Source organism: Pseudomonas sp. L-22-4S-12 (genome assembly GCF_009799935.1).
GTDB lineage: Bacteria > Pseudomonadota > Gammaproteobacteria > Pseudomonadales > Pseudomonadaceae > Aquipseudomonas.
Window position 1 is genome coordinate 166526 of the sequence record NZ_WELL01000004.1, and the last position, 55519, is coordinate 222044.

General features: G+C 65.5%; 59 protein-coding genes and 1 pseudogene (2 of these 60 cut by a window edge). 4 read left to right on the forward strand and 56 right to left on the reverse strand.

Translation table 11 applies throughout. The annotated features are described in order from the left end of the window. From F3I16_RS12035 to F3I16_RS12085, 11 genes are all read right to left on the reverse strand, one after another. On the reverse strand, positions 1-270 hold the start of the coding sequence (locus F3I16_RS12035; RefSeq protein WP_160493848.1) for a CpaF family protein. It extends 1161 nt beyond the left edge of the window; 270 of the gene's 1431 nt are visible here — the first part of the coding sequence; it begins with the start codon at positions 268-270; its stop codon lies off the left edge, out of view. Positions 271-273: 3 nt separating this feature from the next. Continuing rightward, positions 274-1491: an AAA family ATPase gene (locus F3I16_RS12040; protein WP_160493849.1), complete on the reverse strand. Its 1218-nt coding sequence runs from the start codon at positions 1489-1491 to the stop codon at positions 274-276. Beyond that, complete coding sequence (locus F3I16_RS12045; protein WP_160493850.1) at positions 1485-1988, reverse strand: TadE/TadG family type IV pilus assembly protein; 504 nt, start codon at positions 1986-1988, stop codon at positions 1485-1487. Before F3I16_RS12045 ends, F3I16_RS12040 begins: the two co-directional genes overlap by 7 nt. Beyond that, positions 1988-2452, reverse strand: coding sequence for a TadE/TadG family type IV pilus assembly protein (locus tag F3I16_RS12050; RefSeq protein WP_160493851.1), 465 nt, complete (start codon positions 2450-2452; stop codon positions 1988-1990). Before F3I16_RS12050 ends, F3I16_RS12045 begins: the two co-directional genes overlap by 1 nt. A 9-nt stretch (positions 2453-2461) precedes the next feature. Next, positions 2462-3814, reverse strand: a complete 1353-nt coding sequence (locus F3I16_RS12055) for a TadE/TadG family type IV pilus assembly protein (protein ID WP_160493852.1) — start codon at positions 3812-3814, stop codon at positions 2462-2464. A gap of 12 nt (positions 3815-3826) precedes the next feature. Then, on the reverse strand, positions 3827-4099 hold the full coding sequence (locus F3I16_RS12060) for a hypothetical protein (RefSeq protein WP_160493853.1): 273 nt from the start codon (positions 4097-4099) through the stop codon (positions 3827-3829). An 11-nt stretch (positions 4100-4110) separates the two neighbouring features. Then, positions 4111-5466, reverse strand: a complete 1356-nt coding sequence (locus F3I16_RS12065; RefSeq protein WP_372239623.1) for a type II and III secretion system protein family protein — start codon at positions 5464-5466, stop codon at positions 4111-4113. Positions 5467-5655: 189 nt separating this feature from the next. After that, positions 5656-6453: a Flp pilus assembly protein CpaB gene (cpaB, locus tag F3I16_RS12070; protein WP_160493855.1), complete on the reverse strand. Its 798-nt coding sequence runs from the start codon at positions 6451-6453 to the stop codon at positions 5656-5658. Between the two features lie 12 nt (positions 6454-6465). Continuing rightward, on the reverse strand, positions 6466-7788 hold the full coding sequence (locus F3I16_RS12075) for an AAA family ATPase (RefSeq protein WP_160493856.1): 1323 nt from the start codon (positions 7786-7788) through the stop codon (positions 6466-6468). 15 nt (positions 7789-7803) lie between these two features. Next, the gene (locus F3I16_RS12080; protein ID WP_160493857.1) at positions 7804-8325 is read right to left on the reverse strand and encodes a prepilin peptidase; all 522 of its coding nucleotides are present in this window, start codon (positions 8323-8325) and stop codon (positions 7804-7806) included. A gap of 11 nt (positions 8326-8336) precedes the next feature. Next, positions 8337-8531, reverse strand: coding sequence for a Flp family type IVb pilin (locus F3I16_RS12085; protein ID WP_160489678.1), 195 nt, complete (start codon positions 8529-8531; stop codon positions 8337-8339). 288 nt (positions 8532-8819) lie between these two features. On the opposite strand from F3I16_RS12085, the gene F3I16_RS12090 reads away from it, so the two are divergent. Together F3I16_RS12090 and F3I16_RS12095 are read left to right on the forward strand one after the other, a co-directional pair. Beyond that, complete coding sequence (locus F3I16_RS12090; protein ID WP_160493858.1) at positions 8820-9731, forward strand: helix-turn-helix transcriptional regulator; 912 nt, start codon at positions 8820-8822, stop codon at positions 9729-9731. Next, the gene (locus tag F3I16_RS12095; RefSeq protein WP_160493859.1) at positions 9728-10348 is read left to right on the forward strand and encodes an isoprenylcysteine carboxylmethyltransferase family protein; all 621 of its coding nucleotides are present in this window, start codon (positions 9728-9730) and stop codon (positions 10346-10348) included. The genes F3I16_RS12090 and F3I16_RS12095 overlap by 4 nt, the downstream gene beginning before the upstream one ends. Positions 10349-10402: 54 nt before the next feature. Here the strand turns inward: F3I16_RS12095 and ligA are convergent, their stop codons facing one another. The 14 genes from ligA to ccmA form a co-directional block, all read right to left on the reverse strand. Then, positions 10403-12772 carry an NAD-dependent DNA ligase LigA gene (ligA, locus tag F3I16_RS12100; protein WP_160493860.1) on the reverse strand — a complete coding sequence of 790 codons (2370 nt, stop codon included), beginning with the start codon at positions 12770-12772 and terminating at the stop codon, positions 10403-10405. A gap of 62 nt (positions 12773-12834) precedes the next feature. Continuing rightward, a complete protein-coding gene (gene zipA / locus F3I16_RS12105; protein ID WP_160493861.1) occupies positions 12835-13647 on the reverse strand; it encodes a cell division protein ZipA in 813 nt (270 codons plus the stop codon). A 192-nt stretch (positions 13648-13839) separates the two neighbouring features. After that, positions 13840-17328: a chromosome segregation protein SMC gene (smc, locus tag F3I16_RS12110; protein ID WP_160493862.1), complete on the reverse strand. Its 3489-nt coding sequence runs from the start codon at positions 17326-17328 to the stop codon at positions 13840-13842. A gap of 327 nt (positions 17329-17655) precedes the next feature. After that, on the reverse strand, positions 17656-18279 hold the full coding sequence (locus tag F3I16_RS21025) for a hypothetical protein (protein ID WP_178116666.1): 624 nt from the start codon (positions 18277-18279) through the stop codon (positions 17656-17658). A gap of 70 nt (positions 18280-18349) precedes the next feature. Beyond that, positions 18350-18679, reverse strand: coding sequence for a hypothetical protein (locus tag F3I16_RS12115; RefSeq protein ID WP_160493863.1), 330 nt, complete (start codon positions 18677-18679; stop codon positions 18350-18352). Then, entirely contained in the window at positions 18679-19878 is a 1200-nt protein-coding gene (gene ccmI / locus F3I16_RS12120; RefSeq protein WP_160493864.1) for a c-type cytochrome biogenesis protein CcmI, read from the reverse strand. Before ccmI ends, F3I16_RS12115 begins: the two co-directional genes overlap by 1 nt. After that, positions 19875-20357 carry a cytochrome c-type biogenesis protein gene (locus F3I16_RS12125; RefSeq protein ID WP_021205089.1) on the reverse strand — a complete coding sequence of 161 codons (483 nt, stop codon included), beginning with the start codon at positions 20355-20357 and terminating at the stop codon, positions 19875-19877. Before F3I16_RS12125 ends, ccmI begins: the two co-directional genes overlap by 4 nt. Then, complete coding sequence (locus F3I16_RS12130; protein WP_160493865.1) at positions 20354-20887, reverse strand: DsbE family thiol:disulfide interchange protein; 534 nt, start codon at positions 20885-20887, stop codon at positions 20354-20356. The genes F3I16_RS12125 and F3I16_RS12130 overlap by 4 nt, the downstream gene beginning before the upstream one ends. Continuing rightward, complete coding sequence (locus F3I16_RS12135) at positions 20884-22857, reverse strand: heme lyase CcmF/NrfE family subunit (protein ID WP_160494034.1); 1974 nt, start codon at positions 22855-22857, stop codon at positions 20884-20886. The genes F3I16_RS12130 and F3I16_RS12135 overlap by 4 nt, the downstream gene beginning before the upstream one ends. Before the next feature lie 17 nt (positions 22858-22874). Continuing rightward, the gene (ccmE, locus tag F3I16_RS12140) at positions 22875-23327 is read right to left on the reverse strand and encodes a cytochrome c maturation protein CcmE (protein ID WP_160493866.1); all 453 of its coding nucleotides are present in this window, start codon (positions 23325-23327) and stop codon (positions 22875-22877) included. Further along, positions 23324-23500, reverse strand: coding sequence for a heme exporter protein CcmD (gene ccmD, locus F3I16_RS12145; protein ID WP_160493867.1), 177 nt, complete (start codon positions 23498-23500; stop codon positions 23324-23326). Before ccmD ends, ccmE begins: the two co-directional genes overlap by 4 nt. Further along, complete coding sequence (locus F3I16_RS12150) at positions 23497-24252, reverse strand: heme ABC transporter permease (protein WP_021205094.1); 756 nt, start codon at positions 24250-24252, stop codon at positions 23497-23499. Before F3I16_RS12150 ends, ccmD begins: the two co-directional genes overlap by 4 nt. A gap of 19 nt (positions 24253-24271) precedes the next feature. Next, positions 24272-24943: a heme exporter protein CcmB gene (ccmB, locus tag F3I16_RS12155; protein ID WP_160493868.1), complete on the reverse strand. Its 672-nt coding sequence runs from the start codon at positions 24941-24943 to the stop codon at positions 24272-24274. Next, positions 24940-25590 carry a cytochrome c biogenesis heme-transporting ATPase CcmA gene (gene ccmA, locus F3I16_RS12160; RefSeq protein ID WP_160493869.1) on the reverse strand — a complete coding sequence of 217 codons (651 nt, stop codon included), beginning with the start codon at positions 25588-25590 and terminating at the stop codon, positions 24940-24942. The genes ccmB and ccmA overlap by 4 nt, the downstream gene beginning before the upstream one ends. A gap of 135 nt (positions 25591-25725) precedes the next feature. On the opposite strand from ccmA, the gene F3I16_RS12165 reads away from it, so the two are divergent. Next, a complete protein-coding gene (locus F3I16_RS12165; RefSeq protein WP_160493870.1) occupies positions 25726-27270 on the forward strand; it encodes a flagellar hook-length control protein FliK in 1545 nt (514 codons plus the stop codon). After that, positions 27267-27545 (forward strand): annotated as a pseudogene (locus tag F3I16_RS12170) (EscU/YscU/HrcU family type III secretion system export apparatus switch protein); the annotation flags it as partial. The gene F3I16_RS12165 and the pseudogene F3I16_RS12170, both read left to right, overlap by 4 nt. 35 nt (positions 27546-27580) lie before the next feature. Here the strand turns inward: F3I16_RS12170 and F3I16_RS12175 are convergent. The 31 genes from F3I16_RS12175 to fliG all read right to left on the reverse strand — a co-directional run. Continuing rightward, entirely contained in the window at positions 27581-28021 is a 441-nt protein-coding gene (locus tag F3I16_RS12175; RefSeq protein WP_160493871.1) for a rhodanese-like domain-containing protein, read from the reverse strand. A 128-nt stretch (positions 28022-28149) separates the two neighbouring features. Beyond that, on the reverse strand, positions 28150-28554 hold the full coding sequence (locus F3I16_RS12180; RefSeq protein WP_160493872.1) for a DUF2802 domain-containing protein: 405 nt from the start codon (positions 28552-28554) through the stop codon (positions 28150-28152). A 3-nt stretch (positions 28555-28557) separates the two neighbouring features. Then, a complete protein-coding gene (locus F3I16_RS12185) occupies positions 28558-29037 on the reverse strand; it encodes a chemotaxis protein CheW (RefSeq protein ID WP_160079369.1) in 480 nt (159 codons plus the stop codon). Between the two features lie 95 nt (positions 29038-29132). Continuing rightward, complete coding sequence (locus F3I16_RS12190) at positions 29133-29972, reverse strand: CheW domain-containing protein (RefSeq protein ID WP_160493873.1); 840 nt, start codon at positions 29970-29972, stop codon at positions 29133-29135. Between the two features lie 87 nt (positions 29973-30059). Further along, entirely contained in the window at positions 30060-30848 is a 789-nt protein-coding gene (locus F3I16_RS12195) for a ParA family protein (RefSeq protein ID WP_160079367.1), read from the reverse strand. Between the two features lie 52 nt (positions 30849-30900). After that, positions 30901-31779, reverse strand: a complete 879-nt coding sequence (gene motD / locus F3I16_RS12200) for a flagellar motor protein MotD (RefSeq protein ID WP_160493874.1) — start codon at positions 31777-31779, stop codon at positions 30901-30903. A gap of 16 nt (positions 31780-31795) precedes the next feature. Then, the gene (locus tag F3I16_RS12205) at positions 31796-32536 is read right to left on the reverse strand and encodes a flagellar motor protein (RefSeq protein WP_160079365.1); all 741 of its coding nucleotides are present in this window, start codon (positions 32534-32536) and stop codon (positions 31796-31798) included. Further along, positions 32536-33648, reverse strand: coding sequence for a chemotaxis response regulator protein-glutamate methylesterase (locus F3I16_RS12210; RefSeq protein WP_160493875.1), 1113 nt, complete (start codon positions 33646-33648; stop codon positions 32536-32538). The genes F3I16_RS12205 and F3I16_RS12210 overlap by 1 nt, the downstream gene beginning before the upstream one ends. Before the next feature lie 40 nt (positions 33649-33688). Next, positions 33689-35893 (reverse strand): chemotaxis protein CheA, encoded by a 2205-nt coding sequence (locus tag F3I16_RS12215; RefSeq protein WP_160493876.1) that lies wholly within the window; start codon positions 35891-35893, stop codon positions 33689-33691. A 29-nt stretch (positions 35894-35922) separates the two neighbouring features. Then, positions 35923-36711, reverse strand: coding sequence for a protein phosphatase CheZ (locus F3I16_RS12220; protein ID WP_160079362.1), 789 nt, complete (start codon positions 36709-36711; stop codon positions 35923-35925). A gap of 19 nt (positions 36712-36730) precedes the next feature. Further along, positions 36731-37105: a chemotaxis response regulator CheY gene (locus F3I16_RS12225; RefSeq protein WP_178091816.1), complete on the reverse strand. Its 375-nt coding sequence runs from the start codon at positions 37103-37105 to the stop codon at positions 36731-36733. Between the two features lie 81 nt (positions 37106-37186). Beyond that, a complete protein-coding gene (gene fliA / locus F3I16_RS12230) occupies positions 37187-37933 on the reverse strand; it encodes an RNA polymerase sigma factor FliA (protein WP_160493877.1) in 747 nt (248 codons plus the stop codon). Further along, positions 37930-38763 carry a flagellar synthesis regulator FleN gene (gene fleN, locus F3I16_RS12235; RefSeq protein ID WP_178091815.1) on the reverse strand — a complete coding sequence of 278 codons (834 nt, stop codon included), beginning with the start codon at positions 38761-38763 and terminating at the stop codon, positions 37930-37932. Before fleN ends, fliA begins: the two co-directional genes overlap by 4 nt. A gap of 96 nt (positions 38764-38859) precedes the next feature. Then, a complete protein-coding gene (gene flhF, locus F3I16_RS12240; RefSeq protein WP_160493878.1) occupies positions 38860-40185 on the reverse strand; it encodes a flagellar biosynthesis protein FlhF in 1326 nt (441 codons plus the stop codon). A 12-nt stretch (positions 40186-40197) separates the two neighbouring features. After that, the gene (gene flhA / locus F3I16_RS12245) at positions 40198-42321 is read right to left on the reverse strand and encodes a flagellar biosynthesis protein FlhA (RefSeq protein WP_160494035.1); all 2124 of its coding nucleotides are present in this window, start codon (positions 42319-42321) and stop codon (positions 40198-40200) included. Between the two features lie 134 nt (positions 42322-42455). After that, entirely contained in the window at positions 42456-43592 is a 1137-nt protein-coding gene (flhB, locus tag F3I16_RS12250) for a flagellar biosynthesis protein FlhB (RefSeq protein WP_160493879.1), read from the reverse strand. 9 nt (positions 43593-43601) lie between these two features. Next, the gene (gene fliR / locus F3I16_RS12255; protein WP_160493880.1) at positions 43602-44378 is read right to left on the reverse strand and encodes a flagellar biosynthetic protein FliR; all 777 of its coding nucleotides are present in this window, start codon (positions 44376-44378) and stop codon (positions 43602-43604) included. After that, positions 44378-44647, reverse strand: coding sequence for a flagellar biosynthesis protein FliQ (gene fliQ / locus F3I16_RS12260; RefSeq protein WP_160079357.1), 270 nt, complete (start codon positions 44645-44647; stop codon positions 44378-44380). The genes fliR and fliQ overlap by 1 nt, the downstream gene beginning before the upstream one ends. A gap of 11 nt (positions 44648-44658) precedes the next feature. Next, complete coding sequence (gene fliP, locus F3I16_RS12265; protein ID WP_160493881.1) at positions 44659-45414, reverse strand: flagellar type III secretion system pore protein FliP; 756 nt, start codon at positions 45412-45414, stop codon at positions 44659-44661. Further along, a complete protein-coding gene (fliO, locus tag F3I16_RS12270; RefSeq protein ID WP_160493882.1) occupies positions 45411-45842 on the reverse strand; it encodes a flagellar biosynthetic protein FliO in 432 nt (143 codons plus the stop codon). Before fliO ends, fliP begins: the two co-directional genes overlap by 4 nt. Before the next feature lie 7 nt (positions 45843-45849). Continuing rightward, positions 45850-46323, reverse strand: a complete 474-nt coding sequence (gene fliN / locus F3I16_RS12275) for a flagellar motor switch protein FliN (RefSeq protein ID WP_160493883.1) — start codon at positions 46321-46323, stop codon at positions 45850-45852. A gap of 61 nt (positions 46324-46384) precedes the next feature. Beyond that, the gene (gene fliM, locus F3I16_RS12280) at positions 46385-47356 is read right to left on the reverse strand and encodes a flagellar motor switch protein FliM (protein ID WP_160493884.1); all 972 of its coding nucleotides are present in this window, start codon (positions 47354-47356) and stop codon (positions 46385-46387) included. Positions 47357-47369: 13 nt separating this feature from the next. Beyond that, positions 47370-47897: a flagellar basal body-associated protein FliL gene (gene fliL, locus F3I16_RS12285; RefSeq protein ID WP_160489648.1), complete on the reverse strand. Its 528-nt coding sequence runs from the start codon at positions 47895-47897 to the stop codon at positions 47370-47372. A 213-nt stretch (positions 47898-48110) separates the two neighbouring features. Further along, positions 48111-49424, reverse strand: a complete 1314-nt coding sequence (locus tag F3I16_RS12290; RefSeq protein ID WP_160493885.1) for a flagellar hook-length control protein FliK — start codon at positions 49422-49424, stop codon at positions 48111-48113. 91 nt (positions 49425-49515) lie between these two features. Continuing rightward, positions 49516-49866 carry an Hpt domain-containing protein gene (locus F3I16_RS12295; RefSeq protein WP_160493886.1) on the reverse strand — a complete coding sequence of 117 codons (351 nt, stop codon included), beginning with the start codon at positions 49864-49866 and terminating at the stop codon, positions 49516-49518. Positions 49867-49894: 28 nt separating this feature from the next. Then, positions 49895-51589: a fused response regulator/phosphatase gene (locus F3I16_RS12300; protein ID WP_160493887.1), complete on the reverse strand. Its 1695-nt coding sequence runs from the start codon at positions 51587-51589 to the stop codon at positions 49895-49897. A 6-nt stretch (positions 51590-51595) separates the two neighbouring features. Further along, positions 51596-51901, reverse strand: coding sequence for an STAS domain-containing protein (locus F3I16_RS12305; protein ID WP_160493888.1), 306 nt, complete (start codon positions 51899-51901; stop codon positions 51596-51598). Between the two features lie 74 nt (positions 51902-51975). Next, positions 51976-52425: a flagellar export protein FliJ gene (fliJ, locus tag F3I16_RS12310; protein ID WP_160493889.1), complete on the reverse strand. Its 450-nt coding sequence runs from the start codon at positions 52423-52425 to the stop codon at positions 51976-51978. Positions 52426-52428: 3 nt separating this feature from the next. Then, entirely contained in the window at positions 52429-53790 is a 1362-nt protein-coding gene (gene fliI, locus F3I16_RS12315) for a flagellar protein export ATPase FliI (RefSeq protein ID WP_160493890.1), read from the reverse strand. Continuing rightward, positions 53780-54556, reverse strand: coding sequence for a flagellar assembly protein FliH (gene fliH, locus F3I16_RS12320; RefSeq protein ID WP_160493891.1), 777 nt, complete (start codon positions 54554-54556; stop codon positions 53780-53782). The genes fliI and fliH overlap by 11 nt, the downstream gene beginning before the upstream one ends. A gap of 13 nt (positions 54557-54569) precedes the next feature. Continuing rightward, positions 54570-55519, reverse strand: partial view of a flagellar motor switch protein FliG gene (gene fliG / locus F3I16_RS12325; protein WP_160493892.1) — the 3' portion only. The gene runs 67 nt beyond the window's last position; only the last 950 of its 1017 coding nucleotides appear in the window; its start codon lies off the right edge, out of view; it ends in the stop codon at positions 54570-54572.

Consider the following 55519-nt stretch of genomic DNA (forward strand, 5'->3'; position numbering starts at 1 on the left):
CTGACAGATCTCCTTGATCTGTCGTGCCGCCTCGGCCGGTTCCAGCGAGTCGAGCAGTGACAGGTCCATGACCTTGAGCAACTGCTGGTAAACCCGCTCGCGCCACTCACTCTCCACCGGGGAGAGGTTGGTGCGTGTCTCGTAGAGCTCCGAGGGCACCGAGGTTTCCCAGGCGAGCCCCTCTGCTGCCGGCGCATCGCCAGCCTGCTGTGCCATCTCGGCTACATGAGCCGACTGTTGACGCAAACGATTGCGGAATCCACTTAACATGCTTCACCCCCGCAACAGGCGCCCCAAGGTTCGCCTGAACAGTCCCTGGTCGACACGCTCCACCCCGGTCAACTCCTTGCGCAGTTGTTGCAGAGCCAAGGTGATGGGCGCGCGTGGTGCATGAATCTCCAGCGGCATGCCGCTGTTTTGGCTTTCACTGACCACCGAGTAGTCATTCGGCAGTGACTGAAGGTTCGTGCAGTGCAAGGCATCGCCAATATCCTGCAAGCTGATCGACGCGCCCTTGTTGAAGCGGTTGACCACCAGATGCAGGCGCTTGCCCTGCACGCCCAGATCATTGCGCAAGATATGCAATAGACGGCTGGCATCCTTGAGATGACTGAGGCTCTGCTGCAGCACGATGTAACTGTGATCGGCCTGTTCCAGGGTGATCCCGGTGAGGTGGTCGATTTGCCGCGGCAAGTCCACCACCACCCAGTCATAACTGCTGCGTGCCAGATGCAACAGGGCCTCCAACTGTTCCAGCTGGACGTCTTGAGCCAGGCACAGATCCCCCTGGCGACCACCAAGCACATGCAGCATCGGGCTGAAGTGCCCACAAAATCCGCGCAAGGCCACCGCATCCAGGGATCCGGCCTGCTGCATCACTTCGACATGACTGTGTGTGGGACTGATATCCAGACAGTGGGCAGCGCTGCCAAACTGCAGATCCAAATCGAGCAGCAGCGTGCTGGCTCCGTTCAAGCTCAACTGATGGGCCAGATTGCAGGCCAGCATGGAGGCACCGGAGCCTCCCTTGGCGTTCATCACCGCCACCAGCTTGCCACCTCCCGTGGGTAGCGCGTGGCTCTCCTGCAACATGCGCTGCAGGGCCGCGAGCAGTTCTCCCGGCTCCACCGGCTCGGGCAGGAAGTCACGGGCACCGGCCCGCATCGCCAAGCGCATACCTTCGCGCTCATCCAGTGGACCACAGACAACCAGCGGTGGCCGTTCCTGCGCCGGACGTTCGAGCAAGGCTTCCAGCTCGTCGCGCCACAGGTGGCTGACCCGCAGCAACAGGAAGTCCGGGCGTTGTTCCAGACCGTACAACGGGTCGGTATGTCCATTGCTCACCAGCCGGGTCGCCACATCCACACCACCCAGCGCCTGGCAGTAGCCCTGCAGTCGATTCAAAGCCAGCCCATCGCGGCTACTGATCAGTAACTGCGGCCCCTGTTTCTTCGGCCGGAGGCTGCTGCCACCTTCTCGTGTCGTCAACATGGTGTGATCTCCGGAACAACCCCCGTCTCCGCATGGCGGCCCAGACTTTCACGTGGCAACGTAGCCCGGAAATCCGGCAGCGTGATAGGCCCTCCCACCACGGGAATCAGGAGATCGAAGGTGAAGTTTTCGATGCGTAATTGCACATAGCGGATAGCGCCGAATCCATCCGCCCCGCTGAAATCCGTAGGCGCCGGTACTTGGCCTCCATCGGCATTGAGGTATGTCAGGGTGAGATCCGCCGTCTGCAGATTGGTGAGCAGGCTGCTGTCCCCTTCTTCCTCGGCGGCATTGAAGATGGCCCGCCGCAGAATGCGCACGTCCTGGATATCGCAGACCGAAGCCAGGCGGGCGCCGCGCCGGGCGCTCTCGTTGAGCGCATTGACCGTGAAGAACAGGCGCCCCAGCTCCAGCACGCCGACCAGCACGATGAACAGCAGCAGGCCGATGATGGCGAACTCGACCACATAGACCCCTCGCATCTGGCGTCTGTTCATCACAAGCCCCTCATCACAACGCTGGACGTCAGGGTGACGGCCAGGGGAATGTCCGCGCCATAGAAGGTCGGCAGCACGCTGCCGATCACCGGCACAAAGTCGTAGACGATGCTCACCTGAACGTGCTCGTCCCCCACCGGGGTGACGGCCACATTGCCGGTGCTCAGCCCACCCACCAGTTCGCCGCCGGTCACCGCCACGGGGACGCCATAGACGGCGAGCAAACGGGTACGGCTGCGCAGGTCGTCGTCGATCACGACCTGGCCCAGGGTCGGGTCCCAGGCCTCGCCCGCGGCATAGCGCGCCGCATCCCGGCTGGCCTGCAGCAGGACGTTGTACTGGAACAGCATGCGGCCGAACTCGCCTATCCCCAGCAGCAGCAGCAACAGCAACGGCAGGGCGATGGCGAACTCGACCATGGCCACCCCCTTCTGCTGCTGCCGCTCTAGCTTCGCGCTGCTCATGGCTGCCTCCTAGGAATCCTTGCTGGGCGTGCGACTGTCATCGACGTAGGTCTTGTACAGCTGGATGATCAACGGCCCCACGTCATCGGCAGGCGTCGCACCGGCCACGCCATCGCCCTCGCACTCCTTGACGAACTGACCAAACACCTGGGCCTCGACACCTTGTTGGGCAACGGTCTGCAGCAAGAAGAAGCAGCCGAAGTCCAGTACCGGTACATCGACCTGGCCGCCGGGCACATCGGTGCAATCGCCGATGACGATATTGAGCATGCGCCGCTCGGGAGCCCCCGCGCAGCTCTTCGAGGCCCCACAGGCCGCGCTGTCCGCGAGCCAATCCTTGACGTCGTACAACGGGGTTTCACCCGCGAACAGCTCCCCGCCATTGGTGCTCACCGGTTGCCCCTGGTACTCGACCTGCGGCGGCGAGGTACTGTCGTTGTAGGTCATCCGCTGTTCGTTGACCTCGGTGACCCAGTCGGGTGGGTAGTCGGTGGCGTTCATGCCGGGACCGTTGTACACCCCGAGGCGGGTATTGAGCCCCTGAGACACTGGGCCGACCGAATTGCCCGGCTCGGTCTCCACCACCTCACCAACCACATTGCACTTTTCGATGCCTCCCGCCAGGGCGGTACGCAAGTCGTTGGCGCCGTTGGCCCCATCCAGACGCAGCATCTGGAAATTGCCCTCACTGATCGCCGGATCATTGCCGGCGGCACTCTTGAGCACTTCCAAGTCGCCAAAGCCATAGCCCCAGTAGGAGGTGCCGCCATTGTCGGCCGGGTCATCGCTGGGGTCGCCACAGACCATGATCGGTTCGATCTTGCAGGGACTCATGGACGGGCTCGGCCCCGCTGTGGCAATAGCTGCCACCGACTTGTCGCTCAGCTCATCGGAGGAGAAGGCCTGAGCCACACTCCAGAAGAAACCTGTCAGCGGATAATCCGGTACCGACACCCGCACATAGCGGGCATCCGCAGGCCCCGGGAAGGAGAAGGGGCCGTAGACGCTGTTGGCCATTTCGACCACGGCGAAGGCACTGACGCCGTCCTGCCCCATGGCCTCCAGAAGCTCGGCATTGCCGGGCGCAGAGGCGTTACGGCCGAAGGTGTCCCACGCCGCATCGCGAGCCACGCTGGATGCATTGCCGCTACCGAACACCTGATGCAAGGTTTTCGCCCCGCTCAGAGCCGCAGCATCCACCGCATTCTGCAGGCGCGACTTGTTGAGCAGCATGTGGCTGCCGTCCAGGGCCAGGGCTGCCATCAGCAGCATCGAGGCCAAGGCCACCGCTACCAGGACGATGACCGCTCCCCGCTGGTGCTTCGGCAGCACCCGGGAGCGACGTGACTTACGGAGTTTCATGCCAGGCCTCCGCTATTGACCGATGTTGATCTGGATGGGCTGACCGATCTGTTGGGCGTCGCCGGTCTTGCCGCGATAACCGTCCAATACCTTTTCGGTCAACGGGCCATCGGTGCCGACCGGCGATACCTCTGTGCCCGGGTTGGCCGCCAACTCCTTGTCGGCGATCTGTTCATAGGTGGTGGCGTATACGCTCTGCCCCAGCGAACCCACACGCCCTTCCTCGTAGCTCATGCAACCACCGAGAGTGGTGCACAGCAAAACCGACAGCATCTGCATTTTCATTGTCTTATCCCTCACTTGAGGTCATGACCGAAGCTGCTGCCGGTCACCCCGAGGCTGACTGGCACCACGCGCCCCGGTCCATCGCCCTTGGTCTTGCCCAGCAGATAGAAGTCCATGTCGCCAGGCTCGACGAAATTTTCCGTCGGCAGACGCACCAGCTTGGCGTCCACCGGCTTGGCAATATGCGGTGTCACCAGGATCACCAGCTCGGTCTCACCCTTGATGAACTCCTGACTGCGAAACAGATGGCCGATCACCGCAATGTCACCCAACCCTGGGAAGCGGCTAACCAGATCGCGCGTGCTCTCGTTGATCAGGCCGGCAATGGCGATGGTCTGGCCGTCGGCCAACTCCACTGTCGATTGCGCACTGCGTTTGGTCAGCGAGGGAATCACCTGGGCTACGCCATCGCCCAGCACGCTATCCAGACCGGTATCGAGTACCAGCGAGTTGGCGTTGGAGATTTCGCTGACCGAGACGTTCAGATTGAGGTTGATCCGCTGCGAATCCAGCACAGTCGGGAGGAACTTGACCCCGACGCCGAACTCCTTGTATTCGACGGTGATGCCGTCGTCTTCGGTGATCGGCACCGGAAACTCGCCGCCGGAAATGAACTCTGCCTGTTGCCCGGTCAGGGTCACCAATGTCGGTTCGGCCAGCACCTTGGCCGAGCCATCATCCCTGGCCGCCTCCAGCACCACATCGAAGAGGAAGCTGCCCGAAGCGAACTGGGCGAGGAAGCCCTTGCCGTTGGACAACAGGCCCTCGGTCAGCGAGCTGCCACCATTGAAGCTGCCGATATCCCAGTTGCCGGCCGAGCCGATGGCGAGAAAGCGGACACCGAGGCGCTTGACCAGGTTGCGCTGCATTTCCGCCACTTTCACCTCCAGCATCACTTGCTGGCTACCACCTACGGTCAACAGGTTGATCACCTCCAGCGACTCGGTCGGCCTGGCTTCGGCCGCCTCACCTTCGCCCTGGACGATGCTGGAGGTCTGCGCCGCATATGTCTTGGCCACCTTGACCGCGGTGTCCATGGCGGCCGCACTGCTCACCTGGCCACGCAGCACCAGGCCGCCCTGGGCACTGAATACCTCGATGGTTTCGTTGGGCAGCAATTGATGCAGTTTGCCCTTCAACCCGCCGAGGTCATGCACCACCTCCAGATCGAGGCTGTCGATCAGCTTGTTGCCGCCATCCCACAGCAGCACATTGGTACTGCCCAGAGAACGTCCCAGCAGGTACAGCTGGTTCGGACTGGTGATGAGGATGTCGGCAATTTCCGGGTTGCCTACCGACACCCGCTTGACCGGCCGCTGGGTACGCAGAATGCGCGACTTGTAAATCGGCACCTGCACCTCGCTCACGCTGTCTGCCGGCAGCGCACTTACCGTCGACGACTGTAGCTCGGCGGCCGGCAAAGCCGACCACCAGAGGCAGGCGCCCAGCATTGCCAACATCGAACTAAGTACTCGAATGCTTCGCATGTCCCTCTCCTTATTGGAAGGTCGTCCACCTGCGGCTCGACGGTCTCCGTCGCTTTGCCCAGCAACCGTCTAGAGCTGTACCTTGGCTACATTCACCTGGGTGCCACGGATGATGGTCACGCCAGCGCCCGCCGATCCCTGCCGAACAACAGGTTTCGGTGCTGGCGCCGGGGCGGCCGGTTGGGCAGCAACCGGTTGCGGTTCGGGTTTCTTCTGGTTATCCAGGGGGTTGCGCAGCGCCAGCTGCAGGCGCCCCTCGGTCATGGCCTTGACTAGGGTTTCCGCCTCCTTGGGCGTCATTTCCAGGGTCACGGCACGTACCACCACAGGTTGGGTCTTGTCGGTACTGGCGGTCTGATCCACCGCCAGCACGCGCAGATCCTCAATGATGGTCTTCGACTCGGCGTTGTTGCTGTTACCGACCTTCTTGGTGGCCAGCACATCGACCCGGTTGCCCGGCAACAGGAAGCCCGCGACGCCAACCACATCGTCAACCCGTACCGACACCGCACGCTTATCCGTTTCGATCAGAGAAGCCAGGGTGCTGCCGCCCAGATGCTCGGCCAGGCGAGCCGCACGCAGGATGTCGCCCCGCAGGATGGGAAAAGTGGCGATCCTGCCCTGAACCTTTTCCGGTGCATCGAAGGCATCGTCGGGTGCACTGCCCTTGGTCATGCGCACCAAGGTGACATGCTGGGGCTCGATCATGGTGCCGAAGGGGATTTCCACCGCCGCCACCATCACGCTCTGCATGCCGTCATCGGACTGGGCATTGAGCCGTCCGCTCAACCAACTGTTGGCCATCCAAGCCGCCCCCAACCCTAGAATCAGAGAGAGCGCGATCAGTGTGAATGTTCGACCGCCCATAGCCGTATCTCCTCAGTCGTTTGCCTCGAGCTGAACGAAGTAGTTTCGCCAGGCCCATTCCAGTTCGGCGGGCGCCAGCGGCCCGTCACCTTCCAGATAGCGCTGCCGATCCTGCGCCATACCCAGCAGGTCGCGCGGATGACAGGCGGTCAGAGGCCTGCCCTCGGCCTCGTAGAGGCCTTGCAGCACGTAGCGCAGCAGCAGAGGATCGAAGGCAACGCCGAGGCGTTCGCACTCCTGCTGCCAGATGCGCTCGTAATCGGTGGGATTCAAGTAATCGAAGTGCAGCTTGTAGCCGATCCGCCGCAGGAAGGCCTCGTCGGCCAGACGCAGCGGATTGAGGTTGGTGGAAAACACCAGGATCAGGTCGAACGGCAGATCGCAATGCCGGCCGCCACCGAGATTGAGGTGGTCGCGCTTCTCCTCCATGGGCACTATCCAGCGGTTCAGCAACTCGGCCGGTTCCATACGCTGGCGCCCCAAGTCGTCGATGATGAACATGCCGTTGCTCGCCTTGAGCTGCAGCGGTGCCTGGTACTGGCGCGCGTAGGGGTCGTAGCGCACATCCAGCTGATCCATGCTGAGCTCACCGCCGGTGATCACTACCGGACGACGACAGCACAGCAGGCGCCGGTCGATGCCCTCATCCAGCAGCAGGCTGCGCGGCTTGCGCTCCTCGTCCACGCACTGATGGACTTGCGGGTCGTAGATCTCGATCACCGACTCGTTGATGGCGATGGCCCAAGGCACCCAGATGGTATCGCCGAACAGGCGGATCAGCCGGCTACTGATATAGGTCTTACCGGTGCCAGCCGGTCCGTAGATCATGATGGCCCGCCCGGAATTGAGCGACACGCCCAGTTGTTCGAGCATACCCTCAACCAGAACCACGCCCTGGTAAGCCTTGCGCATGTCGCGGGCAGTGATGCGGCCATGGTGCACGGTCTGCAGCTTCAGCAGCTCCCGGTAGCGCTCGACGGGAAAGGGGGCGGGCCCCAGGTAGCCACTGCGGGCCAGGGCATCGCGTGCCGCCTGCCGCCCACGTTCGGTCAGCCCGTAGCGCAACGCCTGGCCACCGGTCTGGCCCAGAATCTCGACGCGGCCATCCTTGCGCAGGAACTGCAGCACCTCCTCCAGCACGGCACCGGTCAGCGCCAGCCGCTCGACCAGGCGCGGCATGTCGAGTACGCCGGCGTCGTGCAGATGCTTGCAGAGCAGGTCGCTGAGAAAGTTTTCCGTCAGCCCGGTTTCACCGATGCTCTTCGGCTGGGGAGCCAGATGCTGGACGGGATCCCTGCCTAAGGGCTGGGTACTGCTGTCGCTGACGACGTACATTATTCGCGTCCTCTGCTAGCCGAGAAACGACCACGGGGCGGAAGGTTGCCAAAGCAGACTGGCAGCCGTTCCCGCCAGAATGGCTGCGGCAAAGGGAAAGGGTTGGCCGGCCACCTCATCGGCTGCCGGTGCCACGTAGAGGCGACTGCGCACCATCAACCAGTAGCGTTGCAAGGTCTGCCCGGCCTGGCCTCGCGCCAGGATCAGGCCAAAGCCGAGAAGGCCACCGGCCAGCAGGCTGAGGAGTGCGGCGAAGAGGGCCAGGTGCGGAGCCATGAAGCTGCCGACCATGGCCATCAGCTTCACGTCGCCGGCAGCCATGCCACCGAAGGCATAGAGAGGCAGAAAGACAACGGCACAGATCAACATACCCAACACTCCTGCACCAACCCCAGCCAACCCAGACAAATACGCCTGAAAAATCAGTCCTGCGGCCAGCCCCAAAAGGACCAGAAGGTTGGGAATGCGATGGCGCCATAGATCGCTCGCCACCGCGATTCCCAACAAGCCCAGCAAAACTGCTGTACTCCAGGACATTGCGCCTCCACTCAACCAGTCGGAGTACCGCCGATATCAGTTGTAATTCCATCAATAACCACGCCCACCTGAGTTCCCAACTCAGTGAACGCCAGCACCACCGCCGCAGCCACTAGGCTGCCAGCCACCGCGTACTCGACTGTCGTCAGCCCGTCCTCATCCCTGACGAACTGCAGCACCGAAGCCTTGATATCTTGCAGAGTCATTTCGCTCACCTCACTTCCACACATTGCCAGTTTCGGAAAGACCACCTCGGCGGTACCACTTTCCTCTCCGCCTAAGGCAACGCTAGCCCTGTCACAAAATTGTGGTTAGGAGTGTTTTGTCGATCACTAGGATTCTGTTGCAGCAGTGCAACAGCCCTGTAAAGAAAAAGAACAGGCCTACACCAAGATGTACAAAACGTAATTCGGTTATTCCGAATAACTCTTTTGCCAACGCCTAGCTTGGTCATACTGCAGAGACAATCCAGAGTCGTATCACAGGATCAGCCCATGATGTCCCGCATGAACAGGAAGCCCTTGTTACTGTGGATGGACCTTACACACGACCGCTCAACCGAAACACTCAGCGCTGAGTTCGTGCACAGCTGCGACTGCCGGTTGGCACGAGAGCCACGGCTAACAAGTCAACCGAACGAACGCCAACCCGACATGCTGTGCATGCACTTCGACCGGCCCGACGCGCTGGGCCTGAATCTGCTGCTGGAGCTCAAGCGCTCGGCCCCTTCGTTGCCGATCACCATGTTCACCGTGCAACACTCCGAGGAGCTGGCGGTTTGGGCGATGCGTTCGCGGGTCTGGGAGTACATGGTGCTGCCACTGCACAGTGGCGAGAAGGAGCGCTATCTCAGCGCAGTGGAGCAGCTCTGCCAGTTGCGCTGGCAGGAAGCCATGCATCCCAGCAAGCCGCAGATAGAGCACGGTATCCGACTGCCGGAAAGCATCTGCCAGACGCGCGACTACCAGAAGCAGAAAGTCTTGCACAAGGCCCTGTGCTACATAGAACAGCACTTTCGCGAGGGCATCGAGCAGAAGGTTCTAGCCCAGCACTGCGGCTTGACGCCATTCCGCTTGTGTCGGCTGTTCAAGGAAGAAGTTGGTGTGAGTTTCAGCGAATACCTGCTGCGCAAACGCATGCATTTCGCCCAGGAGCTACTGCGCAACAGCCAGCTGCCCATCACTAGCATCGGCTACGAAATCGGATTCAAGGATCCGTCCTATTTCACCCGCGCCTTCAAGCAGTGCTGCGGCCTCACTCCGAGTGACTACCGCCAGATGCAATGCTTGGGCAGCCACTTACCCGAAATAAAGCTGGCAGCACATGAGCTGCAGAGTTTCTCAGGCGGCGCCCAAAATAAGGAACGATGGGCAAGAGCAAGTACTGCCAATGAGACTGCACCATGAGCAAGGCACTACAACTACTGCAATCGCGCCAGGTCAACTTTCTCAGCGGCTTCGTATTGGCCGCGTTGTGGGCAGCCTTTGCCTACGTCCACATTCTGAAATTCCAGAAAACAGCAGAAGTTCCACTTCTGTTATTTTTTCTGGCCGAAACCTTGACCGCCCTATTCTTCCTTTTTCGCAGCACCCCACAGACAATTTCTTCCGACCCAAAGGACTGGCTGCTGGCCATCGGCGGCACCTTTCTCCCCTTACTGCTGCGCCCTGCCGCCTGGGGAATAGTTCCAGCAGCGAGCATTGCTCTGGTTGCTGGCGTAGGTATCCAGATACTCGCCCTGCTCTCGCTCAATCGCAGCTTCGCACTAGTTGCAGCAAAGCGCGAAATAAAAACTTCCTGGATGTACCGCATCGTGCGGCACCCCATCTATGCCAGCTATTTCCTGACCTTAACCGGCTATGTATTGACCAACACCACACTCCAGAACCTGGTCATCTATGCAACGACGCTGGCCTTTCTTTGCGCCCGAATATTCAAGGAAGAAAAACACCTAGCCCTAGATCCATCATACCGCCAATACATGCTTGACGTGCGCTACCGGCTCTTCCCATACATTTTCTAAGCCGTAATCGGGCGTCTCTTGGGCCCCTACGCAGGCTTATTCACTAATCGCTGATCAGGGTTCCAGGGCGGCAAGAGCCGCCAAGAACCCGTTTTCGTCCAGCACCCTGACGCCCAGCTCGCTGGCCTTGGCCAGCTTGGATCCGGCGCCAGGCCCGGCGACCACACAGGTGGTCTTGGCCGAGACCGAACCGGCCACCTTGGCTCCGAGCCCCTCCAGCTTTTCCTTGGCGACATCGCGGCTCATCACTTCCAGGGTGCCGGTCAGCACCCAGGTCTGCCCGGCCAGTGGCAGGCCGGCGAGCTGTTTCTTCTCGCTGCTCCAGTGCATGCCGAACGCCAGCAGCTGCGTCTCGATGGCGCCGGCCCTGGCGACGTTGCCTTCCACCGCGAAGAACTCGCGCAGCGACTGTTTGGCCTTCTCGTTGAGGCCCTTCATCACGCTCAGTTCCAGCCAGTCCTGACTGAGGGCGATGACCGCGGCCAGGCTGCCGGCCTTGTCGGCCAGGTTGCGCGCCCCGGTGGCGGCAATGAACGGGATGTTCAGGCGCTCGATGAACTCGCCTAGGGTGGCGCACGCGGCGAACTCGGCATGCAGCTCGCCCTCCTCCTGCAACTGCAGGCCGCGCTCCAGCAACAGGGCGATGACGTTGCGGTTGTGCGCGTCCTCGAAGAAGCTGTGAATCTCGTGGGCCACTTCGCCGCCGACATCCGGCAGCCAGGTCAGCACCTCGGGCAGGGCCACCTGGATGCGCGCCAGCGAGCCCAGGGCGCGAGCCAATAGTTTGGCGGTCTCCTCGCCGACATCGGGAATGCCCAGGGCGTAGATGAAGCGTGCCAGGGTCGGCCGCTTGCTCTCGGCAATCGCCGCCAGCAGGTTGCGCGTGGACAGGTCGGCAAAACCCTCCAGCACCACCACCTGCTCGTAGGTCAGGGTGTAAAGGTCGGCCGGCGAGGCGACCAGGCCGCTATCCACCAGCTGTTCGACGATCTTGTCGCCCAGGCCTTCGATGTCCAGGGCGCGGCGCGACACGTAGTGGATGATCGCCTGCTTAAGCTGGGCGCCGCAGGCCAGGCGGCCGACGCAGCGGTATACCGAGCCCTCGCTGAAGGTCTCCTTGCCCTTGCTGCGCTTGACCAGCTGGGTGCGCTCCACCGCCGAGCCGCAGACCGGGCACTGCTCGGGGATGTGCACCGGCCGCGCATCGGCCGGGCGGCGCTCGAGGACCACCTGCATGACCTGCGGGATCACGTCGCCGGCGCGGCGGATGATCACCGTATCACCGATCATCAGCCCGAGGCGCTGCACCTCGTCCATGTTGTGCAGGGTCGCGTTGGACACCATCACCCCGGCCACCTTGACCGGTTTCAGACGCGCCACCGGAGTCACCGCGCCGGTGCGGCCGACCTGGAACTCGACATCCAACAGTTCGGTCAGCTCCTCGCTGGCCGGGAACTTGTGGGCGATGGCCCAGCGCGGCTCGCGGGCACGGAAGCCCAGTTCACGCTGGTAGGCCAGGTCGTTGACCTTGAACACCACGCCGTCGATCTCGTAGGCCAGACTGGCGCGCCGCTCACCGATATCGCGGTAGTAGGCCAGGCACTGGTCGGCGCCCCTGACCAGTTTCAGCTCGCGGCTGATCGGCAGGCCCCAGACTTTCAGCTGCTGCAGGATGCCCACCTGGGTGGTTGGCAATTCGCCTTCGACCCGGCCGATGCCGTAGCAGCAGAACTCCAGCGGGCGACTGGCGGTGACCTTCGGATCGAGCTGGCGCAGGCTGCCGGCCGCCGCGTTGCGCGGGTTGGCGAAGGGCTTGCCGCCGCTTTCCAGCTGGCGGGCATTGAGTGCATCGAAGCCGGCCTTGGCCATGAACACTTCGCCACGCACTTCCAGCACGCTCGGCCAGCCCTCGCCCTGCAGCTTGAGCGGCAGGTTGCGGATGGTGCGCACGTTGCTGCTGATGTCCTCCCCGGTGCTGCCATCGCCGCGGGTGGCGCCGCGTACCAGCAGGCCGTTCTCGTACAGCAGGCTGACGGCCAGGCCGTCCAGTTTCGGCTCGCAGCAGTACTCGATCTCCGCGCCACCACCGAACAGGTCGCCGGTCGGTAGGTCCAGCCCCTCGCGCACGCGGCGGTCGAAATCGAGCAGATCGCTTTCCTCGAAGGCGTTGCCCAGGCTGAGCATCGGCACTTCATGCTTGACCTCGCCGAAGGCGCTGAGCGCCGCACCGCCGACCCGCTGGGTCGGCGAGTCGACGGTGACCAGCTCGGGATGCTGGTCTTCCAGGGCCTTGAGTTCGTTGAACAGGCGGTCGTACTCGGCATCCGGGATGCTCGGCTCATCCAGCACGTAGTAACGGTGGCTGTGCAGGTCCAGTTCGGCGCGCAGGGCGAGGATGCGGGCGGCGGGGGTGGCGTCGGTCATGGCGGGCGGTCTCTCAAACGAAAAGAGCAGCCGGGGCTGCTCTTTCTGTGTAACGGCGGCGATTAGCGCTTGTGGGTCAGCTTCTTGCGCTCGAACTCGGCGATGCGCTGGCGGTAATGCTCGATGGTCTGCGCGGTCATCACGCTGCGCTGGTCGTCCTTGAGCTCGCCGTTGAGTTCATGGGACAGCTTGCGCGCGGCGGCGACCATCACGTCGAAGGCCTGCTTCGGATGACGCGGCCCCGGCAGGCCGAGGAAGAAACTCACCCCGCGGGTGCTGAACAGCTCGATGTCGTCCAGGTCGAAGGTGCCCGGCTTGACCGCATTGGCCATGGAGAACAGCACTTCGCCGTTGCCGGCCATGCTTTCGTGACGGTGGAAGATGTCCATCTCGCCGAACCGCAGGCCGCTTTCCAGGATGTTCTGCAGCAGCGCCGGGCCATTGAAGACTTCGCCTTCGCGGGCCACCACGTTGATCACCAGCACTTCCTCGACCGGCAAGGCTTCCTTGGCCGGGCTCGGCTCAGGTTCGGGGCCATCGTCGACCGGGTTGAGCAGGGTCGGCACCGGTTCTTCGCTGTCGAGATTGAGGTCACCCTGCTGCGGCTCGATGTTGCGCCGGCGATTGAGCTCGGTGGCGCTCATCGACGGCATGTCTTCTTCGCTGAGGCCCGGCTCGCGCTTGCGGTCCAGCACCCGCGGCGGGCTGAGCAGATCCGGGTCGGAATCGTCGTCCGGCAGGTTGCTGAAGCTATGGTCCAGCTTGAATTTCAGTTTGCCCTTGCCGCCCCGCATGCGCCGCCAGCCATCGAACAGAATGCCGGCGATAACGATGATGCCGATGACGATCAGCCATTCGCGCAGACCGATTTCCATGAATTTCTCGAACCCCTGAACCAGTAAATATGATGATGAAGAAAGGGCTTCCTGCCCCCTGAAAAACGCGGACAGCTGTATGTTCTTACAGGTATTTTCCGCGTATAACAAAATTGAGGCCTAAGCTAGCACGACGAACGGTAAATGTGCACCGTTAGCAGGCAATCTCGGCCATATCACTCTATCTCGCCGCTAGGCCTCGACCAGCGACAGCGCCTCCTCCACGTCCACCGCCACCAGGCGCGAGCATCCCGGCTCGTGCATGGTAACCCCCATCAGCTGATCGGCCATTTCCATGGCGATCTTGTTGTGGGTGATGTAGATGAACTGCACGGTCTCCGACATCTCCTTGACCAGCCGCGCATAGCGACCGACGTTGGCGTCGTCCAGCGGCGCGTCCACTTCGTCGAGCATGCAGAACGGCGCCGGGTTGAGCTTGAAGATGGCGAACACCAGGGCCAGTGCGGTGAGCGCCTTTTCCCCGCCGGAGAGCAGGTGGATGGTGCTGTTCTTCTTGCCCGGCGGCCGCGCCATGATCGCCACGCCGGTATCCAGCAAGTCCTCGCCGGTCAGCTCCAGGTAGGCATGGCCGCCGCCGAAAACCTTGGGGAACAGCGCCTGCAGGCCGGCGTTGATCTGGTCGAAGGTGTCCTTGAAGCGGTTGCGGGTTTCCTTGTCGATCTTGCGGATGACGTTTTCCAGGGTGTCCAGTGCCTCGACCAGGTCGGCGTTCTGCGCATCCAGGTAGCGCTTGCGCTCGGACTGCTGCTGGTACTCGTCGATGGCCGCCAGGTTGATCGGCCCGAGGCGCTGGATCCGTGCGGCCAGGCGCTCCAGCTCCTCTTCCCAGGCCTTCTCGCTGGCCTCGCTCGGCAGGCTGGCGAGCACGCCGTGCAGGTCGTAGCCGTCCTCCAGCAGCTGATCCTGCAGGGCCTTGCGCCGTACGCTGAGTTCCTGCCAGCCCATGCGCTGCTGCTCCAGCTGGCTGCGCAGCAACTGCGACTGCTGCTCGGCCTGGGTGCGGCGCTTCTCGGCGTCGCGCAGTTCGCGGTCGGCGTCTTCCAGGGCCAGGCGCGCCAGCTTGAGTTCGTCCTCGACGCCCATGCGCTTGTCGAGCAGCTCTTCCAGCTTGATGCGCAACTCTTCCAGCGGTGCCTCGCCCTCCTCCAGGTTGAGGCTGAGCTGCTCGCGGCGCTCGATGGCGCGCTCGAACTGCAGCTCCAGGCGTTCCAGGGCCTGGCGGGTGGATTCGTGCTGGGCGCGGATACTGCCCAGGCGCACGGCCAGCTGATGGGCATGGTCCTTGTGCGCCCGGGCCTCCTGGCGCATGCGGTCGAGGCGTTCACGCAGCTGGTCACGGCTGACCAACAGCTGTTCGCGCTGTTCGGTGTCGATGGCCATGGCATCCAGGGCCTCCTGCAGGATCAGGCGGGCCTCGCCCAGCTGCTCCTGCTCCAGTTCGCGCTGTTCGGCCAGCTCCGTCAGCTCGCCGTCCAGGCGGCGCCGACGCAGGGTCAGCTGCTCGGCCTTGGCCTGGCCGGCGGACAGTTGCGCCTTCAGCTCGCCCTGGCGGCGGGCCTGTTCCTGCACCAGGCGGCGCTGCTGCTCGCGGGCGTCCTCCTGCTGGCGCTGGCCGGCCTGCAGCTGCAGCAGGCGCTCGTCCAGGTCGGCCAGTGCCGCTTCGCGTTCTTCGCGCTCCAGGCCCAGGCGTTCCAGCTCCTGGCCGCGGGCCAGTACGCCGCTCTCGGCGGCACTGGCGCGGCGCACGCGGAGGAAATGCCGGCCGACCCAGTAGCCATCGCGGCTGATCAGGCTTTCGTCCTGGGCCAGCTGGCTACGCTGGGCCAAGGCCTCGCCGAGACTCTCCACCGGGCGCACCTTGGCCAGCCAGGGCGCCAGATCGAAGCCGGCCTCGACCTTGTCCAGCAGGCTACCGGCCACTCGCGCACCGCCGGATTGCGGGTTGACCAGGCGCAGCTCGCCCTGGTCGAAGCCTGCCAGGTCGAGCCCATTGAAATCATCCAGCAGCACCGCCTGCAGGTCGGCGCCCAGCACGGTTTCCACCGCCAGCTCCCAGCCGGCCTCCACGCGCAGGCCCTCGGCCAGGCGCGGACGATGGTTCAGCTGCTGCTCGCGCAGCCATTCGGCGGCGCCCTTGCCCGGGTTCAGCGCCGCTTGCTGCAGGGCTTCCAGGGAGACGATGCGGCCGTTCAGGCGCTGCAGTTCGCCCTGGGCCTGCTGCTGCGCCTGGGTGGCCTGGCGCAGTTCGCCACGCAGCTGTTCGAGCCGCTCGACCAGGCCTTCTTCGGCGGCCTGTAGCTCTTCGAGGTTCAGCTCGCTGGCGGCCAGCTGCTCGGACAGTTCGAGAATCGCCGCGTCTTCCGGATCGGCCGCCAGTTGCGCCAGCTCCTCGGCCAGCCGGCGCTGGCGCTCGGCCAGGCGCTCCAGGCTCTGTTCCAGCTGCTGGCTGCGCGACTGCTGCACTTCGGCCTGGCGGCGCGGCTCGGCGCTGCGCTGGTTGAAGCTGTCCCAGCGCTCCTGCCAGCCATGCATGGCGCCTTCGGCCTCTTCCAGGCCGGCGGCGGACTCCTCGGCCGCCGCCGCGGTCAGTTCCTGCTCGGGTTCGAGCATGGCCAGCTCTTCACCCAGGGTGGCCAGCAGGGTGCGGTCGTGGCCCAGGTGCGATTCGGTCTCCAGGCGCGCGCGCTCGGCCTCGTTGAGGTCGTCCTGCAACTGGCGCAGGCGTTGCTGGCCGTGCTGGATGCTCTGCTCGACCCGGGCGATATCGCCGCCCACCGAGTAGAAGCGCCCCTGCACCTGGTTGAAGCGCTCGGACAACTCGTGGTGGCCGTCGCGAAGACGCTCGATGCTGGCGTCGGCATTGCGCTGCTCGGCCACCAGGGCCTCGAAGGCCACTTCCTGGTCGCCGATCACCCGCTCGCGGCTGCCGACCTGCTCGTTCAGCGCCTGCCAGCGCAGGGCCGACAGCTGGGCCTTGAGCTGGCGTTCCTCGGCCTTGTATTCCTGGTACTTCTCGGCCGACTGGGCCTGGCGGTGCAGGCGTTCGAGCTGACGCTCCAGCTCTTCGCGCAGGTCGGTCAGGCGCGCCAGGTTCTCGTGGGTGCGGCGGATGCGGCTCTCGGTCTCGCGGCGGCGCTCCTTGTACTTGGAGATGCCGGCGGCTTCCTCGATGAAGTTGCGCAGGTCCTCGGGCTTGGCCTCGATCAGCTTGCTGATCATGCCCTGCTCGATGATCGAGTAGCTGCGCGGGCCCAGGCCGGTGCCGAGGAAGATGTCGGTGATATCGCGGCGACGGCACTTCACGCCGTTGAGGAAATAGGTGTTCTGGCTGTCGCGGGTGACCCGGCGGCGGATGGATATCTCGGCGAAGGCCGAATATTCGCCCGTCAGGCTGCCGTCGGAGTTGTCGAAGATCAGCTCGATGGAGGCCTGGGTCACCGGCTTGCGCGTGTTGGAGCCGTTGAAGATGACGTCGGTCATCGACTCGCCGCGAAGGTTCTTCGCCGAACTCTCGCCCATCACCCAGCGCACGGCGTCGATGATGTTGGATTTGCCGCAGCCGTTGGGCCCGACCACCGCCGCCATATTGCTCGGAAAACTGACGGTCGTGGGGTCGACGAAGGACTTGAAGCCGGCCAGCTTGATGCACTTCAGGCGCATGCCACGACCTCTGCCGGGGTAAGCCCGGAAGACTGCAGAGCGCGGCTGTCCGCTGCCGTGAAGGTCATGTTTTTCCTTGGAATTCGGGGGTGACACGCAAGATCGGCGGAGTTTACCACAGGGTATTTGCCGGCCAAGACTGCCGTTTGCCGGCCAGTGGCGCCAGCCCCTGCGAGGTGCAAACCCGCGCCAGCCGCCTGGCTACGGCAGCCCTGGATCTAACCGACGCGGTAAATAGCGGCTTTTTTGCGGTAGACCGGCAAACAGCGACGGAGGTCCGTGGATCGCCGTCGGCTCATCCGGGTGTTTCCAGTGCTGCGCCGGGCGCTAGCCCTGGGACTGGCCGCGCCGGTTCTGGCTTTGGTCCTTGCCCGACGACTGGCCATGCGCCTGTTTGCCCTGACCACCCTGGGCGGAGGATGGCGGGCCGCCCTTGCCACCACCCGACTGGGGCTGATAGTGCGGCTGACCTTGCTGACCCGATTGCTTGTACTGACCTTGCTGACGTTGCTGGCCTTGGTAGTTCTGCTGACGTTGCTGACCCTGGTAGTTCTGCTGGTCTTGCTGGCCCTGCGGAACGCGCCACTGTTCCTGGCCAGGGCCGGAGTCATGGCGACCCGAGCCGCCCTGCCCACCCTTGGAGCCGGGATGCGGATGCTCGCGGTACAGACCCGGCGGCATGCTTCTGTGGCCCTGCGGCTGCCAGGGGCCGCCGTGATGGTCGCCCCAGTACCAGCCATGATCGTCCCAGCGGTAATAAATCCGATCGCGAAAATACAGACGCGGATAGCCGATGCTCACATACACATCGAGGTCATCGTCCCAGCGCCACTGGCCATAGGGCGGCGGCACATGGTGGGGGTGGCCATAGCCATAGCCGTCCCCCAGGCTCAGGGTGCAAGCCGACACCGGCAACAGCAGGGCAAACACAAGCAACGCACGCCGATACATGATGACGATCTCGATTGAAAGGCTACGTGAAGTTGGACAGCGCGCCAGCGGCCAGGTTGCAGGTGCCCCGTCACGGGCGGGCGTAGCGCTGTCCCAGGCCCGCCGGCACACCGCTGCTGTCGGTCGCCTGCCAGGGCCCTTGCGGGTTGCTCGCCCAACTCCAGCCATCGTTCCAGCGGTAATAGGTGCGGTCGCGGTAGTACAGGTTGCGACCACCCTTGAGCACATAGACGCCCAGGCGCCCGTCCCAGTAGCTGTTGCCCACCGGTGGCGGGGCGAAGCGCGGATGGGTCTGGGTCTGCGCCTGCGGCGCGGCGGGCGGCGACGGCGGACGCGTGGCGTTCAGGCTGCAGCCGCCGAGCAACAACAGCACCAGCCAGGCATGGCGAACAGCGCTCATCATTTGGCCTGATCGGCACTGTCGATGATCAGCTGCTGGCGTTCCTGGGTGCTGCTGGGGATCGGCTGGCCACGACCGATCCATTCCCCGGCCGTGGCATTGCCGGCGCGCGAGACCCGCGCCACCAGTTGCACCTCGGGGAAGCTGGAGATCTTCAGCTGCGCCATCATCGCGTCGCTGTCGCTCAGCTCGACCTCGACCGGCAGGTCGGCCACGGTCATGCGCTTGACCGCCAGCGGCATCGGCGGGCCCGAGGCCGCGCGGGCGAAGACGAATACGCTGTCGCCTGGCTGCACCTTGCCCTGCAGGGCAGGCGCCAGTTCGACGCGCACCTTGAGCACCGGCATGGCCTTGGTCACGGCCTCGGGCACGGGCTGGCCCGCCGCCTGCAGGTTCTCGCGGGCCCGTTCGATGCCGACCTGGATCGAGGCGCGCGCCGGGTCTTGCGCCGGCATCTGGTCGACCAGGCGCTGCCAATAGGTGATCGCCTCGGCGAAACGCTCGCCTTCGAAGGCGGCGATACCGAGCAGGCCGAGGCTGGTGGCCTCCTGCGGGTCGGCCTTGAGCGCCTCGTCGGTCAGCGCCTGCAACTGCGCCGACCACTGCTTGTTGCCGGCGAAGTACAGCGCCTGGGCCCACTGGCCGAGCAGCTCCGGCGGGCGCCCGGCCAGCACGGCCGCGCGCTCGTAGGCGCTGGCCGCATCGCCGGCGCGTTCCTGGGCCATGTAGATGCGCCCGAGGAAGTACCAGGACTCGGCAGACTTAGGATCGGCCTCGACGGCACGCTCCAGCTTCGCGGTCATTTCACCGATGCTCGGCTGGCGCTGGTCGCCCAGTTCGGCCAGCTGCTGGCTGGCCCCCCAGTGCATGTACAGGCCCAGGCCGGCAAACGGCACCAGCAGGGCGGCGATCAGCGGCAGCGCCTTGCCCAGGCGCGCCGCGCCAGCACCCTCGCTGCCTTCGGTATCGGCCAGCAGTTCGCGTGCGGCCTCGGCCTGCCCGGCCTGCAGCTGCTCGGCGGTCAGCACGCCGGCGGCCTGCTGGCCCTGCAGTTCGGCCAGGCGTTCCTGGTACAGGGCGACGTTGAGAGCGGTGCGATCCTCCTCGGCCTGGGCCTTGCGCCCACGCAATACCGGGATCAGCAGGAAAGCCAGGGCGACCAGCAACAGCAGGCCGGCAGCGAGCCAGAATTCGATCATTTGGGGTCCTGGGAATTTTGCTGAAGCAGCGTCTGCAGACGCTGGTTTTCACTGGCCGACAAGGCGACCTGCGCGGGATTGTTTTCCACCTTGCGCCGACGCAGCACCAGCACCACGAGGCCCAGCGCGCCCAGGCCGAGCAAGGCGAACGGACCGTACCAGAGCAGGTAGGTGCGGGTATCCACCGGCGGCTTGTAGAGCACGAAGTCGCCATAGCGCAGCACCAGGAAATCGACGATCTCGGCGTTGCTCTTGCCCTCCTCCAGCATGCGGAAGATTTCCCGGCGCAGGTCGGTGGCGATCGGCGCGTTGGAGTCGGCGATGTTCTGGTTCTGGCACTTGGGGCAGCGCAGCTCCGCGGTGAGGCTGCGGAAACGCTCGCGCTCGGCCTCGTCCTTGAACTGGTAGGTGTCGATGGCGGCCCGGGTCATGCCGACCAGGCTCAGGCCGAGCAGACAGGCGATCAGCAGACGCTTCACGGCTTCTCCTCCAGCAGGGCCTGGTAGCGCGGCGCCAGCTCCTTGCGCCAGACACCCTCGTCGATGGCACCGACGTACTTGTGACGGATGATGCCCTGGGCGTCGATCAGGAAGGTTTCCGGAGCGCCGTAGACGCCCAGGTTGATGCCCAGCGAGCCCTGCGGGTCGGCCACGTTGACCTGATAGGGGTCGAGGTAGTCCTGCAGCCACTGGCGCGCGGCCGCGCCGTCATCCTTGTAGTTGACCCCGTGGATCACCACACCGGCCTTGGCCAGGCGATTGAGCATCTGGTGCTCGGCCTTGCAGGTCGGGCACCAGGTGGCCCAGACGTTGACCAGTGCCGGGCCCTTGAGGTCCTTCTCGGTGATCAGGCGCTGCTCGTTCTTCAGGTCCGGCAGGCTGAAGGCCGGCAGCGGCTTGTCGATCAGCGCCGAGGGCAGCTCCTGCGGATTGAGGTACAGGCCGCGGTAGAGAAACAGCGCAATGCCGAGGAACAGCAGCAGCGGCAACACCAGGATCAGACGCTTCATGCCGCCACCCCATTGAGGCCCAGCGCCTCACGCACGCGGGTCTTGACCTTGACCCGGTAGCGCGGATCGAAGGCCGCCAGCAGGCCGCCGAAGCCCATCATCAGGCCGCCAAACCAGATCCAGCGCACGTAGGGCTTGATGTGCACGCGCACGGCCCAGGCGCCGTCTTCCAGCGGCTCGCCGAGGGCCACGTAGAGGTCGCGGGTGAGGCCGGCGTCGATGCCGGCCTCGGTCATCGGCATGTTCTGCACGCTGTACAGGCGCTTCTCCGGATGCAGCAGGGCCACTTCCTCGCCGTCTTCCAGCACGCGGATGCTGCCCTTGTCCGAGGTGAAGTTGGGCCCCTCGAAATGCTCGGCGCCCTCGAAGACGAAGCGGTAGCCGCCCAGTTCCAGCGATTCGCCGGGGGCCAGGCGCAGGTCGCGCTCGGCGCTGCCCTGGCTGACCAGCACCACGCCGATGGCGCAGACGGCGATACCCAGGTGTGCCAGCTGCATGCCCCAGTAGCTGCTGTTGAGGCCCAGGATGCCCCTGACCAGGCCCTTGTGCCGGGTCTTGTCGAGCAGGTCGCGCACGCCGGCCAGCAGCACCCAGGCCGCCAGCAGGAATACCGCCAGCACCGCCCAGTTGAAGTCGCCGAACAGCCAGGTAGCCAGACCACCCAGCGCGGCGCTGCCGAGCAGTACCGGGGTGAGCATGCCGAGCAGCCACTGCAGCGGGGTGTCCTTCCAGCGCACCAGCACGCCGACCGCCATCACCAGCATCAGCAGGGCCATCAACGGCACGAACAGCGCGTTGAAATACGGCGGGCCGACCGACAGCTTGGCGCCGCTGAGGGCATCCAGCACCAGCGGGTAGAGGGTGCCCAGCAGGATCATCGAGGCGGCCACCACCAGCACCAGGTTATTGGCCAGCAGCAGGGTCTCGCGCGACCACAGGGCGAAGCCGACCTGGCTCTTGACCACCGGCGCACGCACGGCGAACAGGGTCAGCGAACCGCCAACCACCAGCAGCAGGAAGGCCAGGATGAACACCCCGCGCTCCGGATCGGTGGCGAAGGCGTGCACCGAGGTCAGCACCCCGGAACGCACCAGGAAGGTGCCGAGCAGGCTCAGGGAAAACGCGGCGATGGCCAGCAGCACGGTCCAGCTCTTGAACACGCCGCGTTTCTCGGTCACCGCCAGCGAGTGGATCAGCGCGGTGCCGACCAGCCAGGGCATGAACGAGGCGTTCTCCACCGGGTCCCAGAACCACCAGCCGCCCCAGCCCAGTTCGTAGTAGGCCCACCAGGAGCCCAGGGCGATGCCGATGCCGAGGAAGGCCCAGGCGATGATGGTCCACGGCCGCGACCAGCGCGCCCAGGCCGCATCCAGCTTGCCGCCGAGCAGCGCGGCGATGGCGAAGGCGAAGGCCACGGAGAAGCCGACATAGCCCATGTACAGCATCGGCGGATGGACGATCAGGCCGATGTCCTGCAGCAGCGGGTTGAGGTCGCGGCCGTCCTGCGGCATGTCCGGCAGCAGGCGCTCGAAGGGGTTGGAGGTGACGATCAAAAACAGCAGGAAGCCGATGCTGATCATGCCCATCACCGCCAGCACGCGGGCCAGCATCACTTCCGGCAACTGGCGGGAGAAGATCGACACGGCGAAGGTCCAGCCACCGAGGATCAGCGCCCACAGCAGCAGCGAACCCTCGTGGGCGCCCCACACGGCGCTGAACTTGTAGTACCAGGGCAAGGCGCTGTTGGAGTTGCTGGCCACGTAGGCGACGGAGAAGTCGTCGACCATGAACGACCAGGTCAGGCAGGCGAAGGCGAACAGCAGGAAGGCGAACTGACCCCAGGCGGCAGGCTGCGCCAGGCTCATCCACTGGCGATCGCCACGCCAGGCGCCGACCAGCGGCAGGCTGGCCTGGACCAGGGCCAGGCACAGGGCGAGGATCAGCGCCAGGTGGCCCAGCTCGGGTACGATCAGATTCAGGTTCATGCTCAACCCTCGCTCTTGCCGGGTTGCAGCTGACCACTATCCTTCAGCGCCTTGGTCACTTCCGGCGGCATGTAGTTCTCGTCGTGCTTGGCCAGCACTTCGTCGGCGATCAGCACGCCGTCGGCATTCAGCTTGCCCAGGGCGACGATGCCCTGCCCTTCGCGGAACAGGTCCGGGAGGATGCCGCGGTAGCGGATGGTCACGTTCTTGGCGAAGTCGGTGACCACGAACTCGACGTCCAGCGAGTCGCCGCTGCGCTTGAGCGAGCCCTCGGCGACCATGCCGCCGGCACGGATGCGCGCGTCCTGCGGCGCCTCGCCATTGGCGATCTGCGTCGGCGTGTAGAACAGGTTGATGTTCTGGTTCAGCGCCATCAGCGCCAAGCCCACGGCGATGCCGGCACCGACCAGGATGGCGAGGACGATATACAGGCGTTTCTTGCGGACCGCGTTCACTGTTGTCTCTCCCGGCGCAAACGGCGCGCCTCGTCTTGCAGGTAACGCCGCCGTGCCACGATCGGCAAGGCTACGTTGAGGGCCAGTACGGCGATGCCGATGGCATAGGATGACCAGACATAGGGGCCATGGCTGCCCATGGCGAGGAACTCGGCAAACGAGGCGAAACTCATGCCCTGCCCTCCGCCAGACGGGTCACTTCGGCCTTGGCCCAGCTGCTGCGGGACTCACGCTTGAGCACTTCCAGGCGCATGCGCAGCAGCAGTACCGCGCCGAGGAAGCAATAGAAACCCAGCACCGAGATCAGCAGCGGCAGCCACATTTCCGCACTCATGCTGGCCTTGCCGGTGACCTTGAACGTGGCCGGTTGGTGCAGGGTGTTCCACCATTCCACTGACTTCTGGATGATCGGAATGTTCACCGCCCCGACCAGGGCCAGCACCGCGCAGGCCTTGGCCGCGCTGTCGCGGTTGCTGATGGCGCTGCCCAGGGCGATCACGCCGAAATAGAGGAACAGCAGGATCAGCATCGAGGTCAGCCGCGCGTCCCAGATCCAGTAGGTGCCCCAGGTCGGCTTGCCCCAGATGGCGCCGGTGACCAGGGCGATGAAGCACAGCCAGGCGCCGATCGGCGCGGCCTGCTGCAGGGCCACGTCGGCCAGCTTCATCTTCCAGATCAGGCCCACGGCACCGGCCACCGCCATCAGCAGGTAGCAGGACTGGGCGAGGAAGGCCGCCGGCACATGGATATAGATGATCCGGTAGCTGTTGCCCTGGTATTTCTCCGGCGGGGCGAAGGCCAGGCCCCAGACCAGGCCGACCACCAGCAGCAGCGCGGCGGCCACGGCCAGCCACGGCAGCCAGCGCCCGCTCATCTCGTAGAACCACTTGGGAGAGCCCCACTTGTGAAACCAGGTCCAGTTCATCTTCACGGTAACTCTGTAGTTATTCGCCAACGCTGATCTTCAGGCCAGCGGCAATTGCAAAAGGAGTCAGGGTGACCGCCATGGCGGTCAGGCTGGCCAGCCACAACAGGTGGCCGGCCACCGGCAATCCTTGCAGCGTCGCCTGCAGTGCCCCGCTGCCGAGGATCAATACCGGGATATACAGCGGCAGGATCAACAGGGCCAGCAGCAGGCCGCCACGCTTGAGGCCGACGGTCAGCGCCGCCCCCACCGCGCCGAGCAGGCTCAACACCGGCGTCCCCAGCAGCAGCGAAAGCAGCAGCACCGGCACGCATCGCGACGGCAAGCCGAGCATCAGCGCCAGCAACGGCGACAGGACGACCAGCGCCAATCCGGAAAAAGTCCAGTGTGCCAGCACCTTGGCCAACACCAGAAGAGGCAGGGGGTGCGACGAAAGGACCCACTGTTCCAAAGAACCATCCTCGAAATCGCTGCGGAACAGACCATCCAGCGAGAGCAGCACCGCCAGCAACGCCGCGACCCAGACCAGCCCCGGCGACAGGGTCTGCAGCAGTTTCGACTCGGGCCCCACGGCCAGCGGGAACAGGGCGATGACGATGGCGAAGAACACCAAAGGATTAGCCAGCTCGGCCGGACGGCGGAACAGCAGGCGCGCTTCGCGGGCAACCAGTTGCAGGAATACGCTGCTCATGGCGTCGCTCGTCCGAGGTCGAGTTCGCGGTAGCCGGAAGGCTTCTCGGCGAGGTTGTGGTGGGTGGTCAGCACGATGATCCCGCCCTGCTCGCAATGGCGCGCCAGGTGGCTTTCCAGCTGGGCCACGCCCTGCTTGTCGAGGGCAGTGAAGGGTTCGTCGAGAATCCACAGCGGCGGCGCATCTAGGTGCAGGCGGGCCAGCGCCACGCGGCGCTGCTGGCCGGCGGACAGGGTGTGGCAGGGCACGTCCTCGAAGCCGGCCAGGCCGACCGCCGCCAGCGCCCGCCAGATGGCCTCGCGCGAGGCCGGGCAATGCAGGGCGCAGAGCCAGGCGAGGTTTTCCTCGGCAGTCAGCAGGCCCTTGATCCCGGCGGCATGACCGATCCACACCAGGCTGCGGCCCAGTTCGCCATGCTGGCGGGCCAGCGCCTTGCCATTGAGCAGCACCTCGCCGGCGGTGGGCTGCATCAGCCCGGCCAGCAGGCGCAGCAGGCTGGTCTTGCCGCTGCCATTGGGGCCGCTGACCTGCAGCAGGGTGCCGGCCGACAGGCGCAGATCGAGGCCGTCGAACAGCAGGCGCCAATCCCGCTCACAGGCGAGGTTGCGGGCTTCAAGAAGCAGACTGGTCACGGCATGGCTACCCATCGGGGGTTCAAGTCGGCAATATCCCGGCCGCTATACTGACGCAAGTAAACTGCACAGCCGGCCCGAACGGGGCGGCATTATACATGCCGGGCTCCGCCCTCGAAGCCGGCTTTTTCGACAGGGTGTAACCCGGCAATGGCAGAAATCAGCAGCCCTCGCCCGCTTCCGGCAACGCCGCCGCCCAGCCGCCCGCTGCCGCCCAGCGCCGACCTCGCGGTGAAGCTGCTGCAGCCGCTGGAAGGCCTGCTCGGCACCGGGCAGACCGCCAAGGCCGAAGTGCTGGCGCTCAAGGAAGTGGCGCAGAGCTTTCACCTGCTGCTCAAGCTGACCCTGGACAACGGCAAGCAGACCACCCTGGAGGCCAGCAGCTCACGGCCCCTGGCCCAGGGCACCGCTCTGGCCGTGACCGCCCTGTCGGACACCCGCCTGGCCCTCGCCCTGCAGACCGGCAACAGCAAGGTGCTGACCAGCCTCGACCTGCAGCAGCTGCCGGTCGGCACCCTGCTGCAGGGCAAGGTCGAGGCCCGCGAACAGCTGGTGCAGACCAAGGCACAACAGACGGTCTACAAGGTCCTGGTCAACCTGCTCAACACCCCGCTGGCCGGCAGCAAGCTCAGCGTGGAAACCCCGCTGCCGCTGCCCATCGGCAGCCTGCTCAGCGCCCAGGTGCAGGGCAGCCAGGCGCTCAGCTTCCTGCCGCTCAGCGGGCGCCTCGATCAGCTGGTGCTCGGCCAGCAGCTGGCCGCCCAGCAGGGGCGCCAGGGCTCCCTGGAAGGCCTATTCAAAGGCCTGCAGGGCCTGAGCCAGCAGAGCGGCCTGCCGGACGAGCTGCGCGGCAGCATCGACAAGCTGCTCGGCCTGCTGCCCGAAGGCGGGCAACTGGGCACCGCCAAGGGCCTGGCCCAGGCCCTGGAAAACAGCGGTCTGTTCCTCGAAGCCAAGCTGCTCGGCGGCCAGACCGCCAGCCTGCCCCAGGACCTCAAGGCCAACCTGCTGCGCCTGGTCGCCCAGCTGCTGCCCAACCTGCCCGGCGCCGCCCTGCCGCCTGGCGGGGCGGCCGCCACCGCGCTGGCCCAGGCCCTGCCGGCCTTCGTGCGCAATGCCCTGGGCAACCTGACCCAGGCCAACCTGCGCCAGCAGGGCCTGAGCTTCCCCCTGCCCGCGCGCCTGCTGCAGTCGCTGGAAGGCGAAGGCGATCTCGAAGCCCTGCTCAAGCTGGCCGCCGCGGCGGTATCCCGGCTGCAAACCCACCAGCTGTCGAGCCTGGCCCAGACCCAGGTCACGGCCGAAGGCTACCTGCAGACCACCTGGCAGCTGGAGCTGCCGATGCGCAACCAGCAGGACATCGTGCCGCTGCAGATCAAGCTGCAGCGCGAGGAGCCCAACAACGCCGGCAAGCAGGAGCAGAAGGAACTGCTCTGGCGCGTCGAGCTGGCCTTCGACCTGGAACCCCTGGGGCCGCTGCAGGTGCAGGCGCAGCTGATTCGCGGCAGCCTGTCCAGCCAGCTATGGGCCGAGCGCTCGAACACCGCCGAGCTGATCGATCACGAACTGGGCCACCTGCGCGAGCGCCTGCTCGCCGCCGGGCTGGACGTCGGCGAGCTGGCCTGCCGCCAGGGCATGCCGGTCCAGGGTCCGAAAACCCAGCTGGAACAACGCTGGGTGGATGAAACCGCATGAAGAAGCAACCTCCCCGCCAGGCCATTGCCCTTTCCTACGACGGCAGCCACGCCCCCAGCCTGACCGCCAAGGGCGACGACGAACTGGCCGAGGCCATCCTCGCACTCGCCCGCGAATACGAAGTGCCGATCTACGAGAATGCCGAACTGGTGCGCCTGCTGGCACGCATGGAGCTGGGCGATGCGATCCCCGAGCCGCTGTACCGCAGCATCGCCGAGATCATTGCCTTTGCCTGGTACCTCAAGGGCAAGTGCCCGCCCGGCTTTGACCAGGACCGCGACATCACCCCGCCCCGCGCACTGCTCAATGCTCAATGCTCCCCCAGAGTGAAGGCGAACAGCTCGCCCTCACGCCCCTTGCCCAGCGGGAAGTCCAGTAGCTGCCAGGCGAAATAGCCGCTGCGGAAGTAGTACACGTGCTGGAAGCCCCAGCGCACCGCGCGCCGCGCCGCCTCGGCGCTCTGCGGGCACACCTCGCTGTCGCAATACAGGACGATGGGCATGCCGCGCGGCCAGTCGGTCTCGGCCAGTTCGATGAAGCGCCCGTCCAGCTCCAGGTGCAGGGCACCATGCACATGGCCCCAGCTCCATTCCCGCACCGGACGCACGTCGATGAACAGCACGCCGAATTCATAGAGTTGCCGCGCCTGCAAGGCATTGACCGTGGTCGCCCCCGCCACTTCGAACGGCGCCTCGGCAGCCTGCACCGTGCCTGCCAGCAGCAGACACACCAAGAGCAAACGGCATCGCATGGCAGACCTCCACGGCAAGGCAACACCCCAAGATTGAGCTTAGGCAGGCGAGCAGGCAGGCTTTGGAACCATTGGTGCGAGCGCGCGGCTCACTAAGATCGGGAGGGAGTAAAAGGCCGAACGGCCCCTTAGGAACGCTGCTTCTGGGCCAGTTGCAGCTTGCTGACCAGCTCGGCCTCGGCCTGGGTCAGGCCGCAGGAATGGGTCAGGTCATCGACGCTGGCGCCCATCCCCGCCAGGCGGGCGGCCTGGGTGAAGGACAGGCTGGACGGATCGCGCTGCTCCATCTGGTTGAGCTTGTCCGGCAGCGGCGCCACCACCCGGCGCAGCTCATGCAGCTCTTCGCCCATGCGCACGCTGCCGGCCAGGTAGGTGTCCAGGCGCCGGCTCAACTCGCGCAGGCGCAGGTCACGCGCGGCGTCACGCTCGGCCTGCAGCTGTGCCTGCTGGCGCAGGTTCTTCACCAGCCAGAGGCAGGTTCCCGCAAGCAGCACACAGAACAGGCCGAGTACGGCCACCGCGATGACCAGCATGGATCAGATACTCTCCAGCTCGGACCACTCTTCTTCGGACATCATCTTGTCCAGTTCGACCAGGATCAGCAGCTCGCCGTTCTTGTTGCACACGCCCTGGATGAACTTGGCGGACTCGTCGTTGCCCACGTTCGGCGCGGTTTCCACTTCGGATTGGCGCAGATAGACCACTTCCGCCACGCTGTCGACGAGGATGCCGATCACCTGCTTGTCCGCCTCGATGATCACGATGCGGGTGTTGTCGGTCACCGGAGCCGAGTCCAGGCCGAAGCGCTGGCGGGTGTCGATCACCGTCACCACATTGCCGCGCAGGTTGATGATGCCCAGCACATAGGCAGGCGCCCCCGGAACCGGAGCGATCTCGGTGTAGCGCAACACTTCCTGGACCTGCATCACGTTGATGCCGTAAGTCTCGTTATCCAGGCGGAAGGTCACCCACTGCAGAATGGGATCTTCGGAACCTTGCGCAGACGTTTTCTTCATTTCCCTAGCCTCGTCTAGAACCGCTCTGGGCGGCATACGCGGGTGCACCCCGCTGTCATCACTATAGAGTCCCGCACCGGGCGGAACCGAGCAAATTAATGGATCTTGCCTTTCGCCGCATGCCGTGTGGCGCCGCTGGCGATCAGCTCGGCCAGGGCCGAGACATCGAGCAGGGCACACATGTGCTCGATCACCGTCCCCGCCAGCCAGGGCCGCTGGCTACGCTGGCTGCGCCACTTGATCTCGTCGGGCAGCAGGCGAATCGAACGGCTGACCTGATGCACCGCCAGGCCCCACTCGTAGCCTTCGACCGAGATCACATACTGCAGGCCTTCGCGGAAATCGTCACGGTAGCGCTCGGGCATCACCCAGCGTGCCGTATCCAGTACCTTCAGGTTGCCGGCCTGGCTCGGCAGTATGCCAAGGAACCAGTCCGGCTGGCCGAATAACGGCGTCAGCTCGGCATTGGCCAGCGGGTAGATCGAACCCAGGCAGACCAGCGGCACCGCCAGGGTCAGCCCGGCCACGTCGAACAACAGGCACTCGAAAGGCTCTGCGGCCCAGCTCGGCCGGCCGTCGTAGCCAAGCTTCGGCGGTTCGACAGCCTTGCCCGGCACCTGCAGCTCGGCAATCGCCTCCACCACCACGGGCGGGGCAACCGGCGCCTCGGCCACCACCACGGGCGGTGGCAGCTCGACCGTCGGCAACACCAGCGGGCGCGCCTCGGCCAGCGCCGGCGGCCGCTCGAGCACGGGCGCCAGCACCGGCTGCGGCGCCTGACGCGCATCGCGAACCTGCTCTTCGAGCACGGCAGCCTCGAATTCGTCGAGATTGACGCTCTGTTCCAGCTCGACAGCCGCCTCCTGCAGCAGGGCGTCCAGGTAGGACTGCAGTGCCTGCTGGGGACGAGTGGCGGTGGCGACAGTACGGCTCATGACGGATTTCCGCAGAAAAGGGTTCTACAGCCTATCGGCCAACTGCTCGCCGGACTTGAACCGGCATTTTCAGCATAGGCCAGCATGTCAGGCGACCTGGGCGGCGGGCGATGCCGCCAGCAGATGCTTGAGCAGGGCCCGGTAGGCGATCACCCCGCGGCTCTTGCCGTCGAACTGCGAAGGCGTCAGGCCGGCCCGGCTGGCATCGCGCAGGCGCGTGTCCACCGGCACATAGGCCTGCCACAGATGTTCGGGGTAGGTGTTGCGCAGCACCCGCAGGGTATTCAGCGAGGCCTGGGTGCGCCGGTCGAACAGCGTCGGCACTATGGTGTAGGGCAAGGCCTGCTTGCGCGAGCGGTTGATCATGGCCAGGGTGCTGACCATGCGTTCCAGGCCTTTCACCGCGAGGAACTCGGTCTGCACCGGGATCACCAGCTGCTGGCTGGCCGCCAGCGCGTTGACCATCAGCACGCCGAGCAAGGGCGGGCTGTCGATGATCGCGTGGTCGAAGCGCCCCCACAGCTGCGCCAGGCTCTTGGCGATCACCAGGCCCAGACCGCTCTGCCCCGGCGACTGGCGTTCGAGGGTGGCCAGCGCGGTGCTGGAGGGCAGCAGGGCGATCTGTTCATTGCTGGTGGGCAGCAGCAGGCGCGCCGGCAAGCCGTCGGGCACCGTGCCCTGGTGCAGGAACAGGTCGAAACAGCTGTGTTCGAGGCTGTCCGGATCGTGCCCGAAGTAGCTGGTCATCGATCCGTGCGGGTCGAGGTCGACGATCACCACGCGCTTGCCCGCCTCCGCCAGCAACCCGGCCAGGGCAATGGATGTGGTGGTCTTGCCGACCCCACCTTTCTGATTGGCTACTGCCCAGACTTTCATCTTCATCGTCCTCCCGGCATGTCTGCGACCTTACCGAGAACTGATTGCCGCCTCATGGCGCAGGCGGCGGAATATTGGCGGAGCCCGCTGCGGGCGCCGTGTCCGGGGTCGCCGCTGCAGGTTGCGTGCCAGCCCGCTGCAGGGCCGCATCCGGCTGGGCATTGCCACTGCCGACACCACTGAGACTGCGCCTGACCTCCAGATTACGCGAGATCACCAGCACCACCCGCCGATTGCGCGCGCGCCCTTCGGCGGTGGCGTTGTCCGCCACCGGCTGGAACTCGCCATAGCCCACCGCGGCCAGCCGCCCCGGGTTGACCCCGTCCATCGCCAGCATGCGCACGATGCTCGCCGCGCGCGCCGTGGACAGCTCCCAGTTGCTGGGAAACTGGGCGGTGCTGATCGGCAGGTTGTCGGTGAAGCCCTCGACATGCACCGGGTTCTCATAGGGCGCGAGGATCTTCGCCACCTTGTCGATCAGGGTGAAGGCCAGCTCGTTGGGCACCGCATCGCCGCTGGGAAACAGCAGACTGGAATTCAGCTCGATCTCAATCCACAACTCATTGCCGCGCACAGTCAGCTGTTCGCTGTTGATCAGGTCGCCGAAGGCGCCGCGCACGCTCTCGGCGATCTCCTGCAACGGGTCGGTGGCCGTGGCGGAAGCGCCGTTCGGGTTGTCTTCGTTCATCGAGCGATCCGGCTCGGTGGTGCGCGGGCGCTCATCGCCGATCGGGATCGGCTTGATCGCCCGCTCCGGCTCGCTGAACACGCCCACCAGGCTGTCGGAGAGGACCTTGTACTTGCCTTCGTTGATCGACGAGATCGAGTACATCACCACGAAAAAGGCGAACAGCAGGGTGATGAAGTCCGCGTAGGACACCAGCCAGCGTTCGTGATTCTCATGTTCTTCGTGGTTGCGTCGCCGGGCCATGTCGGTCCCCTGCCCCTCAGTCCATGAAGCCTTGCAGCTTCAACTCGATGGAGCGCGGGTTTTCACCCTCGGCGATGGACAGGATGCCTTCCAGCAGCATTTCGCGATAACGCGACTGACGTACGGCGATGGCCTTGAGCTTGTTGCCCACCGGCAACAGCAGCAGGTTGGCGAAGGCCACGCCATAGATGGTGGCGACGAACGCCACGGCAATCCCGCTGCCCAGCTTGCTCGGGTCGGCCAGGTTGCCCATCACGTGGATCAGGCCCATCACCGCACCGATGATACCGATGGTCGGCGCGTAGCCGCCCATGCTCTCGAACACCTTGGCGGCCTGGATATCGCGGCCCTCCTGGGTGTACAGGTCGACTTCGAGGATGCTGCGGATCGCCTCCGGCTCGGCGCCGTCGACCAGCAGCTGCAGGCCCTTGCGCGCATAGGGATCCAGCTCGCTGTCGGCAACCGGCTCCAGGCCCAGCAGGCCCTCCTTGCGCGCGGTCATGCTCCAGCCCACCACCTTGGTGATGCCGCCGGCCAGATCGATGTGCGGCGGGAAGAGGATCCAGCGCAGGATGGTCAGGGCGCGCTTGAACACATTGATCGGCGCCTGCAGGAACGCCGCCCCCAGCGTGCCGCCGATCACGATCAGCGCCGCCGGACCATTGAGCAGAGCCCCGACATGGCCACCCTCGAGGTAATTGCCGCCGATGATCGCGACAAACGCCAGGATGACCCCGACCAGGCTCAATACATCCATCAGACGCAGGCCTCGGCCAGGTGCCGGCCAATGTCGTCGAGGCCGTACACCGCATCGGCCAGGTTGGCCTTGACGATGGCCATGGGCATGCCATAGATCACGCAGCTGGCCTCGTCCTGGGCCCACACCTGGCTGCCGCCCTGCTTGAGCAGGCGCGCGCCTTCGCGGCCGTCGGCGCCCATGCCGGTGAGCACCACCGCCAGCACCTTGTCGTTGAACGACTTGGCCGCCGAACCGAAGGTGATGTCGACGCAGGGCTTGTAGTTGAGGCGCTCGTCGCCCGGCAGGATGCGCACCGCGCCGCGCGGGTCGATCATCATCTGCTTGCCGCCCGGCGCCAGCAGGGCCAGGCCGGGGCGCAGGACGTCGCCATCCTCGGCTTCCTTGACGGAAATCCGGCACAGCTTGTCCAGGCGCTCGGCAAAGGCCTTGGTGAAGGCCGCCGGCATGTGCTGGATCAGCACGATCGGCGTTGCGAAGCTGGCCGGCAGCTGGGTCAGTACCCGCTGCAGGGCCACCGGACCACCGGTGGATGTGCCGATGGCCACCAGCTTGTACGCCTTACGCTTTGGGGCGGGGGAGTTCCCCGCGGCAGGTGCCGGCGCGGCGCCGGGGCTGCGCAGCGCCGCTGCCGGGGCGCTGACCCTGGGTGCCGGCGTGCTGCTGGGCACAGCCACCGGGCTCGGCGTCGGGCTGTAGCCACTGTAGCGGCGGTTGCTGCGGGCGATGCTGTGGACCTTCTCGCACAGCAGCGCCTTGACCTTCTCCGGATTGCGCGAGATGTCTTCGAAGTTTTTCGGCAGAAAATCCACCGCCCCGGCATCCAGCGCATCCAGGGTCACCCGGGCGCCTTCGTGGGTCAGCGAGGAGAACATCAGCACCGGCGTCGGACAGCGCTGCATGATGTTCCGTACCGCGGTGATGCCGTCCATCATCGGCATTTCGTAATCCATGGTGATCACGTCCGGCTTCAGTGCCAGCGCCTGATCGATGGCCTCGCGACCATTGGTCGCGGTGCCAACTACCTGGATATTCGGGTCGGCGGAGAGAATTTCCGATACCCGGCGGCGAAAGAAGCCGGAATCGTCCACCACCAGGACCTTGACAGCCATAAACACTCCTGAGCGGCTGGCCATGCCAGACCGCAGTCAATCAAATGCGACGTGCGTAGCGCTTGAGCATGCTCGGCACATCGAGGATCAGGGCGATGCGCCCGTCACCGGTAATGGTTGCGCCGGACATGCCCGGAGTGCCTTGCAGCATCTTGCCCAGCGGCTTGATCACGACTTCCTCCTGGCCCACCAGCTGGTCGACCACGAAGCCGATGCGCTGGCTGCCGACCGTGAGGATCACCACATGGCCTTCGCGCTGCTCTTCACAGCTCGCCCCGCGCACCAGCCAGCGCTTGAGGTAGAACAGCGGCAGCGCCTTGTCGCGCACTATCACCACTTCCTGACCATCGACCACATTGGTGCGCGACAGGTCGAGGTGGAAGATCTCGTTGACGTTGACCAGCGGGAAGGCGAATGCCTGGTTGCCCAGCATGACCATCAGGGTCGGCATGATCGCCAGGGTCAGCGGCACCTTGATGACGATCTTCGAGCCCTGGCCCTTGGCCGAGTGCACGTTGATGATGCCGTTGAGCTGGGAAATCTTGGTCTTCACCACGTCCATGCCGACACCGCGGCCGGACACGTCGGAAATCTCGGTCTTGGTCGAGAAGCCCGGGGCGAAGATCAGGTTGAAGCACTCGGTCTCGCTCAGGCGATCGGCCGCATCCTTGTCCATCAGGCCCTTTTCCACGGCCTTGGCGCGCAGGATTTCCGGGTCCATGCCTTTGCCGTCGTCGGAGATCGACAGCAGGATGTGGTCGCCTTCCTGCTCGGCCGACAGCACCACCCGACCACCGCGCGCCTTGCCCGCGGCCTCGCGCTCCTCCGGCATCTCGATGCCGTGGTCGACCGCGTTGCGCACCAGGTGCACCAGCGGATCGGCCAGGGCCTCGACCAGGTTCTTGTCGAGGTCGGTTTCTTCGCCGACCAGTTCCAGGTTGATCTCTTTCTTCAGCTGCCGGGCCAGATCGCGGACCAGGCGCGGGAAGCGCCCGAAGACCTTCTTGATAGGCTGCATGCGGGTCTTCATCACCGAGGTCTGCAGATCGGCGGTGACCACGTCGAGGTTGGACACGGCCTTGGCCATGGCCTCGTCGCCGCTGTTCAGGCCCAGGCGCACCAGGCGGTTACGCACCAGCACCAGTTCGCCGACCATGTTCATGATCTCGTCCAGGCGCGCGGTATCCACCCGCACCGTGGTCTCCGCCTCGCTGGCCACCGGGGCGGCCTTGTCCGCGACCGCGGCGGCCGGCGCAGGCGTGGCGGCCTTGACCGGCGCGGGCTTGGCAACCGGCTTGAGCGCCGGCTTGGCGGCAGCCGGCTTGGCCGCCACGGCAGCAGCCGGTGCCGCGGCAACGGCCGCTACGGCCGGCTGTACGGCGTTCTCGTCGAACTTGCCTTTGCCGTGCAACTGGTCCAGCAGCGCTTCGAACTCGTCATCGGTGATGTTGTCGCCTGCCGCAGCAGGCGCCGCCACGGCTGCGGTTGCTGCAGGCGCTTCCTCGGCCGCGACGAACTTGCCCTTGCCGTGCAGCTGGTCGAGCAGGGCCTCGAACTCGTCGTCGGTGATTTCGTCATTGCCGCCGGTTTTGCCAACCGCCGCGACCGGTGCGGGAGCCACAACGGCCGTTTCGCTGAACTTGCCCTTGCCGTGCAACTGGTCGAGCAGCGACTCGAACTCGTCATCGGTGATTTCATCCGAGCCCACCGCGGCAGGCGCCGGGCTCTCGCCCGCCGGCTCGCCAATGGCTTGCAGCAGCTGTTCGAACTCGCTGTCGGTGATGTCGCCGCCCGCCACCGGCGCCGGCTCGGGCGCCGCCTCGACGACGGCGACCTCGACCTGCTCGTCCGCACTCTCCGGCTCGGCCAGGCGGGCCAGCGCCGCCAGCAATTCGGGAGTAGCCGGGGTGACCTCGGCGCGCTCGCGCACCTGGCTGAACATTTCGTTGACGGCGTCGAGGGCCTGCAGCACAACGTCCATCAGCTCGGCGGTCACCCGCCGCTCACCCTTGCGCAGGATGTCGAAGACGTTTTCCGCAATGTGGCAGCATTCCACCAGCTCGTTCAGCTGGAGGAACCCGGCGCCCCCCTTGACGGTGTGAAACCCACGGAAAATCGCATTGAGCAGGTCCGTGTCATCCGGTCGGCTTTCCAGCTCGACCAGTTGTTCGGACAGCAGTTCAAGAATTTCGCCGGCCTCTACCAGGAAGTCCTGGAGGATTTCTTCATCGGCGTCGAAGCTCATCGGTGCGCTCCAAAGGCTCTGTTAGAGCCTTAAAATCCCAGGCTGGACAGCAGATCGTCGACATCGTCCTGACTGGACGCGACGTCTTCACGCTTATCGGCATGAATCTGCGGACCTTCACCCCGGGAAGGCTCTTTTTGTTGTTCTTGCTCGGCGCGCAGCACGTCATGGTCATGCTGGATGCCCGCAAAACGATCGACATGACTGGCCATCAGCACCAGCTTGAGCAGATTGCTCTCCACCTCGGTGACCAACTGGGTCACGCGCTTGATCACCTGGCCGGTCAGGTCCTGGTAATCCTGGGCCAGCATGATGTCGTTCAGGTGGCCGGAGAGTTTCTGGCTGTCGCGCTCGCTACGGGCGAGGAACAACTCGATACGCTTGGCCAACTCGCGGAAGGCGTCGGCCCCCAGCTCGCGGCGCATGAAGCGCCCCCAGTCGGCATTCAGGCTCTGCGCCTCGTCACCCAGGTCGTTGACCAGCGGTGCGCTCTGCTCGACCAGATCCATGGTGCGATTGGCCGCTTTCTCGGTCATCTGCACCACGTAGGACAGCCGCTCGGTGGCGTCGCTGATCTGCGAGACCTCCTGGGCGTGCGGATTGCGCGGATCGATCTGGAAGTTGACGATGGCGTTGTGCAGTTCGCGCGTCAGCCGGCCGACTTCCTGGTACAGCCCCCGGTCGCGGGTCTGGTTGAGTTCGTGGATCAGTTGCACCGCTTCGCCAAAACGACCTTTTTCCAGGCTGTCGACGAGTTGCGTTGCATGCAGCTTCAGGGTCGATTCAAGCTCGCCCAGAGAGGAGTCATCGTGTGCCATAGCGCCCTCGTGGCGAACATCAGCCGTTAACCCGTTCGAAGATCTTCTCGATCTTCTCCTTGAGCACCTGGGCCGTGAACGGCTTGACCACGTAGCCATTCACCCCGGCCTGTGCGGCCTCGATGATCTGGTCACGCTTGGCCTCGGCGGTCACCATCAGCACCGGCAGGGTTTTCAGGCGTTCGTCGGCGCGTACTGCGCGCAGCAGGTCGATGCCGGTCATGCCCGGCATGTTCCAGTCGGTCACCAGGAAGTCGAAGCTGCCGCTCTGCAGCATCGGCAGCGCGGTGACCCCGTCATCCGCTTCGGCGGTATTGGTGAAACCCAAATCACGCAAGAGGTTCTTGATGATCCGTCGCATCGTCGAAAAGTCGTCAACGATGAGGATTTTCATGTTCTTGTCCAAGTCGACCTCCGTACAGTCCTAAACGCCCTCGGCCCCCGGGGACGTCGCAATCGTGAAACCGGTTGCCCTTCAGCTCGCCCGCCACTCGCCCAGACGTGCGCGCAAACGCGCGGCGCACTGGCTGTGCAGCTGGCTGACACGGGACTCGCTGACTCCCAGGACCTCACCGATTTCCTTGAGATTCAGTTCTTCGTCGTAATACAGCGCTATAACCAGACGCTCGCGCTCCGGCAGGTTGGCGATGGCATCGGCCAGCGCCGCCTGGAAGCGTTCATCTTCCAGCTCATGCAAGGGTTCGGTCTGGGTGCTCCCGGTGTCTTCCTGCATGCCGCCATGTTCGCCGTCCTGCACCAGGTCGTCGAAACTGAACAGACGGCTGCCCAAAGTGTCGCCAAGGATGCCGTAGTAATCCTCGAGACTCAATTGGAGTTCGGCCGCAACCTCTTGATCTTTAGCGTCTCTGCCGGTTCTCGCCTCAATCTTTCGGATCGCGTCGCTGACCATGCGGGTATTGCGGTGCACCGAACGCGGCGCCCAATCGCCCTTGCGCACCTCGTCGAGCATGGCGCCACGGATGCGAATGCCGGCATAGGTTTCGAAACTGGCGCCCTTGCCGCCGTCATATTTCTTCGAGGCTTCGAGCAGGCCGATCATGCCGGCCTGGATCAGGTCATCCACCTGCACGCTGGCCGGCAGACGCGCCAGCAGGTGGTAGGCAATGCGCTTGACCAGAGGCGCATAGCGTTCGATCAATTGGTGCTGGGAATCCTGCGCCTGGGCCTTGCTGTACATACGGAGTCCACTGGCTGCTGTCATACCGCGGAACCCGCGACCGGCTGCTGCACCAGACGCTCGACGAAAAACTCCAGATGGCCGCGCGGGTTGGCCGGCAACGGCCAGGTGTCGACTTTCTGGGCGATCGCCTTGAACGCCAGTGCGCACTTCGAGCGCGGGAAAGCTTCATAGACCGCGCGCTGCTTCTGCACGGCTTTGCGCACCGACTCGTCGTACGGTACGGCGCCCACATACTGCAGGGCCACATCGAGGAAGCGGTCGGTGACCTTGGTCAGCTTAGCAAACAGGTTGCGGCCTTCCTGGGGGCTGTGGGCCATGTTGGCCAGCACGCGGAAACGGCTCATGCCGTAGTCGCGATTGAGCAGCTTGATCAGGGCGTAGGCGTCGGTGATCGAGGTCGGCTCGTCGCAGACCACCACGATGACTTCCTGGGCGGCGCGGACGAAGCTGACCACGCCATCGCCGATCCCCGCGGCGGTGTCGATCACCAGCACATCGAGGTTCTCGCTGATATCGCTGAACGCCTGGATCAGCCCGGCGTGCTGCATGGGGGTCAGCTGCACCATGCTCTGCGTGCCGGAGGCGGCCGGCACGATGCGGATGCCGCCCGGCCCCTGGATCAGCACGTCCTTGAGGTCACACTCGCCGGATATCACATCGGCCAGGGTGCGTTTGGCGGTCAGGCCGAGCAGCACGTCGACATTGGCCAGGCCCAGGTCGGCGTCCATCAGCATGACCCGACGGCCGAGGTCGGCCAGGGCCAGCGACAGATTCACCGACACGTTGGTCTTGCCGACGCCACCCTTGCCGCCGGTTACGGCGATCACCTGTACGGGATGCATACTACCCATGTTCTCTACACACCTTGTCTTGCCTGGACTGGGCCGGTCGGGCAACTCCACCGACCGCTCCTCAACACTAGAACGCCTTGCTCAGCACCGCTCGCCCTAACCCGCCCGGCGCGCCGGATTCTGGTACAGGCCGGCGAATACGTCCGCCATGGCTTCCTCGCTCGGATCTTCCGCGCTTTGCAGGCTGACCGCCCGGCTCACCAGTTGGTGGCTGCGCGGCAGTTGCAGATCGTCCGGAATCTTAGGCCCATCAGTCAGATAGGCTACCGGTAGATGCTGGCTGATAGCCAGCCCTAAAACCTCGCCGAGGCTGGTGGCTTCATCCAGCTTGCTCAGGATGCAACCCGCCAGACCGCAGCGCTTGTAGCTGTGGTACGCCGCCTTGAGCACCTGGCTCTGGCTGGTGGCGGCCAGCACCAGGTAATTCTTGGCATTCACGCCGCGCCCGGCGAGACTTTCCAGCTGCATGCGCAGGGCCGGGTCGTTGCCCGGCAGGCCGGCGGTGTCGATCAGCACCACGCGCTTGCGCGCCAGCGGCGCCAGGGCCTGGACCAGCGACTGGCCGGGGTCGACCTGGGTCACCGACACATCGAGGATGCGCCCGAGGGTCTTCAGCTGCTCCTGGGCACCGATGCGGAAGCTGTCCATGCTCACCAGGGCGATGCTCTGCGGGCCGTACTTGAGCACGTAGCGCGCGGCCAGCTTGGCCAGGGTGGTGGTCTTGCCCATGCCGGCCGGGCCGACCAGAGCGATCACCCCGCCCTCCTCCAGCGGCTCGACCTTCGGCGTGCGAATCGCGTGGGCCAGGTGCGCCAGCAGCATGCGCCAGGCTTGGCGCGGCTCGGCGACCTTGCCGACGCGCTCCAGCAGCGCCTTGGAAATCTCGGCGGACAGGCCCATGCGCTGCAGGCGGCGCCACAGGTTGGCCTGTTCCGGCTTGCGGGTCTGCATCTGGCCCCAGGCAATCGAGCCCAGCTGCACTTCGATCAGCTCGCGCAGGCCATTGAGTTCGAAGCGCATGGCATCGATGGCACCCTGGTCGGCGCCGGTCCGCTGCGGAGCCGCCGCCACTGGCGCCGGTGCCGGGCGCTGAGCCTTGACGGCAGTGGCCGGCAGCTCGGGGGCGATCAGCGACTCGTTGGCGAACAGCTGGCGGTCCTTGCGCTCGTCGGCCACGGCGCGGCTGGCCAGGTCGGCCTGGGCATTGGCGATCTTCGCCTGGGTCTTGCGCAGTTCGGCTTCCAGCGCCGGGTTGGGCTGGCGCGCCGGCTCGGCGGGCAGCTGATAGTCCAGCGCGGCAGTCAGCTCGACCCCGCCGGCCACCCGGCGATTGCCGATGATGGCGGCGTCGGCGCCCAGTTCGTCACGCACCAGTTTCATGGCGGTACGCATATCGGCGGCGAAGAAGCGTTTGACTTGCATGGCTTAGAACCCTCAGTTCTGGCCCACCGTCGCAACGATGGTGACCTGCTTGTTATCCGGTATTTCCTGGTAGGCCAGTACATGCATGCTCGGTACGGCGAGTCGCGCAAAGCGCGAGAGCATCGCCCGAACCGGGCCGGCCACCAGCAGGATCACCGGTTTGCCGAGCATTTCCTGGCGCTGCGCCGCATCCACCAGGGAGCGTTGCAGCTTTTCAGCCATTCCGGGTTCGAGGAGGATGCCGTCCTCGGAGCCCTGACCGGCCTTCTGCAGGCTATTCAGCAAAATCTGTTCCAACCTGGGCTCCAGAGTGATCACAGGCAGCTCCGGCTCTAGTCCCACAACGCTTTGCACGATTGCACGGGCCAGCGCGACGCGAACTGCGGCGACCATCGCGGCGGGATCTTGACTCTTTGGCGCCACGTTGGCGATGGCTTCGGCGATGGTGCGGATGTCGCGTACCGGCACCTGTTCCTGCAGCAGCGACTGCAGCACCTTGAGCAGGGTCGACAGCGACACCAGCCCCGGCACCAGCTCCTCGGCCAGCTTCGGCGAGCTCTTGGCCAGCAGCTGCATGAGCTGTTGCACTTCCTCGTGGCCGAGCAGCTCGTGGGCGTGCTTGTGCAGCACCTGGTTGAGGTGGGTGGCAACCACGGTGCTGGCGTCGACCACCGTGTAGCCGAGCGACTGTGCCTGGTCACGCTGGGTCGGATCGATCCACACCGCCTCCAGGCCGAACGCCGGATCCTTGGCGGCGATGCCGTTGAGCGGGCCGAACACCTGCCCCGGGTTGATCGCCAGCTCGCGCTCGGGATAGACCTCGGCCTCGGCCACGCTGACGCCCATCAGGGTCAGGCGGTAGGCGTTGGGCAGCAGATCGAGGTTGTCGCGGATATGCACCGAGGGCATGAGGAAGCCCATTTCCTGAGAGAGCTTCTTGCGCACCCCCTTGATCCGCGCCAGCAACTGCCCGCCCTGGGCCCGGTCGACCAGCGGAATCAGGCGGTAGCCGACCTCCAGGCCGACCATGTCCACCGGGGTCACGTCGTCCCAGCCCAGTTCCTTGACCTCCTGGGCCCTCTGCGCCGGCAGCAGCTCCTGCTGGCGCTGGACTTCCTTGACCTCCTCGTCCTTGACCTTGCGCTGCTTGTTGGCGATCCAGTACGCCGCGCCGGCAGCCACCAGGCCCAGGCTGATGAAGGAGAAATGCGGCATGCCCGGCACCAGGCCCATGGCGATCATGATCGCCGCGGCCACGGCCAGCGCGCGTGGCGAGGCGAACATCTGCCGGGTGACCTGGGCGCCCATGTCTTCCGAAGTCGACACCCGGGTCACCATGATCGCCGCGGCAGTGGACAGCAGCAGCGACGGAATCTGCGCCACCAGGCCGTCACCGATGGTCAGCAGGGTGTAGATGCGCCCGGCCTCGGCGAAGGGCAGGTCGTGCTGCAGCATGCCGATGGCGATGCCGCCGATCAGGTTGATGAACAGAATCAGCAGGCCGGCCACCGCGTCGCCACGGACGAACTTGCTGGCACCGTCCATCGAGCCGTAGAAGTCGGCTTCCTGGGCCACTTCGACCCGCCGCCGCTTGGCTTCCGGCTGGTCGATCAGGCCGGAGTTGAGGTCGGCGTCGATGGCCATCTGCTTGCCGGGCATGGCGTCCAGGGTGAAGCGCGCGCTGACTTCGGAAATCCGCCCGGCACCCTTGGTGACCACCACGAAGTTGATGATCATGAGGATGGCGAACACCACGATACCGACCACGTAGTTGCCGCCGATCACCACCTCGCCGAAGGCCTGGATCACCTTACCGGCGGCGTCGTGGCCGTCCTGGCCATGCAGCAGCACCACGCGGGTGGACGCCACGTTCAGCGCCAGGCGCAGCAGCGTCGCCGCCAGCAGGATGGTCGGGAACACGGCGAAATCCAGCGGGCGCAAGGCGTAGATCGCCACCAGCAGAACCACGATGGACAGGGCGATGCTGAAGGTGAACAGCACGTCGAGCAGGAACGCCGGAATCGGCAGCATGACCATGGCGAGCATGACCAGCAGCAGCAACGGGATGCCCAGGCTGCCATGGCGCAATCCCGAGAGATTAGTGCGTACGTCACCGATGATTTGTGCGCGATCCAGTGCCACGTGTGTTCCCCACCCATTCAATCTTTTGACGCAAAGCGCGTCCTGGCCGGGGTATCGCAAGAAGCGTTCCAGAACGGCCGCGACACGTGCTTCGCGCTCGGTTTTTCGCCTGCGGCTTGCCGCTGCCGCTATTCGTCGCGACGCAGGTCCGGCGGGATCGGCAGGTCCGGCAGCGGCCCGGGGCGCTTGCCCTTGCCGGCGCGGAACTGCTTGAGCTGGTAGACGTAGGCCAGCACCTGGGCCACAGCCAGGTACAGGCCGGCGGGGATCTCGTGGTCGATTTCGGTGGAGAAGTACACCGCCCGCGCCAGGGCCGGCGACTCCAGCAGGGTGACCTTGTGCTCCTGGGCGATCTCGCGAATCTTCAGCGCCAGGAAGTCGCCGCCCTTGGCCAGCAGCACCGGCGCATTGCCCTTGGCCGGGTCGTACTTGAGGGCCACGGCGAAGTGGGTCGGGTTGGTGATCACCACGTCGGCCTCCGGCACCGCCTGCATCATGCGCCGCTCGGCCATCTCGCGCTGCAACTGGCGGATCTTCGACTTGACCTCGGGCTTGCCCTCGCTGTCCTTGTACTCGTCGCGCACTTCCTGCTTGGTCATCATCAGCTTCTGCTTGGCGTCCCACAGCTGGAACGGCACGTCCACCGCGGCAATCAGGATCAGCCCGCTGGCCAGCCACAGAGCGCTCCAGCCGACGATCTGGGCGCCGTGCAGGATGGCCGAATCGATCGGCTCGTAGGCCAGGGCCAGCAGGTCGTTCTGATCGGCCGAGAGCACGGCGAGGCCGACCAGCAGGATGACGATGAACTTGGCCAGGGCCTTGAGCAGCTCGATCAGGGCCTTGGTCGAGAACATGCGCTTGAGCCCTTCCCAGGGGTTCATCCGGCTGGCCTTGGGTTGCAGCGCCTCGGCGGAAAACAGCCAGCCGCCCAGGGCGATCGGACCGACGATGGAGGCGATCAACAGCACGATGAGAAACGGCTGGATCAGCACCAGCGCATCCTTGCCGGCCGCCAGCAGGTACAGGGCCATCGAGCCGTCGTCCAGCAGCACCTCGCGCGGCAAGGCGAAGTTGTTGCGCATGATGCGCAGCAGGCCATCGCCCATCTGCGCGCCATACATCAGCAGGGCAATGGCGCCGGCGAGGGTCACCGCGAGGGTATTGAGCTCGCGCGAGCGGGCGATCTGGCCTTTCTTGCGCGCCTCTTCCAGGCGCTTGCTGGTGGGTTCCTCGCTCTTGTCGGCACCGCTTTCACTTTCCGCCACGGTACCTCCTTAGCGCGCCTGCGCCAGTTCGCGCAGCAGTTGCAGGGCGTCGCTGGTCAGCGCCTGGAAATGGGCGAGGAAATCGGCGATGCCCAGCCAGAAGATGAACAGGCCCAGCACCAGGGTCAGCGGGAAGCCGATGGAGAAGATGTTCAGCTGCGGCGCCGCGCGGGTCATCACGCCGAAGGCCAGGTTGACCACCAGCAGGGCGATCACCACCGGCAGCGCCAGCAGCAGGCCGGCGGCCAGCACCCAGCCGAGTTTGCCGGCCAGCTCCCAGTAGTAATCGACCAGCAGGCCCTGCCCCACCGGCAGGGTCACGAAACTCTCGGCCAGCACCTCGAACACCACCAGGTGGCCGTTCATCGCCAGGAACAGCAAGGTCACCAGCATCAGCAGGAACTGGCCGAGCACCGGCACCGACACGCCGTTGGCGGGGTCGACCATGGAGGCGAAGCCCAGGCCCATCTGGATCGCGATGATCTGCCCGGCGACCGAGAACAGCTGGAAATACAGCTGCAGGACGAAGCCGAACATCACCCCGATCAGCACCTGCTCGCCGATCAGCAGCATGGACTGCAGGCTGACCGAATCGACCTGCGGCATCGGCGGCAGGTTCGGCGCCAGCACCAGGCAGATCGCCAGCGCCAGGTACAGGCGCACCCGGGTCGGCACCAGCTGGGTACCGATCACCGGCATGACCATCAGCAGCGAGGCGATGCGAAACAACGGCAGCAGGAACTGGCCGACCCAGCCGCCGATCTGCGCATTGGTCAGTTCGAGCATCAGCCGATCAACAACGGGATGTTCTGGATCAGGTTCTGGGTGTACTCCATCAGCTGGCGCACCAGCCAGGGACCGGCCCAGATCAGGGTGAGCAGCATCACCAGCAGGCGCGGGACGAAGCTCAGGGTCTGTTCGTTGATCTGCGTGGCGGCCTGGAACATGGCCACCAGCAGGCCCACCAGCAGGCTGGGCAGGACCATCAGGCCAACGATCATGGCGGTCAGCCAGAGCGCTTCGCGGAACAGGTCGACGGCTATTTCCGGAGTCATCTGCGCGCCCTCTATATGGTGCCGAAGCTGCCGGCCAGGGTGCCCATGATCAACGCCCAGCCGTCGATCAGGACGAACAGCATGATCTTGAACGGCAGGGAAATGATCAGCGGCGAGAGCATCATCATGCCCATGGCCATGAGGATGCTGGCCACCACCATGTCGATGATCAGGAACGGGATGAAGATCATGAAACCGATCTGGAACGCGGTCTTCAGCTCGGAGGTGACGAACGCCGGGATCAGGATGGTCAGCGGCGCCTGCTCCGGGCTGGCGATGTCGGTGCGCTTGGACAGGCGCACGAACAGCTCCAGGTCGGAGGCGCGAGTCTGCGCCAGCATGAAGGCCTTGATCGGCACCTCGGCCTTGGTAATCGCCTCCTGGGCCGGCAGCTGCTCGTTGAGGTAGGGCTGCAGGGCCTCGCGATTAATCTGCTCGAACACCGGCGCCATGATGAACAGGGTCAGGAACAGCGCCAGGCCGACGAGGATCTGGTTCGACGGCGTCTGCTGCAGGCCCAGGGCCTGACGCAGGATGGAGAACACGATGATGATCCGGGTGAAGCTGGTCATCAACATGACGAACGCCGGGATGAAGCTCAGCGCCGTCATGATCAGCAGGATCTGCAGGCTGACCGAATACTCCTGCTGCCCTTCGGCGTTGGTGCTCAGGGTGATCGCCTTGAGCGACAAGGGGTCATCGGCGCCGAACGCCAGCGGCGCGGCCAGCGCCAGCAGCAGGGTCAGCAGAATGCGCCAGGCGCTCATGTCTTGTCCTTATTGTCCTTGCCGAGCAGTTCCATCAGGCGCTGGGCGAACTCCGGGGTGGCCGGCTCGGCCTCGCCCAGGGCGACCGGTTCCTTGAGCACATGCAGCGGGCTGATGCGCCCGGCGCTGATGCCCAGGAGGATCTGCTCGCCGCCCACCTGCACCAGCAGCAGCCGGTCGCGCGGGCCCAGCGCCTGGCTGGCCACCAGCTTGATCACCTGGCCGCCGCGCGGGCCGAACTGCTGCACCCGACGCATGACCCAGGCCAGGGCGAAGATCAGGCCGACCACCAGCAGCAGGCCGAGCAGCAGTTGCACCAGCTGGCCGCCGATGCCGGAACCGGCCAGCGGAGTCGCCGCGGGCGCCGCGGCGGTGTCGGCCTGCGCGCTCAGCGGCAGGGCCAGCAAGAGGCTGAAGAATCTGCGCATGGTCGTCTCAGCGCAGCTTCTTGATGCGTTCGCTGGGGCTGATCACGTCGGTCAGGCGGATGCCGAACTTCTCGTTGACCACCACCACCTCGCCATGGGCGATCAGCGTGCCGTTGACCAGCACGTCGAGCGGCTCGCCGGCCAGGCGGTCGAGCTCGACCACCGAGCCCTGGTTGAGCTGCAGCAGGTTGCGGATGGAGATATCGGTGCTGCCGACCTCCATGGAAATCGACACCGGGATATCCAGGATCACGTCCAGGTTCGGCCCGTCCAGGCTGACCGGGCCGTTGCTGAGCTTGGGCCCGCTGCCGAACTCTTCCATCGCCACCCGCGGTGCCGCCGGTTGCGCCATGCCGCCACCCTGCGCCATCAGCGCATCGATATCGTCCTGGTTGGTGTCATCGCCGGCCTCGGCGAGCGCCGCGGCCCACTCATCGGCCAGTGCCTGCTCCTCGGGGGAGGTACCTTGTTCGTCTGCCATCGCTATTCCTCGGCGGGCTGTTGTGTGGATGAGCCCGCGCGTGGCGGGCCCTGGCACTCGCTTAACGCAAGCGCTCGATCGGTTCGATGACCTGCATGGCCAGGTTGCCCTTGTGCGCGCCCAGCTTGACCTTGAAGGCCGGCACGCCATTGGCGCGCATGATGATGTTTTCCGGCAGCTCCACCGGGATCACGTCGCCCGGCTGCATGTGCAGGATGTCGCGCAGCTTGAGCTGGCGGTGGGCCACGGTGGCGCCCAGGGGCACGTTGACGTCGAGGATGTCCTCGCGCAGGGCCTTGATCCAGCGCTCGTCCTGGTCGTCGACATCGGACTGGAAGCCGGCATCGAGCATTTCCCGGATCGGCTCGATCATCGAGTAGGGCATGGTGATGTGCAGGTCGCCGCCACCGCCATCCAGCTCGATATGGAAAGTCGACACGACGATGACTTCGCTGGGGCTGACGATATTGGCCAGCGCCGGGTTCACTTCCGAGTTGATGTACTCGAAGTTGACGTCCAGCACCGCGTGCCAGGCTTCCTTGAGGTCGACGAAGGCTTGGTCCAGCACCATGCGCACCACGCGCAGCTCGGTCGGGGTGAACTCGCGCCCTTCGATCTTGGCGTGGCGGCCGTCGCCGCCGAAGAAGTTGTCGACCAGCTTGAACACCAGCTTGGCGTCCAGGATGAACAGGCCGGTGCCACGCAGCGGCTTCATCTTCACCAGGTTGAGGCTGGTCGGCACGTACAGCGAATGCACGTACTCGCCGAACTTCATCACCTGCACCCCGCCCACCGCCACATCGGCCGAGCGCCGCAGCAGGTTGAACATGCTGATGCGGGTGTAGCGGGCGAAACGTTCGTTGATCATCTCCAGGGTCGGCATGCGTCCGCGGACGATGCGATCCTGGCTGGTCAGGTCGTAGCTCTTGACGCTGCCGGGTTCGGCGTCGTCCTCGGTGTCGACCAGACCATCGTCGACGCCGTGCAACAGCGCGTCGATTTCGTCCTGTGACAGCAGGTCTTGTACGGCCATGGCTGACTCCTGCCTACTGCAACACGAGATTGGTGAACAGCACCTGTTCGACCACCATCTTGCCGGTCTCCTTCTGCGCCAGCTCCTGCACCGTGGTGGTCGCCTGCTGGCGCAGCATTTCCTTGCCCACCGGGGTGATCAGCGCGGCGTAGTCCTGGCCGGAAAACAGCATCACCAGGCGGTTGCGCAGCACCGGCATATGCACTTTCAGGGCGTCCAGCTCGGCCTGGTCGCGGGCCATCAGGGCCACACTGACCTGCATGTAGCGCTGGCGGCCCTGGTAGTTGAAATTGACGATGAAGGCCGGGGCAATCTGTTCGTAGATGGCCGACTTCTTGACGGGCGTGGTCTCGGCCGCCTGTTCCGCATCGGCCTCAGGCTTGCCGTCATCCTGCTTGCCGAGGAAGAACAGCGTGGCGCCGACGGACAGGCTGACGGCCAGCAGCAGCGCCACCACGATCAGGATGATGAGCTTGAGCTTGCTCTTGCCGGCGGGCTTGTCGCCATCGGTTGGAGGTTGCGGCGCTTGTTTCTTTGCCATGCCAAAAATCCGTCGCTGATCTGGGTTTTGTCTGCGGTCCAAGGCTTAGAGCAAGTGTTATGCCACCTTGCAAACAAAGTGGCGGCTCAGGCACCCGCGACGCAGCGTGCCGATATACCAAGGCGCAGACCCGCTGTCACCCGAAAACGACTGCGCCCGGTGCTTTTCTTGGCACCGGGCGCAGTTGATTGGCGTGAATCAAGCCGCCACGGCTCAGGCGTAGTAGTCCACCAGGCCACGCGGCGCAGCACCGGCCGCCCCGCGCAGCTCGCTGACGCCGGCGAGCGACTCGCCCTCGCCGTCCTGGCCGCGCCCGCCACCCGAGCCGGCCTGGCGCCGCCCGTCATCGCCACCACCCTGCCAGCCGCGGGCCAGCGACTGGTCGGACACGTTGACATCCAGCTGGCCCATGCCCTGCTGGCTGAACATGTCGCGCAGGCGCTGCAGCTGGCCTTCCAGCTGATCACGCACGTTGGCGTTGGCACTGACGAAGGTGACCTGGGCGGCCTGGTCCTTGTTCAGCTCGATGCGCACCTCGAGGCGCCCCAGCTCCGCCGGGTCGAGCTGGATCTCGGCCGACTTGAGGTTCTGGCTGGACAGCCACATGACCCGGTCGACCACCGCCTCGCTCCAGGCGCCCTGCTGCATCGGCACCGGCTGCCCGGGCACCAGCGGCAGGCGCTGGGCCACGCTGGTCTGCTGGGCGATGGCCTGGCTCAGGGCGCTGAGCTTGCTGGCAACTGCATCGGCGCGGGCATCGACCTGGCCTTCGCGGACGCCGGGCAGGCTGTTCTCCAGCCCTTCGGCCAGCAGCTCGGCGTTGTCGAAGGCCTCGTCGCCGCCCTCCTCGGCGGGCACGGCATCTCCGGCCAGGGCGGCCAGGGCATTGGCGAAGCCTTCCTCGGGCTTGGCCGCCTGCTGCGCCGCCAGCGCCCCCGGGCTCAGTGGCTGCTGGGCGGCGGCCTGGTTCTGCGCGCCGATCTCCAGGGCCAGGCGCACACCGGGCAGGCTGTTGAGCATGTCCAGCTCCGGATCATGGCTGGCCTCGCTCAGCTGCGCCGGGGCGGCACTGCCGACCAGTGTCGTCGGCAGCGGGGGCGCCGGCAGCGCTTCGTCCGCCGTCTCGGCGCCGGTGCCGGTCGCCAGCGTCGTCTCGCTCGCCTCCTCGACCGGCAGCTGGCCACTCAGGGCCATCAGCAGCAGGGGATCGACGGCGCCCTCCTCGCCCTCGGCCAGCTCGTCGTCCGGCAAGGCCTTGCCGCTATCGGCAACCGCCGACGCTTCGCCTGCCGCCTCGGCAACCACCGGTTCCTCCGGCTTGCCGCTGTCGCTGCGTTCCTGGCCGGCCTTGGCAGCGGCCTCCTTGCGCTCCGCGGTCTTGCTCTGGCGCTCCTTGGCGTACACCTCGGCAAAGCTGGAAGCCTCGTTCTTGGCGGGCTCCGGCGCAGCATTCGGGGTTTTGGCCACGGCCGCCTTGGGCCTGACTTCGGGGGCGCTCTGCAGCAGGAAATCCGGTGCAACGGACATGGGTACTCTCCGTTCTGGTTGGGTCGTACGGAGACATAGCAAGCACCGGGCCAGGTTCACGAGAAGGTGTATGAGGCGACGGGACAGCCTGCTAGCGGTAGCGCTGGCGCTCGGCGCGAAACAGGATGCGCACGATGGCGAACTCGCGCTCGATCTGCTCGATCAGGGCCGGAGCTTCGTCCAGCTGCTCGCGCCGCGCCGCTTCCTCGAGCAGCTTGCACAGGCCGGCCAGCTGGGCCGCGCCCATGTTGCTGCAACTGCCCTTGAAGCTGTGCGCGGCCAGGCGCAGCGCCTGGGCATCGGCGGCCTGCTGGGCCTGCTGCAAACCGCGCAGACGCTCGGTCGAGTCGGCCAGGAAGGTATCCAGCAGCACCGGGTATTCGTCCTCCATGACGTCCTGTAGCGTTAGCAGCACATTGCTATCGAGGTGGAGATCAGACACCTGTTCACTCCTTGATCAAGAGTCCCGATTATGCCTGAGCGGGCCAGCAGAACTCCACGCTTACGCTGCGCCCGTCCGCCGACCACTGGCAATCCCGGGCCAGCTGGCGGACCAGGCTGAGGCCGCGCCCGCTGAGGCGGTCGAGCCGCTGCGGCGAACCCAGGGCGCCGCTGACATCGAAGCCACTGCCACTGTCCTCGATGCGCACCCGCAGCACCCCGCCCTCGGCCAATGGCTGCAACTCCAGGTGAAAGCGCACATAGCCCTCGGCAAGCCCGGCCAGGCGCGCGCTGCGCTCCCGGTAGTAGCGGGCAAAACCCTCGGCGTCGCACTTGAGCGCCGAATCCAGGCCCAGCACGCCATGCTCCAGGGCATTGGAGTAGAGCTCGGCGAGCACCGTATACAAGGCCCCGCCCTGGGCCCGCAGGCCCTGCACCTCGAGCAGCAGCTGCAGCAGGAAGGGCAGCGGATTGAAGCGCTTGAGGGTTGGCGCGCGGAATTCGAAGCTGGCCGACCAGTCCAGCGGGCTGTTCAGGCCGCTGTCGGAGAAGGCCAGCGGCGGACGGCTGAGCAGCCCCTCCTCGACCAGGCCGACCTCGATCATGCTGACGTCGTCCTGCGCCGCCCCGCGGAACGCCGCCAGCGCCTGCTGGATCTCGTCGAACAGCTGCGCCGGCGGGCAATGGCCGTCGAAGATCGCCTGCAGGCGCTGCTCGCCGAACATCTGCCCGGCGCTGTCGCAGGTTTCCAGCACCCCGTCGGAGAACAGGAACAGCCGGTCGCCGAGGCCCAGCGGGTGCACTTCATAGCGGTCGTCGAAGCTGGCCGGCTCCAGCACGCCGAGCGGCAAGTGCCGGGAAACCAGGGCGGTGCGCGTGCCGGTAGTGGCATCCAGCAGGTAGCCATCGGGCAAGCCGCCGGTCCACACCTCCACCACCCGCCGCTGGAAGCTGAGGTTGAGCACCGTGGCGCAGCAGAACACTCCCACCGGCAGGATGCGTTTGAGCTTGGCGTTCATCTCGCGGAGGATTTCCGCCAGGGAAAAGCCCTTGGCCGTCATGCCGTAGAACACCTCGGCCAGCGGCATGGCACCGATGGCCGCCGGCAGGCCGTGGCCGGTGAAGTCGCCGAGCAGGATATGCATGCCGCCCGAGGGCTTGAACGCGGCCAGCAGCAGGTCGCCGTTGAACAGGGCGAAGGGCGATTGCAGGTAGCGGATATTCGGCGCGTTGAGGCAGCCGGAGTGCGCCACCTTGTCGAACACCGCCTTGGCCACCCGCTGTTCGGTGAGCAGGTGCTCATTGTGCTTGGCGATCAGGTCGCGCTGCTGCATGACAGTGTCCTGCAGGCGGCGCAGGCGGTCCATGGCGCGGATCTTGGCTTCGAGAATGGTCCGGTTGTAGGGCTTGGCGAGAAAGTCGTCGCCCGCCTCCAGGCAGCGCACCAGCGCATCGCTCTCGGTCAGCGAGGTGAGGAAGATGATCGGCACCAGCGCCTCGCCGGCGCAGGCCTTGATCCGCCGCGCCGCCTCGAAGCCGTCCATCACCGGCATCAGCGCATCCATCAGCACCAGCTGCGGGCGCTCCTGCTCGAACAGCATGACCGCCTCCAGGCCGTTGCTGGCGGTCAGCACACGGTGGCCCTGACGGTTGACGATGGTGGACAGCAGCATGCGGTCCGCGGCGTTGTCCTCGGCGATCAGGATGGACAAGCGCGTCGGCATGGGGGCTCAGCCGATCTGGAACAACTGTTCGAAGTTGGAAATGGAGAGGATCTTGCGCACATCCGGGTTGCAGTTGATCAGGTTGATGCGCGCATGGTCGCCACCAGCGTGGTCGCGCAGCAGCAGGAGCATGCCCAGCGCCGAGCTGTCCAGATAGGTGGCGCCCTTGAGATCGACCACATAGCGCTTGGGCGTCAAGTTCACCCGCTCGTAGGCGTCGCGAAACTCCTGGTGCGCAGAAAAGTCGAAGCGCCCCTGAATCTGAATGGTCAGTTCCTGTCCGTCATCCGAGGGCAGTACGCTGATGGTCATGAAGCACTCCTTATTTTTTATGCGTGCCGTGCTGCGACAGATTTAGCACTCGGCGTCGCAGGCGGCAACCGCGATCACGACTGATCACGCACGGGCAGGCGCTGGGCCAGCTCGTCGAGCAATTTCTGCTCGCGCTTGTCTTCAGCCAGGCGCGCCTCGTCGAGGTAACGCTGCACCAGCTTGCGCAGGCCTTCCAGACGAGCATAGCGCTGTTGCCAGAGACTGCGCGCCTTGCCCAGGTTGTCGCGGTGCCAGTTGACGCTCTGCTGCTGCTGACCGATGGCGGTTTCCAGCTGCGAGAGAAACCGCTGGTAGTTCATCAGCCACTGCCCGGACACGCCCTGACGGCCCTCGGTGAGCCACTGCTGCTGGTAATCACCACGGTAGCGTTCGAGTTCGCCAAGCTGCGCCTCGGCCTTGCCCAGCAGGCCCTGGCAGTGGCCGAGCTGGCGCGCCGCCTCGCGTTCGGCGCGCTCGGCCATCTCGATCACCGGCGCCAGGCGCGCGGCACGACTATTGGCCATGGCTTAGGCGCCGGGTGCCGAGGGGTTGAACACCTGGGCCAGTTGCGCGGCACTGGCCGCCAGGCCTTCACTTTCCCGCAGGCCCTGGCGCAGGTAGCGGGCCATGACCGGCTGACGGGCGATGGCCAGGTCGGTGTCGGCATCGCCGCCCGGCACATAGGCGCCGACGCTGATCAGGTCGCGACTCTGCTGGTAGCGCGACCACAGCTGCTTGAAACGCTGCGCCTGCTTGAGGTGCTCGGGGCTGACCACCTGCGGCATGACCCGGCTGATCGAGGCCTCGATGTCGATGGCCGGGTAGTGTCCCTCCTCGGCCAGCCGGCGCGACAGCACGAAGTGACCGTCGAGCACCCCGCGCGCGGCGTCGGCGATCGGGTCCTGCTGGTCGTCGCCCTCGCTCAGTACGGTGTAGAAGGCGGTGATCGAACCGCCGCCGGCCTCGGCATTGCCGGCACGTTCCACCAGCCGCGGCAGGCGGGCGAACACCGAGGGCGGGTAGCCCTTGGTCGCCGGCGGCTCGCCGATGGCCAGGGCGATCTCGCGCTGGGCCTGGGCGAAGCGGGTCAGCGAGTCCATCAGCAGCAGGACGTTCTTGCCCTTGTCGCGGAAGTACTCGGCGATGCGCGTGCAATACATGGCCGCGCGCAGGCGCATCAGCGGCGCGTCGTCGGCCGGCGAGGCGACCACCACCGAGCGCTTGATGCCCTCCTCGCCGAGGATCTCGTCGATGAACTCCTTGACCTCGCGACCGCGTTCGCCGATCAGCCCGACCACGATGATCTCGGCCTCGGTGAAGCGGGTCATCATGCCCAGCAGCACCGACTTGCCCACCCCGGTGCCGGCGAACAAGCCCAGGCGCTGGCCGCGGCCGACGGTGAGCAGGCCGTTGATCGAGCGGATGCCGACATCCAGCGGCACGCTGATCGGGTGGCGCTTGAGCGGGTTGATGGTCGGCCCGTCCATCGGCACCCAGTCCTCGGCCTTCATCCCGCCCTTGCCGTCCAGGGCGCGGCCGGCGCCGTCCAGCACCCGGCCGAGCATCGACATGCCCATTGGCAGGCGCCCGGTATCCGGCAGCGGCACCACGCGGGCGCCGGGGGCGATGCCGGTGAGGCTGCCGACCGGCATCAGGTACACCTTGCCGGCGGAAAAACCCATGACCTCGGCCTCGACCTGCACCGGGTGGTAACTGTCGTCGTTGATCACCAGGCAGCGGCTGCCCAGCGCGGCGCGCAGGCCTTCGGCCTCCAGGGTGAGGCCGACCATGCGCAGCAGGCGGCCCTCGACCACCGGCTGGCTGGGCAGCTCGACGGCCTCGGTGTAACCGGCCAGGCGCTTGGCGAAGCTGGTGCGCTCAAGGCGCATCGGGCGCCTCCAGATCGAGGTGGATGTCCGCCTCGGGCGGGCTGGTCATCTGCGCGCGCTGCTGCTCGAACATCTGCTTGAGGGCCAGCGCCAGGCGCGTCTCGATGCTCGCGTCGATGCGGCTGTGCTCGCTCTCGACCCGGCAACCGCCGGGCTGCAGCGATTCGTCTTCGAGAATCCGCCAGCTTTCCTCGTGGCGTTCGCGCAGGGCTTTGACCAGCTCGAAATCCTGCGGGTTGATGTGGATGCGGATATTGCTGGCGCCCATCGGCAACAGCTTGAGGGCTTCTCGCAGCACGCTGCGGATCTGGCTGGAATCGCTGCTCAGCTCGCGCTGGATCACCTGGCGGGTCATCTGGCCGACCAGGTTGACCAGGGCCAGCTCCAGCTCCCGATCCTGGTTGGCGATCGGCTCCAGCAACTGGCCCATCAGCTGCTCCAGGCTCTGCACCTTGAGCGCCAGGGCCGCATCGGCCTCCTGCTTGGCCCTGAGCTGGCCGGCATGGAAGCCATCCTTCTCGCCGGCGGAAAACCCCTCGTTGTAGGCGTCCTGGCGGATCGCCTCGAGTTCATCGAGGGTCAGCGGTTTGACCTCCTCGATGGCAACTTCTTCCATCTGCGGCTGTGGCTCGGGTTCGGCAACCTGCATCGGTTCAGGCTCGGCCGGCACCGCCACCTCGGGATCGAAGCTGGGCAAGGCCCAGCGGTCGAAGCCGGCGACATCCTTGGCGCGAATCAGCTCGCTGGGCGCATCCTTGGGGACCATGCTGCTATCCGCCTTAGATCATCGCCTCGCCGCCCGCGCCGCCGAGAACGATCTCGCCGGATTCGGCCATGCGACGAGCGATGGTGAGAATTTCCTTCTGCGCGGTCTCGACGTCGCTGACGCGAACCGGCCCCTTGGCGTCCAGGTCGTCGCGCAGCAGTTCGGCGGCGCGCTTGGACATGTTCTTGAAGACCTTTTCCTTGATCGCCTCGTCGGCGCCCTTGAGCGCCAGCACCAGCACGTCGGAGGACACCTCGCGCATCAGCGCCTGGATGCCCTTGTCGTCGACGTCGGCGAGGTTGTCGAAGACGAACATCAGGTCTTCGATCTGGCTCGACAGGTCCTCGTCCACCTCGCGGATCGAGTCCATCAGCTGGCCTTCGATCGAGCTGTCGAGGAAGTTCATGATATCGGCAGCGCGCTTGACCCCGCCGAGGTTGGCGCGGGTGGTACTGGCGCTGCCGGAGAACTGCTTCTCGAGGATCTGGTTGAGTTCCTTGAGCGCCGCCGGCTGCACGGTATTGAGCGAAGACACGCGCAGGACGATGTCCAGGCGCACCTTGTGGTCGAAGTGGCCGAGCACTTCGCCGGCCTGGTCGGGGTCGAGGTAGGCGACCACGATGGCCTGGATCTGCGGGTGCTCGTAGCGGATCACGTCGGCCACGGCGCGCGGCTCCATCCACTTCAGGCTGTCCAGGCCGCTGGTGCTGCCGCCGAGGAGGATGCGGTCGATCAGGTTGCCGGCCTTGTCCTCGCCCAGAGCCTGGGTGAGCATCTTGCGGATGTAGCCGTCGGCGCCGACGCCCAGGCTGGTCTGGTCGCCGACTATGTCGACGAACTCGCTCATCACGCCCTCGACCTGCTCGCGCTGGATATTGCGCATGCCGGCCATGGCCACGCCGACCCGCTGCACTTCCTTGGGCCCGAGATGGCGCAGCACCTGCGCGGCATCGGTCTCGCCGA

Coding starts and splice junctions, on each gene's coding strand:
- fliM (WP_160493884.1), bottom strand. CDS start 47,356: ATGGCCGTACAAGACCTGCTGTCACAGGACGAAATCGACGCGCTGTTG.
- fliP (WP_160493881.1), bottom strand. CDS start 45,414: ATGAGCGCCTGGCGCATTCTGCTGACCCTGCTGCTGGCGCTGGCCGCG.
- F3I16_RS12115 (WP_160493863.1), bottom strand. CDS start 18,679: ATGAGCGCTGTTCGCCATGCCTGGCTGGTGCTGTTGTTGCTCGGCGGC.
- F3I16_RS12205 (WP_160079365.1), bottom strand. CDS start 32,536: ATGGATGTATTGAGCCTGGTCGGGGTCATCCTGGCGTTTGTCGCGATC.
- fliH (WP_160493891.1), bottom strand. CDS start 54,556: ATGGTCCCCAAGGATGCGCCCAGCGAGCTGATTCGCGCCAAGGATGTC.
- F3I16_RS12190 (WP_160493873.1), bottom strand. CDS start 29,972: ATGAGCCGTACTGTCGCCACCGCCACTCGTCCCCAGCAGGCACTGCAG.
- F3I16_RS12300 (WP_160493887.1), bottom strand. CDS start 51,589: ATGCCGACGCGCTTGTCCATCCTGATCGCCGAGGACAACGCCGCGGAC.
- zipA (WP_160493861.1), bottom strand. CDS start 13,647: ATGGAAATCGGTCTGCGCGAATGGCTGATCGTCATCGGCATCATCGTT.
- fliL (WP_160489648.1), bottom strand. CDS start 47,897: ATGGCAAAGAAACAAGCGCCGCAACCTCCAACCGATGGCGACAAGCCC.
- F3I16_RS12215 (WP_160493876.1), bottom strand. CDS start 35,893: ATGAGCTTCGACGCCGATGAAGAAATCCTCCAGGACTTCCTGGTAGAG.
- F3I16_RS12085 (WP_160489678.1), bottom strand. CDS start 8,531: ATGACTCTGCAAGATATCAAGGCTTCGGTGCTGCAGTTCGTCAGGGAT.
- F3I16_RS12150 (WP_021205094.1), bottom strand. CDS start 24,252: ATGAACTGGACCTGGTTTCACAAGTGGGGCTCTCCCAAGTGGTTCTAC.
- F3I16_RS12175 (WP_160493871.1), bottom strand. CDS start 28,021: ATGCGATGCCGTTTGCTCTTGGTGTGTCTGCTGCTGGCAGGCACGGTG.
- F3I16_RS12165 (WP_160493870.1), top strand. CDS start 25,726: ATGGCAGAAATCAGCAGCCCTCGCCCGCTTCCGGCAACGCCGCCGCCC.
- F3I16_RS12180 (WP_160493872.1), bottom strand. CDS start 28,554: ATGCTGGTCATCGCGGTGGCCGTACTCGGCCTGTTCTGTGTGCTGCTT.
- F3I16_RS12060 (WP_160493853.1), bottom strand. CDS start 4,099: ATGAAAATGCAGATGCTGTCGGTTTTGCTGTGCACCACTCTCGGTGGT.
- ccmD (WP_160493867.1), bottom strand. CDS start 23,500: ATGAGTTTCGCCTCGTTTGCCGAGTTCCTCGCCATGGGCAGCCATGGC.
- F3I16_RS12195 (WP_160079367.1), bottom strand. CDS start 30,848: ATGAAAGTCTGGGCAGTAGCCAATCAGAAAGGTGGGGTCGGCAAGACC.
- F3I16_RS12185 (WP_160079369.1), bottom strand. CDS start 29,037: ATGAAGAAAACGTCTGCGCAAGGTTCCGAAGATCCCATTCTGCAGTGG.
- fliJ (WP_160493889.1), bottom strand. CDS start 52,425: ATGGCCAATAGTCGTGCCGCGCGCCTGGCGCCGGTGATCGAGATGGCC.
- ligA (WP_160493860.1), bottom strand. CDS start 12,772: ATGACCGACGCCACCCCCGCCGCCCGCATCCTCGCCCTGCGCGCCGAA.
- F3I16_RS12055 (WP_160493852.1), bottom strand. CDS start 3,814: ATGAAACTCCGTAAGTCACGTCGCTCCCGGGTGCTGCCGAAGCACCAG.
- fliQ (WP_160079357.1), bottom strand. CDS start 44,647: ATGACTCCGGAAATAGCCGTCGACCTGTTCCGCGAAGCGCTCTGGCTG.
- F3I16_RS12210 (WP_160493875.1), bottom strand. CDS start 33,648: ATGGCTGTCAAGGTCCTGGTGGTGGACGATTCCGGCTTCTTTCGCCGC.
- F3I16_RS12050 (WP_160493851.1), bottom strand. CDS start 2,452: ATGAGCAGCGCGAAGCTAGAGCGGCAGCAGCAGAAGGGGGTGGCCATG.
- F3I16_RS21025 (WP_178116666.1), bottom strand. CDS start 18,279: ATGTATCGGCGTGCGTTGCTTGTGTTTGCCCTGCTGTTGCCGGTGTCG.
- F3I16_RS12095 (WP_160493859.1), top strand. CDS start 9,728: ATGAGCAAGGCACTACAACTACTGCAATCGCGCCAGGTCAACTTTCTC.
- F3I16_RS12220 (WP_160079362.1), bottom strand. CDS start 36,711: ATGGCACACGATGACTCCTCTCTGGGCGAGCTTGAATCGACCCTGAAG.
- ccmB (WP_160493868.1), bottom strand. CDS start 24,943: ATGAGCAGCGTATTCCTGCAACTGGTTGCCCGCGAAGCGCGCCTGCTG.
- ccmI (WP_160493864.1), bottom strand. CDS start 19,878: ATGATCGAATTCTGGCTCGCTGCCGGCCTGCTGTTGCTGGTCGCCCTG.
- F3I16_RS12045 (WP_160493850.1), bottom strand. CDS start 1,988: ATGAACAGACGCCAGATGCGAGGGGTCTATGTGGTCGAGTTCGCCATC.
- fliO (WP_160493882.1), bottom strand. CDS start 45,842: ATGCGCAGATTCTTCAGCCTCTTGCTGGCCCTGCCGCTGAGCGCGCAG.
- F3I16_RS12305 (WP_160493888.1), bottom strand. CDS start 51,901: ATGACCATCAGCGTACTGCCCTCGGATGACGGACAGGAACTGACCATT.
- F3I16_RS12075 (WP_160493856.1), bottom strand. CDS start 7,788: ATGTACGTCGTCAGCGACAGCAGTACCCAGCCCTTAGGCAGGGATCCC.
- fliI (WP_160493890.1), bottom strand. CDS start 53,790: ATGCGCCTTGAGCGCACCAGCTTCGCCAAGCGCCTGGCCGGTTACACC.
- fliA (WP_160493877.1), bottom strand. CDS start 37,933: ATGACAGCAGCCAGTGGACTCCGTATGTACAGCAAGGCCCAGGCGCAG.
- fliN (WP_160493883.1), bottom strand. CDS start 46,323: ATGGCAGACGAACAAGGTACCTCCCCCGAGGAGCAGGCACTGGCCGAT.
- motD (WP_160493874.1), bottom strand. CDS start 31,779: ATGGCCCGGCGACGCAACCACGAAGAACATGAGAATCACGAACGCTGG.
- fliR (WP_160493880.1), bottom strand. CDS start 44,378: ATGCTCGAACTGACCAATGCGCAGATCGGCGGCTGGGTCGGCCAGTTC.
- cpaB (WP_160493855.1), bottom strand. CDS start 6,453: ATGGGCGGTCGAACATTCACACTGATCGCGCTCTCTCTGATTCTAGGG.
- smc (WP_160493862.1), bottom strand. CDS start 17,328: ATGCGCCTGAAGTGCATCAAGCTGGCCGGCTTCAAGTCCTTCGTCGAC.
- F3I16_RS12290 (WP_160493885.1), bottom strand. CDS start 49,424: ATGTCCGTTGCACCGGATTTCCTGCTGCAGAGCGCCCCCGAAGTCAGG.
- F3I16_RS12225 (WP_178091816.1), bottom strand. CDS start 37,105: ATGAAAATCCTCATCGTTGACGACTTTTCGACGATGCGACGGATCATC.
- F3I16_RS12080 (WP_160493857.1), bottom strand. CDS start 8,325: ATGTCCTGGAGTACAGCAGTTTTGCTGGGCTTGTTGGGAATCGCGGTG.
- F3I16_RS12090 (WP_160493858.1), top strand. CDS start 8,820: ATGATGTCCCGCATGAACAGGAAGCCCTTGTTACTGTGGATGGACCTT.
- ccmA (WP_160493869.1), bottom strand. CDS start 25,590: ATGGGTAGCCATGCCGTGACCAGTCTGCTTCTTGAAGCCCGCAACCTC.
- flhF (WP_160493878.1), bottom strand. CDS start 40,185: ATGCAAGTCAAACGCTTCTTCGCCGCCGATATGCGTACCGCCATGAAA.
- fleN (WP_178091815.1), bottom strand. CDS start 38,763: ATGGGTAGTATGCATCCCGTACAGGTGATCGCCGTAACCGGCGGCAAG.
- F3I16_RS12130 (WP_160493865.1), bottom strand. CDS start 20,887: ATGAAGCGTCTGATCCTGGTGTTGCCGCTGCTGCTGTTCCTCGGCATT.
- F3I16_RS12040 (WP_160493849.1), bottom strand. CDS start 1,491: ATGTTGACGACACGAGAAGGTGGCAGCAGCCTCCGGCCGAAGAAACAG.